50 protein-coding genes and 1 pseudogene (1 of these 51 running past the window's edge) are annotated in these 56,255 nt (G+C 72.5%); 18 read left to right on the forward strand and 33 right to left on the reverse strand.

From position 1 onward, the window contains the following. The first annotated feature begins 184 nt into the window (after window positions 1-184). On the forward strand, window positions 185-421 hold the full coding sequence (locus ACZ37P_RS21470; RefSeq protein ID WP_188282515.1) for a hypothetical protein: 237 nt from the start codon (window positions 185-187) through the stop codon (window positions 419-421). A 48-nt stretch (window positions 422-469) separates the two neighbouring features. Here the strand turns inward: ACZ37P_RS21470 and ACZ37P_RS21475 are convergent, their stop codons facing one another. Further along, complete coding sequence (locus ACZ37P_RS21475; protein WP_467348124.1) at window positions 470-3,547, reverse strand: hypothetical protein; 3,078 nt, start codon at window positions 3,545-3,547, stop codon at window positions 470-472. Between the two features lie 99 nt (window positions 3,548-3,646). After that, window positions 3,647-5,554: an NHL domain-containing thioredoxin family protein gene (locus tag ACZ37P_RS21480; RefSeq protein ID WP_467348126.1), complete on the reverse strand. Its 1,908-nt coding sequence runs from the start codon at window positions 5,552-5,554 to the stop codon at window positions 3,647-3,649. Window positions 5,555-5,593: 39 nt separating this feature from the next. Here ACZ37P_RS21480 and ACZ37P_RS21485 point away from each other — a divergent pair, with 39 nt between their 5' ends. Continuing rightward, a complete protein-coding gene (locus ACZ37P_RS21485) occupies window positions 5,594-6,088 on the forward strand; it encodes an LURP-one-related/scramblase family protein (protein ID WP_355339569.1) in 495 nt (164 codons plus the stop codon). A gap of 161 nt (window positions 6,089-6,249) precedes the next feature. On the opposite strand, the gene ACZ37P_RS21490 is transcribed toward ACZ37P_RS21485, so the two are convergent. Continuing rightward, window positions 6,250-7,053 carry a carbon-nitrogen family hydrolase gene (locus ACZ37P_RS21490; protein WP_355339566.1) on the reverse strand — a complete coding sequence of 268 codons (804 nt, stop codon included), beginning with the start codon at window positions 7,051-7,053 and terminating at the stop codon, window positions 6,250-6,252. A gap of 133 nt (window positions 7,054-7,186) precedes the next feature. Between ACZ37P_RS21490 and ACZ37P_RS21495 the strand changes: the two genes are divergently transcribed. Then, window positions 7,187-8,011, forward strand: coding sequence for a maleylpyruvate isomerase family mycothiol-dependent enzyme (locus tag ACZ37P_RS21495; protein ID WP_355339563.1), 825 nt, complete (start codon window positions 7,187-7,189; stop codon window positions 8,009-8,011). Window positions 8,012-8,163: 152 nt separating this feature from the next. On the opposite strand, the gene ACZ37P_RS21500 is transcribed toward ACZ37P_RS21495, so the two are convergent. After that, entirely contained in the window at window positions 8,164-9,498 is a 1,335-nt protein-coding gene (locus ACZ37P_RS21500; protein ID WP_391158667.1) for an MFS transporter, read from the reverse strand. After that, window positions 9,495-10,175, reverse strand: a complete 681-nt coding sequence (locus tag ACZ37P_RS21505) for a GntR family transcriptional regulator (RefSeq protein WP_355339557.1) — start codon at window positions 10,173-10,175, stop codon at window positions 9,495-9,497. The genes ACZ37P_RS21500 and ACZ37P_RS21505 overlap by 4 nt, the downstream gene beginning before the upstream one ends. A gap of 125 nt (window positions 10,176-10,300) precedes the next feature. Here ACZ37P_RS21505 and ACZ37P_RS21510 point away from each other — a divergent pair, with 125 nt between their 5' ends. Next, a complete protein-coding gene (locus ACZ37P_RS21510) occupies window positions 10,301-10,537 on the forward strand; it encodes a hypothetical protein (protein ID WP_467348129.1) in 237 nt (78 codons plus the stop codon). A 276-nt stretch (window positions 10,538-10,813) separates the two neighbouring features. Here the strand turns inward: ACZ37P_RS21510 and ACZ37P_RS21515 are convergent, their stop codons facing one another. After that, the gene (locus ACZ37P_RS21515) at window positions 10,814-11,455 is read right to left on the reverse strand and encodes an acyl-CoA-like ligand-binding transcription factor (RefSeq protein ID WP_467348130.1); all 642 of its coding nucleotides are present in this window, start codon (window positions 11,453-11,455) and stop codon (window positions 10,814-10,816) included. 109 nt (window positions 11,456-11,564) lie between these two features. Here ACZ37P_RS21515 and ACZ37P_RS21520 point away from each other — a divergent pair, with 109 nt between their 5' ends. Then, window positions 11,565-12,503: a zinc-binding dehydrogenase gene (locus tag ACZ37P_RS21520; protein WP_467348131.1), complete on the forward strand. Its 939-nt coding sequence runs from the start codon at window positions 11,565-11,567 to the stop codon at window positions 12,501-12,503. A 140-nt stretch (window positions 12,504-12,643) separates the two neighbouring features. Here the strand turns inward: ACZ37P_RS21520 and ACZ37P_RS21525 are convergent, their stop codons facing one another. Both ACZ37P_RS21525 and ACZ37P_RS21530 read right to left on the reverse strand, forming a co-directional pair. Further along, entirely contained in the window at window positions 12,644-13,729 is a 1,086-nt protein-coding gene (locus ACZ37P_RS21525) for a DUF8094 domain-containing protein (protein ID WP_467348133.1), read from the reverse strand. A gap of 159 nt (window positions 13,730-13,888) precedes the next feature. Beyond that, entirely contained in the window at window positions 13,889-14,629 is a 741-nt protein-coding gene (locus ACZ37P_RS21530) for an MHYT domain-containing protein (RefSeq protein ID WP_355336742.1), read from the reverse strand. Window positions 14,630-15,441: 812 nt separating this feature from the next. Between ACZ37P_RS21530 and ACZ37P_RS21535 the strand changes: the two genes are divergently transcribed. Next, window positions 15,442-16,242, forward strand: a complete 801-nt coding sequence (locus ACZ37P_RS21535; RefSeq protein ID WP_355336741.1) for a CPBP family intramembrane glutamic endopeptidase — start codon at window positions 15,442-15,444, stop codon at window positions 16,240-16,242. A 381-nt stretch (window positions 16,243-16,623) separates the two neighbouring features. Here the strand turns inward: ACZ37P_RS21535 and ACZ37P_RS21540 are convergent, their stop codons facing one another. Both ACZ37P_RS21540 and ACZ37P_RS21545 read right to left on the reverse strand, forming a co-directional pair. Further along, window positions 16,624-16,812, reverse strand: coding sequence for a DUF397 domain-containing protein (locus tag ACZ37P_RS21540; RefSeq protein ID WP_467348136.1), 189 nt, complete (start codon window positions 16,810-16,812; stop codon window positions 16,624-16,626). Further along, window positions 16,812-17,693: a helix-turn-helix domain-containing protein gene (locus ACZ37P_RS21545; protein WP_355336740.1), complete on the reverse strand. Its 882-nt coding sequence runs from the start codon at window positions 17,691-17,693 to the stop codon at window positions 16,812-16,814. The genes ACZ37P_RS21540 and ACZ37P_RS21545 overlap by 1 nt, the downstream gene beginning before the upstream one ends. Window positions 17,694-17,954: 261 nt before the next feature. Here ACZ37P_RS21545 and ACZ37P_RS21550 point away from each other — a divergent pair, with 261 nt between their 5' ends. Continuing rightward, on the forward strand, window positions 17,955-18,377 hold the full coding sequence (locus ACZ37P_RS21550; protein ID WP_401851427.1) for an ATP-binding protein: 423 nt from the start codon (window positions 17,955-17,957) through the stop codon (window positions 18,375-18,377). Between the two features lie 17 nt (window positions 18,378-18,394). Next, the gene (locus ACZ37P_RS21555) at window positions 18,395-19,099 is read left to right on the forward strand and encodes a 2-phosphosulfolactate phosphatase (RefSeq protein WP_355336738.1); all 705 of its coding nucleotides are present in this window, start codon (window positions 18,395-18,397) and stop codon (window positions 19,097-19,099) included. Here the strand turns inward: ACZ37P_RS21555 and ACZ37P_RS21560 are convergent. The 4 genes from ACZ37P_RS21560 to pdhA (ACZ37P_RS21575) form a co-directional block, all read right to left on the reverse strand. Beyond that, the gene (locus tag ACZ37P_RS21560) at window positions 19,080-19,274 is read right to left on the reverse strand and encodes a hypothetical protein (protein WP_355336737.1); all 195 of its coding nucleotides are present in this window, start codon (window positions 19,272-19,274) and stop codon (window positions 19,080-19,082) included. The two genes, ACZ37P_RS21555 and ACZ37P_RS21560, sit on opposite strands and share 20 nt — an antisense overlap. Window positions 19,275-19,373: 99 nt before the next feature. Continuing rightward, window positions 19,374-20,819 (reverse strand): dihydrolipoamide acetyltransferase family protein, encoded by a 1,446-nt coding sequence (locus tag ACZ37P_RS21565; protein ID WP_467348139.1) that lies wholly within the window; start codon window positions 20,817-20,819, stop codon window positions 19,374-19,376. Window positions 20,820-20,829: 10 nt separating this feature from the next. Further along, window positions 20,830-21,804 (reverse strand): alpha-ketoacid dehydrogenase subunit beta, encoded by a 975-nt coding sequence (locus ACZ37P_RS21570; protein ID WP_355336735.1) that lies wholly within the window; start codon window positions 21,802-21,804, stop codon window positions 20,830-20,832. A 1-nt stretch (window position 21,805) separates the two neighbouring features. Continuing rightward, on the reverse strand, window positions 21,806-23,014 hold the full coding sequence (gene pdhA / locus ACZ37P_RS21575) for a pyruvate dehydrogenase (acetyl-transferring) E1 component subunit alpha (RefSeq protein WP_355336734.1): 1,209 nt from the start codon (window positions 23,012-23,014) through the stop codon (window positions 21,806-21,808). 381 nt (window positions 23,015-23,395) lie between these two features. On the opposite strand from pdhA (ACZ37P_RS21575), the gene ACZ37P_RS21580 reads away from it, so the two are divergent. Together ACZ37P_RS21580 and ACZ37P_RS21585 are read left to right on the forward strand one after the other, a co-directional pair. Further along, window positions 23,396-24,055 carry a response regulator gene (locus ACZ37P_RS21580; protein ID WP_401306025.1) on the forward strand — a complete coding sequence of 220 codons (660 nt, stop codon included), beginning with the start codon at window positions 23,396-23,398 and terminating at the stop codon, window positions 24,053-24,055. A gap of 65 nt (window positions 24,056-24,120) precedes the next feature. Continuing rightward, window positions 24,121-25,155: a phosphotransferase gene (locus ACZ37P_RS21585; RefSeq protein ID WP_401305543.1), complete on the forward strand. Its 1,035-nt coding sequence runs from the start codon at window positions 24,121-24,123 to the stop codon at window positions 25,153-25,155. 210 nt (window positions 25,156-25,365) lie between these two features. On the opposite strand, the gene ACZ37P_RS21590 is transcribed toward ACZ37P_RS21585, so the two are convergent. Continuing rightward, a complete protein-coding gene (locus tag ACZ37P_RS21590) occupies window positions 25,366-26,880 on the reverse strand; it encodes a protein kinase domain-containing protein (protein WP_391158700.1) in 1,515 nt (504 codons plus the stop codon). Between the two features lie 336 nt (window positions 26,881-27,216). On the opposite strand from ACZ37P_RS21590, the gene ACZ37P_RS21595 reads away from it, so the two are divergent. Further along, on the forward strand, window positions 27,217-28,962 hold the full coding sequence (locus ACZ37P_RS21595) for a Stk1 family PASTA domain-containing Ser/Thr kinase (RefSeq protein ID WP_467348142.1): 1,746 nt from the start codon (window positions 27,217-27,219) through the stop codon (window positions 28,960-28,962). A gap of 81 nt (window positions 28,963-29,043) precedes the next feature. On the opposite strand, the gene ACZ37P_RS21600 is transcribed toward ACZ37P_RS21595, so the two are convergent. The 12 genes and pseudogenes from ACZ37P_RS21600 to pdhA (ACZ37P_RS21655) all read right to left on the reverse strand — a co-directional run bounded on the left by ACZ37P_RS21600 (window position 29,044) and on the right by pdhA (ACZ37P_RS21655) (window position 44,199). Further along, window positions 29,044-29,616, reverse strand: a complete 573-nt coding sequence (locus tag ACZ37P_RS21600; protein ID WP_391043469.1) for a bacterial proteasome activator family protein — start codon at window positions 29,614-29,616, stop codon at window positions 29,044-29,046. 121 nt (window positions 29,617-29,737) lie between these two features. Next, window positions 29,738-32,533: an ABC transporter permease gene (locus tag ACZ37P_RS21605; RefSeq protein WP_355336778.1), complete on the reverse strand. Its 2,796-nt coding sequence runs from the start codon at window positions 32,531-32,533 to the stop codon at window positions 29,738-29,740. A gap of 164 nt (window positions 32,534-32,697) precedes the next feature. Next, complete coding sequence (locus tag ACZ37P_RS21610; protein WP_355336729.1) at window positions 32,698-33,456, reverse strand: ABC transporter ATP-binding protein; 759 nt, start codon at window positions 33,454-33,456, stop codon at window positions 32,698-32,700. A gap of 282 nt (window positions 33,457-33,738) precedes the next feature. Then, window positions 33,739-34,452: a PadR family transcriptional regulator gene (locus ACZ37P_RS21615; protein ID WP_391158705.1), complete on the reverse strand. Its 714-nt coding sequence runs from the start codon at window positions 34,450-34,452 to the stop codon at window positions 33,739-33,741. Between the two features lie 101 nt (window positions 34,453-34,553). Beyond that, window positions 34,554-35,282, reverse strand: coding sequence for a hypothetical protein (locus ACZ37P_RS21620; RefSeq protein ID WP_467348144.1), 729 nt, complete (start codon window positions 35,280-35,282; stop codon window positions 34,554-34,556). A gap of 160 nt (window positions 35,283-35,442) precedes the next feature. Next, a complete protein-coding gene (locus ACZ37P_RS21625) occupies window positions 35,443-36,402 on the reverse strand; it encodes an NAD(P)H-quinone oxidoreductase (protein ID WP_355336726.1) in 960 nt (319 codons plus the stop codon). Window positions 36,403-36,778: 376 nt separating this feature from the next. Then, window positions 36,779-37,918, reverse strand: coding sequence for a potassium channel family protein (locus tag ACZ37P_RS21630; protein WP_467348146.1), 1,140 nt, complete (start codon window positions 37,916-37,918; stop codon window positions 36,779-36,781). A 170-nt stretch (window positions 37,919-38,088) separates the two neighbouring features. Further along, window positions 38,089-39,639 carry a molybdopterin molybdotransferase MoeA gene (locus ACZ37P_RS21635; RefSeq protein ID WP_467348148.1) on the reverse strand — a complete coding sequence of 517 codons (1,551 nt, stop codon included), beginning with the start codon at window positions 39,637-39,639 and terminating at the stop codon, window positions 38,089-38,091. Then, window positions 39,636-40,606: pseudogene (locus tag ACZ37P_RS21640) on the reverse strand (DUF6457 domain-containing protein). Before ACZ37P_RS21640 ends, ACZ37P_RS21635 begins: the two are co-directional and overlap by 4 nt. A gap of 136 nt (window positions 40,607-40,742) precedes the next feature. Further along, on the reverse strand, window positions 40,743-42,074 hold the full coding sequence (locus ACZ37P_RS21645) for a dihydrolipoamide acetyltransferase family protein (RefSeq protein WP_467348150.1): 1,332 nt from the start codon (window positions 42,072-42,074) through the stop codon (window positions 40,743-40,745). Continuing rightward, window positions 42,074-43,102, reverse strand: a complete 1,029-nt coding sequence (locus ACZ37P_RS21650; protein WP_391041923.1) for an alpha-ketoacid dehydrogenase subunit beta — start codon at window positions 43,100-43,102, stop codon at window positions 42,074-42,076. The genes ACZ37P_RS21645 and ACZ37P_RS21650 overlap by 1 nt, the downstream gene beginning before the upstream one ends. Continuing rightward, the gene (gene pdhA, locus ACZ37P_RS21655) at window positions 43,099-44,199 is read right to left on the reverse strand and encodes a pyruvate dehydrogenase (acetyl-transferring) E1 component subunit alpha (protein ID WP_401305528.1); all 1,101 of its coding nucleotides are present in this window, start codon (window positions 44,197-44,199) and stop codon (window positions 43,099-43,101) included. The genes ACZ37P_RS21650 and pdhA (ACZ37P_RS21655) overlap by 4 nt, the downstream gene beginning before the upstream one ends. Window positions 44,200-44,379: 180 nt before the next feature. On the opposite strand from pdhA (ACZ37P_RS21655), the gene ACZ37P_RS21660 reads away from it, so the two are divergent. Further along, entirely contained in the window at window positions 44,380-44,862 is a 483-nt protein-coding gene (locus ACZ37P_RS21660; RefSeq protein ID WP_188279875.1) for an Lrp/AsnC family transcriptional regulator, read from the forward strand. A gap of 38 nt (window positions 44,863-44,900) precedes the next feature. Here ACZ37P_RS21660 and ACZ37P_RS21665 read toward each other — a convergent pair whose 3' ends face one another. From ACZ37P_RS21665 to ACZ37P_RS21675, 3 genes are all read right to left on the reverse strand, one after another. Continuing rightward, a complete protein-coding gene (locus ACZ37P_RS21665; RefSeq protein ID WP_467348153.1) occupies window positions 44,901-45,683 on the reverse strand; it encodes an alpha/beta hydrolase family protein in 783 nt (260 codons plus the stop codon). Window positions 45,684-45,762: 79 nt separating this feature from the next. Further along, window positions 45,763-46,350 (reverse strand): TetR/AcrR family transcriptional regulator, encoded by a 588-nt coding sequence (locus ACZ37P_RS21670; RefSeq protein WP_467348155.1) that lies wholly within the window; start codon window positions 46,348-46,350, stop codon window positions 45,763-45,765. A gap of 7 nt (window positions 46,351-46,357) precedes the next feature. Further along, entirely contained in the window at window positions 46,358-47,845 is a 1,488-nt protein-coding gene (locus ACZ37P_RS21675; protein WP_467348157.1) for a 3-hydroxyacyl-CoA dehydrogenase, read from the reverse strand. A gap of 155 nt (window positions 47,846-48,000) precedes the next feature. Between ACZ37P_RS21675 and paaN the strand changes: the two genes are divergently transcribed. Beyond that, the gene (gene paaN / locus ACZ37P_RS21680) at window positions 48,001-49,677 is read left to right on the forward strand and encodes a phenylacetic acid degradation protein PaaN (protein WP_467348159.1); all 1,677 of its coding nucleotides are present in this window, start codon (window positions 48,001-48,003) and stop codon (window positions 49,675-49,677) included. A 9-nt stretch (window positions 49,678-49,686) separates the two neighbouring features. On the opposite strand, the gene ACZ37P_RS21685 is transcribed toward paaN, so the two are convergent. Genes ACZ37P_RS21685 through ACZ37P_RS21695 form a run of 3 tightly spaced genes read right to left on the reverse strand, consistent with a single transcriptional unit; the run spans window position 49,687 to window position 52,576 of the window. Next, on the reverse strand, window positions 49,687-50,571 hold the full coding sequence (locus ACZ37P_RS21685) for a TrmH family RNA methyltransferase (protein WP_467348161.1): 885 nt from the start codon (window positions 50,569-50,571) through the stop codon (window positions 49,687-49,689). Between the two features lie 38 nt (window positions 50,572-50,609). Then, window positions 50,610-51,914 carry an HTTM domain-containing protein gene (locus ACZ37P_RS21690; RefSeq protein ID WP_467348163.1) on the reverse strand — a complete coding sequence of 435 codons (1,305 nt, stop codon included), beginning with the start codon at window positions 51,912-51,914 and terminating at the stop codon, window positions 50,610-50,612. After that, complete coding sequence (locus tag ACZ37P_RS21695; protein ID WP_355336715.1) at window positions 51,911-52,576, reverse strand: DUF5819 family protein; 666 nt, start codon at window positions 52,574-52,576, stop codon at window positions 51,911-51,913. Before ACZ37P_RS21695 ends, ACZ37P_RS21690 begins: the two co-directional genes overlap by 4 nt. Before the next feature lie 299 nt (window positions 52,577-52,875). Between ACZ37P_RS21695 and paaA the strand changes: the two genes are divergently transcribed. The 5 genes in view from paaA to ACZ37P_RS21720 are tightly spaced (each overlapping or abutting the next) and all read left to right on the forward strand, a layout consistent with a single transcriptional unit that may run on beyond the window. Beyond that, window positions 52,876-53,877, forward strand: coding sequence for a 1,2-phenylacetyl-CoA epoxidase subunit PaaA (paaA, locus tag ACZ37P_RS21700; protein WP_467348165.1), 1,002 nt, complete (start codon window positions 52,876-52,878; stop codon window positions 53,875-53,877). After that, window positions 53,874-54,170 carry a 1,2-phenylacetyl-CoA epoxidase subunit PaaB gene (paaB, locus tag ACZ37P_RS21705; protein WP_188279883.1) on the forward strand — a complete coding sequence of 99 codons (297 nt, stop codon included), beginning with the start codon at window positions 53,874-53,876 and terminating at the stop codon, window positions 54,168-54,170. Before paaA ends, paaB begins: the two co-directional genes overlap by 4 nt. Then, on the forward strand, window positions 54,167-54,991 hold the full coding sequence (gene paaC / locus ACZ37P_RS21710) for a 1,2-phenylacetyl-CoA epoxidase subunit PaaC (RefSeq protein WP_467348167.1): 825 nt from the start codon (window positions 54,167-54,169) through the stop codon (window positions 54,989-54,991). The genes paaB and paaC overlap by 4 nt, the downstream gene beginning before the upstream one ends. Continuing rightward, the gene (gene paaD, locus ACZ37P_RS21715; RefSeq protein WP_355336713.1) at window positions 54,985-55,518 is read left to right on the forward strand and encodes a 1,2-phenylacetyl-CoA epoxidase subunit PaaD; all 534 of its coding nucleotides are present in this window, start codon (window positions 54,985-54,987) and stop codon (window positions 55,516-55,518) included. The genes paaC and paaD overlap by 7 nt, the downstream gene beginning before the upstream one ends. Beyond that, window positions 55,519-56,255: the 5' portion of a 2Fe-2S iron-sulfur cluster-binding protein gene (locus ACZ37P_RS21720; protein ID WP_355336712.1), read on the forward strand. It continues 346 nt past the right edge of the window; only the first 737 of its 1,083 coding nucleotides appear in the window; the start codon lies at window positions 55,519-55,521; its stop codon lies beyond the right edge, outside the window.

The raw sequence follows: 56,255 nt of genomic DNA on the forward strand, positions 1-56,255 counted from the left end.
CCCCCCCCTCCCCCCCCCCCCCCCCCCCCCCCCCCCCCCCCCCCCCCCCCCCCCCCCCCCCCCCCCCCCCCCCCCCCCCCCCCCCCCCCCCCCCCGACCCGATGCGCCTGCTTGTGCCCCGAGGTCCGGGGTAGGCGCTGCTTCAGAACGCCGGAGCACAACTAGGCCAAAGGAAGCGGTAATTGTGGGCATCGGAGGCTGCATCATTCTGATCGCGGTCGGTGCGATCATCACGTTCGCCACCGACTGGCACGCCAAGGGCGTCAACATGGATCTGCTCGGCCTGATCATGATGGCCGTCGGCATCATCGGACTCGCCGCTTACGTCAGCATCTTCAAGCGCCGCCGGATTCCCCCGACGGCCGACGGCGACATCCCGCCCGTCGAGGAGCGCTACTACCCGGGTGACCGGCGGTACTGACACCAGGCCAGTACCACCGGCGTTCTGACGTGAGGTCAGCCCCGGATCTCAGAACAGCGACTTGTACATCTGCCAGCCCGCGCCGAGCCTGACGCGGGCGGCAAAGCCCGGCTCGCTGTCGCGGCCGTCGTAGCGCCACAGGTCGCCCGCCGCGTCACGGGCGACCAGTCCGGTGAGGTACGCCCCCCGGACCGGCCGGATTTCGCCGACGCCCACGATCGAGTTGTAGATGTTCCAGCCGGACCCGATCTTCACGCGCGGCCCGAAGTGCCCCTTGCCGTCGCCGTCATAGGCCCACAGCACCCCGGACTTGTCCCGGGCCAGAAGCTGACGGCCGTAGCCGACGGATTCGGAGTGCTGCGAGCCGATCAGCAGGTTGTACGTGTTCCAGCCGCCGCCGATGAGAGTGCGTGGCCCGAACCTGCCGTTCCGGTCGGCGGCGTAGAGGTACAGGCTGCCGGACGGCGTACGCGCCACGAGGTCCGCGCGGCCGTCACCGGTCAGGTCGCCGACCGAGGCCAGCGCGTCGTACGCGTTCCAGCCGGGGCCGATGAGCGTGCGCGGCTGGGACGGGGTGAAGTTCGTGCCCGCCTTGCCGTCGTAGCGCCACAGTTGGCCCGAGGCGTCCCTGACCAGCAGGTCGTTGACCCGGTCGCCGCCGAGGTCGCCGTAGGGCACGTACAGCGAGGACGTCGGCCAACCGGACGTGGAGCGCGCCGCGTTGACGTTGCCCTTGCCGTTGCCCGCGCGCAGGTCCAGGCGGCCGGACGGGGTGAGGCCGAAGAAGTCGCCGGTCCCGTCACCGGTGAAGTCGTGCACGCCCGCGGCGCCCTTGACGACGATCAGGCCGGTGAGGGAGAGCCCGCCGGGGCCGCCGTCGGCCGGGGGCGCGGTCAGCGTCCAGGTGTAGCGGCCGTTCTTGACCCACGCCCCGTCGGCGCCCTTGAGATTCCAACTCGCCGACACCTGCGCGCCCGTGGAGCCGCGGCGGGTGGCGACCGTCCTGCCCGCCTCGTCCGTGACCGTCAGGCTCCAGCCCGCGACGGGCCGGGACAGCGTCCACCTGCCGTACCAGTCCTCGGGGTTGTCCAGGACGTCGACGACGGCCGGGCCGACGTCGCTGCTCAGCACCGACACCGCGCTGCGCGGTATCGAGGTCAACGGCTGCACGTGGAAGCGGTGTTGCGCATCGACGTAGGCGACACCGCCGCCGTACTTGTCCACCGTCCACGTCACGCCTCGGTCGTCGGCCAGGTCGCTCGCTGCCAGTTCCGCGAGGTTGCTGCCGACGGCCGAGCCCGTGTGCACGTCGGTGAGCATCAGGCGGCCCGCCGTCGTGTCGTGCCGGACGACGTAACCGTCGCCGAGCAGCGCGGTCCCGGTCGGCACCGGCACGTTCTTGCCGGTCGTACGGTCGTGCACCCCGGCGCTGGTGCCGCACGACCAGTACAGCCAACGCCCGTCCGCCTGAAGCTCCTTGGGCACGCACGGCGCGCCCGTCTGGACCGTGGCGCCGTACGTCCGCCGCTCCAGGTCGTACGGGCGGACGGTGCCGGTGGCGCTGCCGGGCACCCACAGGGTGCGGCCCCACAGCGCGGAGGCCGTGACCGGGCCGTCGAACAGGGTGCCGTCGTAGCGGAGGTCGAAGACCTTCTGCCGCGCGGGGGTGCCGGTGTGCACCACGACGTACGGTCCCGCGGCGTCGGTGACCGTGCCGGGCGCGCCGAGGAAGACGGCGCGCGAATCGGTCGGGGACGGCGGCTGGGGCACGGTGATGATGTTGGCGGCGGAGAAGGCCACGGTGCCGGTGCCGGTGCCCTGGAGGTGCACGCAGGCGACGCCGGAGCCGCAGTCGGCGGGCTTCGGACCGTAGCTCCACAGCAGTTCGGGTTCCGACACGGCGGGCGCCGGGCCCGCGGCCACATCGCGCCGTACCAGGGCCGGGTAGGGCCGGGTGGTGTCGGAGTACGCCAGCCGCCCGGCGCTGTAGGACAGTCCGTAGACCGTGGCCGCGACCGGCGGCAGCGTCTTGAGGTCGGTGACGGTCGCGTCGGCGCCGTCGGCCGCGGTGATCCGGCGGACCGCCCAGTCGTCGGGTCCTGTGCCGCCCTCGACCAGCACCGAGCCGTCGGGCGCGGTCGCCATGTCCGTGGCGACCTTGGCCAGCAGGGTCCGCGCGGGGCCGCCGCCGACCGGTACGGCCCGCAGCGGAAGTCCCGCGGACTGGCTGTCCGTCGACCGCTCCAGCACCAGGACGCGGTCCCCGGTGACGGTGAGCTTCGGCGTACCGTCCCGGCCGTCGGTGGGCAGCGGCGTCTTCTCGACGGGCGCCGTCGGGTCGTCGAGCCGTACGGTGTACGCCGTCGTGGCCGCGCCGCCGTACGCCAGCACCCGGTCCCTGCCGAGGACGACGGTGGTCTGCTCGGCGGCGGGCACGTCGGCGAGGATCGCGCGCAGCGTGCCGGTGCGGTAGTCCAGCAGGTAATTGTGCGCGGTGCCGGGCGCGGCGGCCGAGGTCAGCCGCAGGACGGCGTGGTCGCGGTTCTGCGCGAGCAGGTCGGGCCAGTCGGGCACGGCGGTCCCCGGGGGCAGCCCGGTGACGGTCAGGTCGGCGGAACCGTCCTTGCCGTCGCCGATCACGTGCAGCGCGGCGAGCGTGCCGTCGGCGGCGGTCTCGCTGGTGAGGACGCGGTCGAGGCTGAAGCCGAACGGCACCCAGCGCTGGCCCGCCGGCGCGGTGACCGTGCGGAAGGTGTTGGTGTCGTAGTCGGTGATCGTCACCGACTGGGACGGGAAGTTGCGGATGAGGTGCGCGGACAGGCCGGTGTTGACCAAGGGCGGCGTGGGATCCGGCAGTACCGGGCCCTCGCTGCCGTCCGCCGGATTCACCCAGTGGGCGCCGTTGGCCCCCCTGACCAGGTATCCGTCGTTCCCGGCGGTGATCAGCGGCTCGCTCTGCGGCAGCCACCGCGAACCGGCGGGTATGACGGTCTCCTGCGACGCGGTACCGGACGGCGTACCGTCCGCGTACGCCGTGCCGCCGGTGGCGGCCGGGACGAGCCCGGCGGCCATGACGACGACGGTGGCCGCCGCGACGGAGCCGCGTGTGAGAGCGCGACGAGGCACTCGGTCCCTCCCCAGGTGACGCTCCGCCCCCCGGCGGATCAAGAGTGATGGCCGGAGCTTACTCACCGCCCGGGCACGCCCGTACGGCGCCTGTACGCCTTACGCGTCCAGGCCCGCCAGGACCAGCGCCAGCCGGGAGTCGCCGTCGGCGCCGACGCGGACCGGCACGCCCCAGTCCTGCTGGTGCACGTGACAGGCGGGGTAGGGGTTGGCCGGATCGTCGTCGCAGGACGCGGCCATCGCGGAGACGTGCAGGACGCCCTCGGTGACGGACGGGTCGAGGACCAGGTCGCGGAAGAGGTCGGTGCCCTTGCCCGCGCCCTCCGCCAGGAGTTCCGGCGGGGTGGCGCTGACCAGCAGCCGCGTCGAGGGCCCGTAGCGCTCGTCGAGCTTCTGCCCGTCGGGCGCGGTGAACACCACGTCGAGCCGGAAGGCACCGGCCGCCACGTCGGTCGCGTCCCGCTGCGTACGGTGGGCGACGGCCTCCACGCGGACGGCCTCCTCCGGCAGGTGCATCCGGGTCAGCCGGTGCCCGGCGGACTCCACCACGACGATGTCGCCGTCCACGACCACCGCGTCCGAGGGCTCGCGCAGGCCGGTCGCGAGCGTGGTGACCTCGCCGGTCACCGGGTCGTAGCGGCGCAGCGCGTTGTTGTACGTGTCGCTGACCGCGACCGAGCCGTCCGGCAGCGCGGTGACGCCCAGCGGGTGCTGGAGCAGCGCCTGCCCGGCGGGGCCGTCGCGGTGGCCGAAGTCGAACAGGCCGGTGCCGACGGCCGTACGGATGATGTAGCGGCGCGGCTCTCCGCCGTCACCGCCTGCGGCGTCCGCGTCCGCGTCCGGGTCGTCGTCGGCGCGCTCGACCCAGCGCAGCGCCGAGGTCTCGGAGTCGGCGATCCACAGCCTTCCCCAGCCGTCGGCCGGGGGCGCCCCCGCCTCGCCGCGCTCCGGCGCCGCCGCGAGCCCGGACGGCTGGGCGAACCACGCCTGCGCCGCGTGCCCGTCCACCAGCCCTTCGTTGGTCGTGCCCGCCGCGACCCGTACGGTCTCCGTCGCCGGGTCGTACGTCCAGAGCTGGTGCACGCCCGCCATCGCGATCCACACCCGGTCGTCGAACCAGGCCACGTCCCACGGCGAGGACAGGTCCACCTCGCGGGCCGGGCCGGACGTCGGGGAGCCCTGCCACCACTGCTTTCCGGTGCCCGCGACCGTCGTCACGTGGCCGGTGCCCAGGTCGACGCGGCGCAGCGCGTGATTGACGGTGTCGGCGACGATCACGCTGCCGTCGGGCAGCAGCGTCAGCCCCTGCGGCTCGCTGAAGCGGGCCGTCTCCGCGTTGCCGTCGGCCAGCCCGCGTGTGCCAGTGCCGATCCGCCGCACCACGCTCTCGGCGTCCGCCGCCAGCTCCACCAGGGCGTGCCGGGTCGAGTCCGACACCAGGAAGTGCCCGGAGCCGGGCAGCGCGAGCGCCTTGCCGGGGAAGCGGAGGTCGGTCGCGACCGGCTCGGGCGGTACGTACGGGCCGTCGCCCCTGCGCAGGGTGCCCTTGGCCGCGTGCTCCTTCTCCAGCGCCGTCACGAGCTGCTCCAGCGCGTGCGCGTGCCCCTCGCCCGCGTGCTGCGCGACCACGTACCCCTCGGGGTCGATCACCACCAGCGTCGGCCACGCCCGTACGGCGTACTGCTTCCACGTCGAGAGCTGCGGGTCGTCCAGCACCGGGTGGTGCACCTCGTACCGCTCCACCGCGTCCACGACCGCCTGGTGCTCGGCCTCGTGCACGAATTTCGGCGAGTGCACGCCGACGATCACCACCGTGTCCCTGTGCCGCTCCTCCAGGGCCCGCAGCTCGTCCAGGACATGCAGACAGTTCACACAGCAGAACGTCCAGAAATCCAGAATGACGATGCTGCCCCGCAGGTCAGCGAGGGTCGGATGCTTGTCGCCGGTGTTCAGCCAGCCGCCCTTGCCGGTCAGCTCGGGCGCCCGGACACGTGCACGTGCAGTCATATCCCCATCCAACAGCATCCGCCGGGGTAGGCATTCCCTATGAAATACGTGGTGCGAGAGAAGATGTTCGCCATCGGTGACGACTACTGGATCGAGGACGAGCACGGCCGCAGGGCCTTCTACGTCGACGGGAAGGTCCTCCGGATCCGCGACACCCTCGAACTCCAGGACCCGGACGGCAACGAGGTCGCCGTCATCCGCAAGAAGCTGGTGTCCCTGCGGGACGCCATGACCATCGAGCGCGACGGCGACGTCCTCGTCACCGTCCGCAAGAAGCGCCTCCACCTGCTCCGCGACGTCTTCCGCGCCGAGCTCGCCTCCGGCGAGGAACTCGAAGTGCGCGGCGACATCATCGACAAGGAGTTCGACATCGAGTACGAGGGGGAGCGCCTCGCGCGCATCTCCCGCAAGTGGTTCACCCTCCGTGACGCCTACGCCATCGACATCGAGCGCGAGGACGCCGATGCCGCGATGCTGATCGCGGTGGCGGTGTGCGTCGACCGCATGGTCGACAAGGAGCACGAGGACGAATAGCCCTGCGCAGGGCGGCGACCCGGTCCTTCCGGGGCGCCGCCCCTGTGCCCGAACCTCGCGCGGGTGGGTGCCCGCAGCGCCCCTGTGCCCGAACCTCGCGCGGGTGGGTGCCCGCAGCGCCCCTGAAAGATCGGCGGGCCCTTCTCGCGGCCGGACAGGCCCTAGCGGGGCTTCGGGGTGGGGACTCCGAGGACGCGGTCGCGGAGGACGGGGAAATCGGCGCGGGTGACGTCCACGCGGAAGACGTCGACCTCGGCGGAGAGCGCCTGCTCGGCGGGCCCGGCCTCGGCGACGATCTCACCCCAGGGATCGACGATCATGCTGTGCCCGGCCTGCTCCACCCCGGCGTGGGTGCCGGCCGTCCCGCAGGCGAGGACGTACGCCTGGGACTCGACGGCGCGGGCGCGCACCAGCAGCCGCCAGTGGGCGAGCCGCCGCGCGGGCCAGCCCGCCGGAACGACCAGCGTCTGCGCCCCGGCGTCGAGCAGCAGCCGGAACTGCTCGGGAAAGCGCAGGTCGTAGCAGGTGGCGAGGCCGAGGACGGTGCCGGGGACGCGGGCGGTGACGATGTCGTGCCCGGAGGACATGAGGACGGCCTCGCCCTGGTCGAAGCCGAAGCGGTGGATCTTGCGGTAGACGGCCGCGAGAGCGCCGTCGGGGGAGAAGAGCAGCGAGGTGTTGAACAATTCGCCGCCGACGACGTCGCGTTCGACGATCGACCCGGCGTGCAGCCACACCCCGGCGTCGCGCGCCGCCGCGCTCATCACCTCGGCGGTCGGGCCGCCGTCCGCCGTCTCGGCCTCGGCCGCGAAGTCCTCGGCGGCGAAGGCGCCGACCGGCCACAGTTCGGGCAGCACGACAAGATCCGCGTCCGCGTGGGCACGTACCATCGCTGCCACACGGTCGCGCCGCGAGGCGACCGATTCCCTCTGGTCCACGTCGATCTGAAGAAGCGTTGCGCGCACTCGGACACCGCCCATACGTTGGGTCGTCAAGCCGGGCCTACCATCGTCACTCGAAAGCACTGCGTGGGCGCCCGCGCGCAGCGTAACTTAGGCGCCAACCGCCACGACCGCGCACCGACCGTCGAGGGGTCCCGTGACCGTCCACAGCAAGCTCCAGCCGTATATCGACGCCTGGACCCACTCCATAGAATCCGTCAACGAACTGGTGACGCCGCTGCCCGACGGCGCGTGGAACCGCCACACCGAGTGCCCGTACTGGTCGGTCCGCGATGTCGTGTCCCACATCATCGGCTTCGAGTGCGAGCTGCTGGGCGACCCGCGCCCCATCCACACACTTCCCAGCGACCTCCGGCACATCACCAGCGAGACGGCCCGCTACACGGAGGTCCCGGTCGACATCCGCCGCCACCACACGGCGCCGGAGATGACGTCCGAGCTGGAGTACACGATCATCCGCCGCTCGCGGCAGCTCAGGAACGAGTCGCGGCAGCCGGACGCCGAGGTCCGCGCGATCGGCGGCGGCGAGGTCACCCTGGAGGAACAGCTCTGGGGCCGCGTCTTCGACGTGTGGGTGCACGAGCAGGATCTGCGCCGGGCCCTCGACGCCCCGGGCAACCTCGCCTCCCCCGCGGCCGTTCTGGCCCGTGACTACCTCCTGCGCTCGCTGCCGAAGCTGGTCGCCGAGGACGCGGGCGCCAAGCCGGGCTCCGCGGTCGTCTTCGACGTGCACGGACCGCTGGAGTTCATGCGGACCGTACGGGTGAACGCCGAGGGCCACGGCAGCATCGACTCGGCCGTCTCGCTCGGTCCGGCCGTCACCTTCGTCGTGGACTGGGAGACGTTCCTGCGGCTGCTCACCGGCCGGGCGCGTCCGGCCGCGCTCGCCGACCAGCTCAAGATCGAGGGCGACCGGCAACTGGCGGACGCGATCCTGTCGCACATCGCGGTCACGAAGTAGCGCCCGGCGCCTCGGGCGCCGTTCCCGGATCACGCCGTTCCCGGATCATGGTGTACCCGGATCACCGCGCGCCCGAACCACGGGGCGCCCGGATCACGGCGCGCCCGCCATGAACCCCGCCGCCGTACAGCGTCGTACGGCCGCGCCGGGCGTCAGTCGGAGGTGACCGCCGCCGGCAGGCGGTGCACGCTCTCGACGCGGCTGACCGCGATCCGCTCCCGCTCCAGCCGTTCCGCACGGCGGCGGAGCCGGAGGATCTGGGCGGTGCCGACCGCCTGGAGCACGAAGACGCTGCTCCAGGCGATCCGGTAGTCGTCGCCGGTCGCGTCCAGGAGCAGGCCGACGGCGAGCAGGGTGAGGACGGAGGCGGTGAAGCCGCCGATGTTGACGATCCCGGAGGCGGTGCCGAAGCGCTCGGGCGGGTTGGCGGGGCGGGCGAAGTCGAAGCCGATCATCGAGGCGGGCCCGCAGGCGCCGAGGACGACGCACAGGGCGACCAGCAGCCACATCGGGTCCTGGCCGTGGCCGCCGCCCCAGGCGAGCGTCGTGGCCCAGGCGGCGGCGGTGGCCGCGATCACGCCGAGGGTGAGCGGCATGCGGGCGCCGTGGTGGCGGGAGATGAGCTGCCCGAAGACCATGCCGAAGAACATGTTGGCGACGACGACGAGCGTGAGCAGCCCGCCCGCCGCGCCGCGCGAGAGCCCCTGGTCCTCGACGAGGTACGGCAGCCCCCACAGCAGCAGGAACACCATGCCGGAGAACTGGGTGGTGAAGTGCGTCCACATGCCCAGGCGCGTGCCGGGTTCGGCCCAGGAGGCGGCGATCTGGCGGCGTACGTACGTCAGGCCCGCGTGCTCGGCGGGCGCGGGTTCGTATCCCTCGGGGTGGTCCTTGAGGAAGAGGGCGACCAGGACGAGGACGAGCGCGCCGACCAGGGCGGTGCCGAGGAAGGTCGGGGTCCAGCCCGCCGAGTGCAGGACGCGGGAGAGGACGACGGTCGAGACGAGGTTGCCCGCGACGCCGAACAGGGCGGCGCCCTGGGCGATCATCGGGCCGCGTCTGGCGGGGAACCAGCGCGAGCCGAGCCGCAGCACGCTCACGAAGGTCATGGCGTCGCCGCAGCCCAGCACGGCGCGGGCGCCGAGGGCCATGCCGTACGAGTGGGACAGCGCGAACGCCCCCTGGCCGAGGGTGAACAGCACGGCGCCGAGCAGCAGGACCTTCTTCGTGCCGAGCCGGTCCACCATCAGGCCGACCGGTATCTGCATGCCCGCGTAGACCAGCACCTGGAGGATCGAGAAGCTGGAGAGCGCGGAGGCGCCGATGTGGAAGCGGTCGGCGGCGTCGATGCCCGCGACGCCGAGGCTGGTGCGGTGGACGACGGCGACGAGGTAGACGGAGGTGCCGACGCCCCAGACGAGGGCGGCACGGCGTCCGCCGGGCGGGTCGCCCGGCAGGACCTTCTCCGGGGCCGGGCTCCGGCTCACGACTCGCCCCTGGCGAGCACCTTCACCCACGAGACGTGCCGGTCCACGACGTCGGCGGCCGTGTCGGCCGCGCCGTCCCTGAGCGCGTCCAGGATCTCGGTGTGCTCCGCGATGTTCTTCGCCACCCGGCTCGGCTCGGCGTGCATGGTGGCCACCCCCATCCGCAACTGACGGTCCCTGAGCTGGTCGTAGAGGTGCGCGAGGATACGGTTGCCCGCCGCGCGGACGATCTCCGCGTGGAAGCAGCGGTCCGCGACGGCGAAGGCCGCCAGGTCGCCGGTCTCCGCGTGCCCGCGCTGCTCGGCCAGGGACTCCTCCAGCCGCGCGATGAGCCGCGGCGGCACCGCCCCGACCACCTTGGCCACGGCGTGCTGTTCCACCAGCAGCCGGGTCTCCACCACGTCGGCGATCTCCTGCGCCGACACCGGCAGCACCAGTGCGCCCTTCTTCGGGTAGAGCTTGATCAGCCCCTCCGCCTCCAGCCGCAGCAGCGCCTCGCGCACCGGCGTGCGCGAGACCCCCACCGCGTCGGCGAGATCCCCCTCGGTGAGCAGCGTGCCGCCCTCGTAACTCCGGTCCAGGACACCGGACTTGACGTGCAGATAGACCCGCTCGGCGGCGGGCGGCGCCTTGACGGCGGGGCCGGGCGCGGCGACGGTGAGAGTGCTGGCATCCATGATGCACGCATCATAGATACAACAGTTGAGGGGACGGTACGGCCGTCCGGGATATGGACATGCCAGGAGCCCCTTGCGCAGGGGCGCTTCGGCGGCGGCGGGCCGCGGGACTACCGTCTCGGAGCATGACTGCGGACGACTGGCTGGCGGACACCCGAACCTCGTACGACACGGTCGCGGTGAGCTACGCGGACTTCGTACGGGAGGCGCTGGACGGCGCGCCGGCCCTGCGTACGGCGCTCGCTCTGTTCGCCGCCGAGGTCACCGGCGCCGGGGGCGGTCCCGTGGCCGACGTGGGCTGCGGCCCCGGCCGAGGGTCAAGTCGGCTTCGCGGAGGGCCTGTTCGAAGGGGGCGGGGGTGAGGGGGCGGGAGAGGAAGGTCTGGGTCCAGCGGCCCTCGGGGAACTCGTAGGCGACGTGGACGGAGCGGACGCCGTCGCCGACGGGTTCGGAGGAGACGACACGGATCAGGCCGCTGCCCGACCGCGCATCGCGGGGCAGGTTCTCTCCCCGATCGACGCCTGTACGGTCCTGATGTCCCTCGCGCTTCGGCTGGCTCGCGCCCACCGTCGCAATACGGCCGCCGCCGCGGGACAAGGGGACCGAAGGAGGTCGCCAAGCGGTGGCGGAGCCTCCGTTCAGTCTCGCGTCACGCCGTCCAGGACGGCCTGGAAGGCGTCGGTGACCGGGCGCAGGTCCCGGTCGAGCTCGTCGATGTCGACCGCTTCGGCCCCGGCGTCGTCCCCGCGCGCCTCCGCCGCCCCGGCCCACCGCCTGAGCACCGCGACGTAGGCCGCCTGTACGGCGCCGCCGATCGCGGCCGGGACGGGGTCGCCCGCGTCGAGGCCGGTGCGCCCGGCCGCGTACCCGCTCACCGTCTCGCCCCAGACGCGCCAGTGCGCGGCGGCCTCCGCGACGAGCGCGGGGTCCCGGTCGAGCACGCGGAAGCGGTCGAGCCACGAGTCCGGCGCCGCCGCCTGCGAAAGCCGCGTGGACCGGACGACCGCCGCCCGTACGGCCGTCATGACGGGTACGTCGTCGGCGTCGCGAAGGGCGGCCCGCAGCCGCTCGACCGCGCGGTCGAACTCGCCCCACACGATCCCCGACTTCGACCCGAAGTAGCGGAAGAGCGTCGAGCGCCCGACACCGCCCGCGGCCATGATCGCCTGGAGCGTCGTCGCCTCGTAGCCGTCGCGAAGCAGCAGGTCGAAGGCGACTTCCTCCAGGGCTTCGCGGGTCGAGGCGGGCGGTCGCCCGCGGCTCCTTCGGGAGGTGGTCATCGCCCGAGCGTAGTGGAGGAGTATTTTTGGGATGAGGTACCAATATTCTTCCGGGTGACCGCCGACATCAGCGCGGCCCCGCCGGGAGCCCACCGTCCAAGGAGCGGAAATGCGCGCATGGCAGTTCACCGACATCGACAAGCCCCTCACCCTGAGTGAGGTCCCGGCCCCGGCACCGGGCGCGGACGAACTCGTCGTGCACGTCCGCGCGGCCGGGCTGTGCCACAGCGACGTCGGGTTTCTCGACGGCACGCTGACGCCGCTGCTCCCGTTCCGTCCGATCACACTGGGTCACGAGATCGCGGGGGTCGTCTCCGCCGTGGGCTCGGGCGTGACGCGGTTCACGGTGGGCCAGAAGGTCGTCATCCCGGCCGCCATCGAGGGGCCCGGCACGTCGAAGAACGGCGGATTCGCGGACGAGGTCGTCGTCCTCGAACGGCTCGTCGTCGCGCTGCCGGACGGGGTGCCGTTCGACCAGGCGGCAGCCGCCACCGACGCCGGGCTCACCTCGTACCACGCGGTCTCCGTGCAGGGGAGGGTCACCGCCGGCTCCCGCGTCGGGATCATCGGCCTCGGCGGGCTCGGCTCGCTCGGCGCCCAGACCGCGCTCGCGCTCGGCGCGACGGTGTTCGTCGCCGAGAAGAACGAGCGCGTGCACGACTTCGCCCGCTCGCTCGGCGCGGAGAAGGTCGCGGGCGACATCACCGACTTCGCGGGCGAGAACCTCGACGTGGTCGTCGACTTCGCCGGGTTCGGGACGACCACCGACGGCGCGATCCACTCCGTACGCCGGGGCGGCCGTATCGTCCAGGTCGGCCTCGGCCGCGCGCGCGGCGAGATCGACCTTCAGGCGCTCACCCTGAACGAGGTCGAACTCGTCGGCTCCCAGGCCGGATCGAAGGAGGACTGCGCGGCGGTGCTCGACCTCGTCGCCGAGGGGAAGCTGTCGTCGCGGGTCACCGAGATCGGATTCGAGGAGATCGGCGAGGGTGTCGGGCGGCTGGAGCGCGGCGAGGTGATCGGACGGCTGGTCGCCGTCTTCGGGTGATGTCGTCCCGTACGGACAGAGGGCGGGACGGACGGGCGGACGCGAGGCGGCGGGCGGCGGGCGGACGGGCGCGAGGCGGCGGGCGGCGGGCGGCTCAACGGCCGCCGCCCGCCGTACTGCCGGGGCGGACGCACCGTCCGTCAGACGGTGCTCATCGGGGTCGCGTCCACGCTCGTCGTCTGCTGTTCGAGGCCGTAGACGGCGGGGGTGCCGCTCGGGGCGATCACGCCCACTTCCATCTGCATCTCGTGGTTCACGACCTGGTACATGTGGTCGCTCGCGCCCTTCTTGACGAACGGCTTGAGCCGCTTGCCGAGGGTGATGTACGAGGTCAGGTCCTTGGCCAGTGACGTCTCGTCGACGGCGCTGTCGTTGAGCACGAGGGCCCCGCCATCCTTCGTGCGCAGCGCGTACGTGGTGCCGACGCGCGGGGCGGCCTTCTTGTAGTCGTTGTACGCGTGGCCGTCGAGGCCGTTGAGACGGTTGTTGTACGCGGAGATCGCGTTCTCGCGCGCCTTGGTCCGCGCCAGCGGGGTGTCGGCGCCGCCGGTCACGTAGAGGTCCGCCACCAGGTCGGCCAGGTCCGCGGGCGCGGTGCCGCCGATCTTCGCCGTCGGCTCGGCGACCCGCGCCAGCCCGTCCGCGTCCAGCGCGATCTCCGGGATCTTCTTCTGCTCGTCGCCCGAGAAGTCCTGGGAGTTGACCGCGCGCCAGCCGTCGGCCGTGTGCTTGAAGACGATGAAGCGGGTGCCGGTCGTCCACGGCGCGCCCGGCTTGCCGTCCTTCAGCTCCGCGCCCTGTGCCCTCACCATGAACCAGTCCGTGTTGGCCGCGGCCGGAGGGATGTAGAACGCGCGGTTGACGTACACGAAGGCCGCCAGATTCGCCTTGACGTTCTTCTGGTCGAGGCCGGACGCCTGCGTGAAGTAGCCCTTGTCGAAGGCGAGCATGGCCCCCGCCTCGACCTTGGCAATCAGCGCCGGGCTGAGCTTCGCGTTCGCCTCGTTGTTGAGCGCCTGATACGTGTCCACGATCTTGTTCGCCTCGGCCACGGTCAGCAGCGGCGCCGCCTTCTTCCCGCCCTTGCCCTTGCCCGCGTCCCCGCTCTTCTCCGTGGACGTGTCCGACGTCTCGTCCGACGACGAGCCGCCGCACCCGGCGGTCAGGACGAGACACGTCGCCGCGAGGCCCGCCGCCAGCGCGACGCGGTGCTTTCGGTTAACCATGAGTCCCTGCTTCCCCGTGAACAACACTTCCCCGTAACGGCCTCGGGCCGCCGGAACCCGGTCCACGCTACCGAGCGGGCCGCGTCGGCCCGCTGGTGGGGCTGCCGGGACGACCGGGGAGGGCGGTTCGTACGCGTCCGGACGTCCGGACGTCCGGGCTCAGGACGGCCAGTCGCCGTGGGTCGTCGCGGGCTGGGGCGGGGCCTGGCGGACGGGGGCCGGATTGTCGGCGGCCAGCTCCTCGGTCGGGTTCATCAGGACCGCGAAGGCGACCACGAAGACGATCAGGCTCAGGCCCGCGATCAGGGGCAGGACGAAGGCCGAGGCCGAGACGCCCGTGGTCGGGTCGGTGTGGTCGGTGATCGTGGAACTGACCGCCGCCATGCCCGTGTAGTGCATGCCGCTGATCGCGAAGGCCATGACGAGCGCGGCCCCGGTGATGAAGAGCGGGCCGCGCGCGCGGAGCGTCGCCCAGAGCGCCGCCGTGGCGGCCACGATGGCGATGACGATCGACAGGGCGACGGTGGAGCCGTCGTAGCTCATCGTGCCCGGCATGATGATCGCCGCCATGCCGAGGTAGTGCATACCCGCCACGCCGACCCCGGCGAGCAGGCCGCCCGCCAGCAGCGACGGCCAGGACGAGTCCCGGCCCGCCACGTAGATCCCGACGCCGACGACGCCCACCGCGAGCACCCAACTCAGCACGGTCAGCGTCACGTTGTAGCGCAGCGTCACGCCCTGGACGTCGTAGCCGAGCATCGCGACGAAGTGCATGCCCCAGATTCCGGTGCCCAGCGCGACGGCTCCCGATCCGAGCCAGCTCTTTCCCCGCCCGAATCCCACGAGGTGCAGCCGGGACGAGCAGGCCAGGCCGAGCACGGAGCCGACAAAGGCGATCACGTAAGCGAACGTCGGATAAAGGGAGTTGGACCAGAGCGGTTCGTGGTGTTGCATTTGAGCGGCCCTCTCAGGATTTTCCTGCCTGCTGAGTGAAGTGACGACAGCGCAGGCCGGAGAGGCACGCGCGCACAGGTGTACGACCTTGTATCACCTATACGGCCATTCGGCGATATTGATCTTCAAAATTGGTACACAGCGGGGACGCGTGGGGCTCGATATCACTCATGCGCAATTCGAGGCACCCCGAGGCCGCCTCACCGAGGCAAGTTTTCGCCCCTTCCAGCCAAGATCAACTTTCTCTCACCGCAACCCGCTGCCGTCCCGTCGTTTCCCGCCCTGACCAGCCCGTCCCCCGCCCTGCCGACCGGCCGCCCCGCCCAACTCACCTTCCTTGCGCACCACTTCACGGCACCCGAGCCTGTCCGGTTCCCACCGGTCCGGGCCCCATCGCCCCTCCCGAATAGCCGATTTACCCCCATGCGCGGTCACATGCATGATGCGCCTCCCGCCCCGAGACGATTCCCGGCATATTCCTTTTGCCATATCCTCGACGTCATATGCCCGTTCGGCATCACCGGGACAGTGAAGCGTCGAGAACGTGAGGTAGCCGAATCCCCGATCGCTTGTCGGCTTTCGCGGCCCACCGGGACGGCCACCGCGGACGGTCGGCCGGTCCTCGGGGTGGTGCCGCCGGTTCGGGGAAGGGGCACGAGGGGTGTTCATTCCGGTATGAGAGTCTGCTGGGGAACCGCGGCGATGTGTGACGGTGCCCGTCGGGCGGCGAACCTCGCCGTCACTGAAAGGGCTGCACGATGCGCGACACGGCGGAAGCGATACCGGAGGCCGGGGCGGGACGCAGGCTGTCGTGGCCCTGGTTCCTCGTCGTGGTGGTCGTGTACGTGGGCATCATCCAGGGCCTGGGCCTGCTGATCGGCGTGGACACCGGTGACTCCGACAGCCAGTTCCCCACGACCGCGTCCCTGGTGCGCAACGCGCTGATCCCGATCGGGGCGTCGATCGCGTTCGGCGCCGCGGTCGTCTCCTGGCTGGGCTGGTGGGGCGAGGTCCTGCGCTACCGCGCGCCGGTGCGGCGCTGGGTGCGCTGGGTACCGATCTCGATGATCGCCGCCGCGGTGATCGGGCTGAACTACCCGCACCTGGCGGACCAGAGCCTGTCTCTTGTGGCCTGCCTGCTGCTGCTCGGGCTGTTCGTCGGCGTCGGCGAGGAACTCATGTTCCGGGGCATCGGCGTCCATGTCTTCCGCCGGGCGGGATTCACCGAGGGCAAGGTCGCGCTCTGCTCCTCCGTCGTCTTCGGCCTCGTCCACATCAGCAACGCCATCAGCCAGGGACCACAAGCGCTCGGGCAGGCCGCCGTCGTCTCCACCTCGGGCTACTTCTTCTACCTGTGCCTGCGCGCCGGCGGCGTCCTCGTGCTGCCGATGCTCGTCCACGGCCTGTGGGACACCAGCCTGATCTCCAACCTCGTGGGCGACAAGCCCCAGGTGTCACTGGGCACCCTCCTGATCATCCTGCTCCAGGTCGCCCTGATCATCGTGCTGCTCGTCAGGCGCCGCGCGATCCAGCCCGCCTCCCCGGCCGTCCCGGCCTGACCAGCGGTACGGCCCCCGCCCGTCAGGTTGCCTGGCTACGACGCGCGCGTACGCCCTCAGGGGCGGTCGCCCGGCATGGCCTGTTCCAGTTCGCGCGCCAGTCGCCGCAGCCGGGCGCCGCGTCCTCTGGGGGCGAACGGCCCGGTGGGGCCGTGGCGGGTTCGTCTCGCGCCCTGCGGGCGCACTGCCGCTGGCTGCGGTGGGGAGGCGGGCCGGTCGGGGCTGTCGGGCGGGCCCGGGCCGGGGGCGGGTCGCGGTGACGGGCGGCCTTGACGGGGCCGGTGCCGTACGGGTGCCGGTTTGTACGCCGACCGCTGACACCGTAGGGCGCGCACGCCGAGGCGGTTCCGTGGTGTGGGCGCCGTAACCGGCGGCTGCCGGTCAGTTGACGAAGTCGCCTGCGGCGAGCGCCCGTTGGAAGTGCGTCCACTCACCGGGCGTGAAGGCGAGGGCCGGGCCCTCGGGGTTCTTCGAGTCGCGGACACGTACGGTGCCGGGCACGTTGACGGCGACCTCAACGCACTCACCACCCGAAGTGCTGTAGCTCGACTTCACGAATTCGAACTGCATCAGTCGTGCAACCCCTTGCCCATGTCATCGATCAGCTTCGAGGACGCGTACGGCGACAGACTTAGCCGGGCCGTGCTCTCGAAGAACGACTGGTAGACGGTGCTATGGGCCGCGTCCTCCACCCACTGCGTGGAAGCAAGCGTATCCATGTGCACCACCTCCATCGCCGCGCTGTCGAGGAACGAAAGGATATTGAACGGACCGCCGATGCTGGGATGCGCGCCCGCTCGGAACGGGAGCACCTGGATGTGCACGTTCGGGAGCTTGGCCAGGTCATGGAGGTGCGACAACTGCTCGCGCATAACCTCGGCACCGCCCACGAGTTGTCGCAGAGCCGCCTCCCAGATGACGGCGTGCACGCGTAGCGGGTTCTCCCCTTGCAGACGGGCCTGGCGCTTCATCCTGACGGCGACCAACCGCTCGATGTCGTCCGGGTTCTCCCATACGCCGCCGCTGACAGCGAGCGCGCGTACGTAGTCGGCGGTCTGGAACAGGCCTGGGACCACCGACAGTTGCCACGTCCGGATACGTACGGCGACATCCTCCATCGCGATGTACTCGCTGAGATTGCCCGCGTCAGGCTTCCACCAGCCCTTTGCCTTGCGCCGTTCCCGGTCCAGCCGGGCGATTTGCAGCAGTCCCTCCACGGCGGACTCGTCCTGAACGCCGTAGAGCTTGCACAGGGCGATGACGTCGGGGTCGCGGAACGGGACCCAGCCCCGTTCCATCTTCGTCACCTTGGCCACCGACGCGCTGAGCACTTCCGCCGCGCGCGGCTGGGTCAGTCCGGCGTCCTCGCGCAGGCGGAGCAGTTCGCCGCCCAACTTGCGGGCGAGCACGGTCGATACGCGATTGCCCACATCTGCCCGGCTGGTTGCCACGGGTCGCCACCTCCCTGGAAGCGGACTCAGTCTGCAACCGATCTTCCGCAGCGGCAAGCCAGTTACGGAGACATGTTTCCCCAAGAAGGTTGCACCCAAGAAAGGGAACCCTCTACCGTCGGTGACGACCCGCTCGCACAGCGGCGCCGCATGGCGGAAGTGCACCGCTGCGTCATGCCCGGGTGGGGCGGAGGGCGTGGGGGCGACGCCACCGCCAGGGACCGTGCGCGGGCTGACGCGCGAGGCTGGGAGGTCGCCGGGATGGGCGACGCGGAGACGACGTATGACACATGCCTGTACGCACCGACGGCGCGGAGTGTGAGCAGGGCGCGGGTGCGGACCGCCGAGCTGGTGGAGAAGTGGGGGCACCCCGAAGTGGCCGGGGACGCCGGGCTGTTGGTGAGCGAGCTGGCGACCAACGCGGTCCGGTACGGGCGGGTGGCCGGGCGGCTGTTCCGGGTCGAGGTGCGGCTGGCCGACGACGTGCTGCGGGTGGGCGTCACCGACGCGCGCGGGGAGCGGCGGCCCCAGGTGCCCGAGGCCGTGAGCGACGACGACGAGTCCGGCCGGGGCTTACTGATCGTCGCGGCCGTCGCCGCCCGCTGGGCCGTCGTCCCCCTGGACGTGGGCAAAACGGTCTGGGCCGAGTTGGATCTGACGCCCCTGGGGCGACGGCGAGGGTGAGGGGGAGCATGGGCGGTATGGAGACTTCATTTCTCGGGATCGCTGAACTCGGCGAGCGGGGCCGGGCACCGGCCGTAGCGGTGGTCGTGGACGTCATGCGGGCGTTCACCGTGGCGGCTTGGGCGCTCGGGCGCGGGGCGGAGAAGGTGGTGCTGGCCGGGTCGCTGGACGAGGCGCTGGCGCTCAAGGCCCGGCATCCGGACTGGGTGACGGTCAAGGACGGTGCGCCCGCGCCGGGGTTCGACACCGTCAACTCACCGGGCCTGATGCGGTCGCTCGCCCTGGAGGGACGGACCGTCGTACAGAAGACCACGGCGGGGACGGTCGGCGCGCTCGCGGTGAAGGACGCGCCGCTGGTGCTGTGCGCCGCGTTCGTGGTGGCGGAGGCGACGGCCGACCACCTGCGGGCGCACGCGGGCGACGGCGTCACCTTCGTGGTCACCGGCGAGGACGGGCAGGCCGACGAGGACCTGGCGTGCGCTCAGTACATCGCCGGGCGGGCCGCCGGGGCCGGAACGGACGCCGCCGAGTTCCTGCGCCGCGCCGCCACGTCGCGCGCCGCCGCCGAGCTGGCGGAGGGGGTGCGCGAAGGAGTGCACCCCGACGACATCGCGCTCTGCCTCGAACTCGACCGGTTCCCCTTCGCCATGGTGGCGGCCGTGGAGGGGCCGCTCATGGTCCTGCGGGCGTCAGCGGCGCTCGTCAGGGACGGATCGTGCTGACCAGGGAGGCGGTGGAGTTCATCGTGGACTGGATGGTGGGGGCGAGGCTGGTGGAGGAGAGGCAGAAGCCGAGGAGGACGCAGATGACGGCGTGGCTGGGCTTGAGGGACTTGTTGCGCATCATCATGGCGGCGAGGACGAGGAGCAGCAGGACGACGGAGACGGAGACGGCCATGGGGTGATGGCAGCATAAAAGGGGACGAATGGGTGGGACGCACGCACGACGGAGGGCCCGGACGTTTGTACGTCCGGGCCCTCCGTGCGGGTGACGGCGTCAGCCCCAGGTGAGCAGCCGCTTGGGCTGTTCGAGGATGGCGGCCACGTCGGCCAGCACGCGGGAGCCGAGTTCGCCGTCGACCAGGCGGTGGTCGAAGGAGAGGGCGAGCGTGGTGACCTGACGCGGCTTCACCTTGCCCTTGTGGACCCAGGGCTGGAGCTTGATCGCGCCGAAGGCGAGAATCGCCGACTCGCCCGGGTTGAGGATGGGCGTGCCGGTGTCCACGCCGAAGACACCGACGTTGGTGATGGTCACCGTGCCGCCCTGCATCGCGGCCGGCGAGGTCTTGCCGTCACGGGCGGTGGCGACCAGTTCGCCGAGTGCGGCGGCCAGTTCGGGGAGCGTCTTGTCGTGCGCGTCCTTGATGTTGGGGACGATCAGACCGCGCGGGGTGGCGGCGGCGATCCCCAGGTTGACGTACGACTTGTGGACGATCTCCTGCGCGGCCTCGTCCCACGCGGCGTTCGCCTCGGGGTGCCGCTTGAGGGCGACCAGCAGGGCCTTCGCGACCAGCAGCAGCGGGCCGACCCGTACGCCCGTGAAGGCGCGGTCCTCCTTCAGCTCCTGGACCAGCTTCATCGTCCGCGTGATGTCGAACGTCACGAATTCCGTGACGTGCGGCGCGGTGAAGGCGCTGGTGACCATCGCCTGGGCGGTGGCCTTGCGGACGCCCTTGATCGGGATACGCGTCTCCCGGGCGCCGGCGGTCGCCGCGAGCGGCTCGGGCGCGGCCGTCACCGGCGGCAGGGCGGCAGGCGGGGCCGCCGCCGCGCGGATGTCCTCGCGGGTCACCACGCCGTTCGGCCCGGTCGGCACCACGGTCGCCAAGTCGATGCCCAGCTCCTTGGCCAGCTTCCGCACCGGCGGCTTGGCCAGCGGCCGGTCCACCGCCGCCGCACGGTCGTGACCGTTCAGCTCGGCGGCCTGAGCCGGTACGGAGGGGGCCGGTACGTCAGCGGTCGGTACGGCAGGGGCTGGTACGTCAGGGGCCGCCTGCTTGCGCGGACGGCGCGTCGTGGCCGACGGCGCGACGCCGTATCCGACGAGCACCGCCTGCCGCTTGGGCTCGGCGGGCGGGGCCTCGGGGGCGGGAGTCTCCACGGCGGGCGGCTCCGAAGCCGCGACCCCGGCGGACCCTGCGGAACCGGCCGAATCGGCGGACCCGGCGGCCCCGTCCCCCCCGGCGTCCACCACGATGATCGGCGTACCGACATCCACCGTCGTGCCCTCGCCGAAGCGGATCTCGCTCACCACCCCGTCGTACGGAATGGGCAGCTCGACGGCGGCCTTCGCCGTCTCCACCTCGCAGATGACCTGCCCGTCGGTGACGGTGTCACCGACGGCCACGTACCACTTGAGGATCTCCGCCTCGGTCAGGCCCTCGCCGACATCCGGCATCCGGAATTCGCGGAAGCGCTGTGCAGGTGCGGTCATGGTCGTCACAACCCTCTCCTCAGAACGCCAGCGCGCGGTCGACGGCGTCGAGTACGCGGTCCAGGCCGGGCAGGTACTCCTCCTCCAGGCGGGCCGGCGGGTACGGGGCGTGGAAACCGCCCACCCGCAGTACCGGGGCCTCGAGGTGGTAGAAGCAGCGCTCGGTGATCCGGGCCGCGATCTCCGCGCCCGTGCCGTAGAAGACCGGGGCCTCGTGCACGACGACCAGGCGGCGGGTCTTCTCCACGGACGTCTGGAGAGTGTCGAAGTCGAGGGGCGAGAGCGAGCGCAGGTCCACGACCTCCAGGCTACGGCCCTCGTTCGAGGCGGCGGCGGCAGCCTCCAGGCAGACCTTCACCATCGGACCGTACGCGGCGAGCGTGAGGTCGGTGCCCTCCTGGGCCACGACCGCCTTGTGCGGGGAGCCGGGCACGGCCGAGGTGTCGACCTCGCCCTTGTCCCAGTAGCGCCGCTTCGGCTCGAAGAAGATCACCGGGTCGTCGCACTCGATGGCCTGCTGGAGCATCCAGTACGCGTCGGAGGCGTTCGAAGGCGTGATCACCTTCAGGCCGGGGACGTGCGCGAACAGCACCTCGGGCGACTCGCTGTGGTGCTCGACCGCGCCGATGCCGCCCGCGTACGGGATACGGATGACGACCGGCAACTTGATCTTGCCGAGCGCGCGGGCGTGCATCTTCGCGAGCTGCGTGACGATCTGGTCGTAGGCCGGGAAGACGAAGCCGTCGAACTGGATCTCGACCACCGGGCGGTAGCCGCGCAGCGCGAGGCCGATCGCGGTGCCGACGATGCCGGACTCGGCGAGCGGGGTGTCGATGACGCGCCCCTCCCCGAAGTCCTTCTGGAGACCGTCGGTGATCCGGAAGACGCCGCCGAGCTTGCCGACGTCCTCACCCATGACGAGGACCTTCGGGTCGTTGTCGAGCGCCGTGCGCAGCGACTCGTTGAGGGCCTTGGCGATGGACATCTGGGTCATGTCAGCGTCCCTCTCCGGAAGCGGCGCCCTCGGACTCGAACGAGGCCAGGTACGCGGCGAACTGCGCGCGCTCCTCGTCGACGAGCGCATGCCCGTCGGCGTAGACGTTCTCGAAGATCGCCATGGTGTCCGGGTTCTCCATCGTGCGTACGCCGTCGCGCACCCGCTTGGCCAGTACGTCGCTCTCCTGCTCGATCGACGCGTAGTACGCCTCGTCGGCCAGGCCCTGCTTGTCCAGATACGTCTTCAGCCGCAGGATCGGGTCCTTCGACTCCCACTGCTCGCGCTCCTCGTCGGCGCGGTAGCGGGTCGGGTCGTCGGTCGTGGTGTGGGCGCCCATGCGGTACGTGAACGCCTCGACCAGCATCGGGCCCTGGCCGCTGCGCGCGTGCTCCAGGGCCGCACGGGTGACGGCGAGCACCGCGAGGACGTCGTTGCCGTCCACGCGGACGCCGGGGAAGCCGTATCCGGCGGCGCGCTGGTAGATCGGCACGCGGGACTGCTTCTCGGTCGGCTCGGAGATCGCCCACTGGTTGTTCTGGCAGAAGAAGACGACCGGCGCGTTGTAGACGGCGGCGAAGGTGAACGCCTCCGCCACGTCGCCCTGGCTGGAGGCGCCGTCGCCGAAGTACGCGATGACGGCCGAATCCGCGCCGTCCTTGGCCACGCCCATGGCGTAGCCGGTGGCGTGCAGCGTCTGCGAGCCGATGACGATCGTGTAGAGGTGGAAGTTGTTCTCGTTGGGGTCCCAGCCGCCGTGGTTCACACCACGGAACATGCCGAGCAGATTGAGCGGGTCCACGTCACGGGTCCAGGCCACACCGTGCTCGCGGTAGGTCGGGAAGACGTAGTCGTCCGGGCGGGTGGCCCGCCCCGAACCGATCTGCGCGGCCTCCTGGCCGAGCAGCGAGGCCCACAGGCCCAGCTCGCCCTGGCGTTGCAGGGTGATCGCCTCGGCGTCGAAACGGCGGGTCAGCACCATGTCGCGGTACAGGCCACGCAGCTCTTCCGGCGTCAGGTCGATGGAGTATTCGCCGTGCTCGACGCGCTCGCCCTCGGGCGTCAGCAACTGTACGAGTTCGGGCTCGGTGCCACGGCGCTTGGCGCCTGCTGCGCGGGTGGTCCGTCCCCTGCCCTTGGCGGGAGTGGCGGTGCTTCGCCCCCCGCTCCTGGCGGGGGTGGCCCCAGCGGCAGTGCTCTTCACGCTCACGTTCGCTCCTCCGTCTGTCCGGCCCCCGGGATCCGCCGGGCAGCCAGTGTGCGGCTCACCTGGTACGACGCGGCGCACGGGGTGTGTGCGGCATGGCCGAGCCAGGCGTGACAGTGCCCCGGCCACGTGGCCTGCAACAGAGACGTTACCTATAACCCACGCCATCGCGCGAAGCCGTCCGACCTGCGGTTTTGCTTGGAGTTCCTAGTAAATACGCGTTACCGCAGGCCACCGGGACAACCGCACCGTATCCCGGATACGGAAAGTGCGTAAGAGGCGGCGCTGTCGTCCGTGAGAGGCGCGGGCTGTCGTCCGTAAGAGGCGGGGAGCTCCCGGCGGTGCGACGCTGGGCAGGTGCCTGTAGAAGGAAATAGCCCCACAATCCGCGTGTTCCTGCTCGACGACCACGAGGTGGTCAGGCGCGGGGTGCACGAACTCCTCTCGGCCGAGCCGGGAATCGAGATCGTCGGCGAGGCCGGGAACGCCGCGGAGGCGGTGGCGCGCATTCCGGCCACCCGCCCGGACGTCGCGGTGCTCGACGTACGGCTGCCCGACGGCAGCGGCGTCGAGGTGTGCCGCGAGGTCCGCTCGCACGACCCGTCGATCAAGTGCCTGATGCTGACGTCCTTCGCGGACGACGAGGCGCTCTTCGACGCGATCATGGCGGGCGCCGCCGGATACGTGCTCAAGGTGATCCGCGGCAACGACCTGATCGACGCCATCCGCGACGTGGCCGCGGGAAAGTCGCTGCTGGACCCGGTCGCGACCGCCAAGGTCCTGGACCGGCTCCGGCACGGCGGCGCGCGCTCCGAGGGCGACGACCGTACGGCCGACCTGACCGCCCAGGAGCGCCGCATCCTCGACCTGATCGGCGAGGGCCTCACCAACCGCCAGATCGGCGAGCGCCTGCACCTGGCGGAGAAGACGGTGAAGAACTACGTGTCCTCGATGCTCGCCAAGCTCGGCATGGAGCGGCGCACCCAGGCCGCCGCGTACGTGGCCCGCATGCATGCCGAGGGTGACCGGAGGCATATGCCTTAGCACGTCCCAGGGGGTCGGCGCCAGTCCGCGCGGGCGGGGTGTCGCGGTGATCTACGCTTCTGCACGTGACGGGCACGGCGAAGGTGCCGCCGGCGCGGGCTTCGCTGACCGCTCTGCTGCGCCGCTACGAGGACGCGGGTACCCCGCTGACCTGCGTACCCGTTCCCCGGGGACTGCTCAACAAGGGCTACGAGGTGACCACCACCCGCGGCCGGTTCTTCCTCAAGCAGTACGTCGCCCGGGACACCGCGGACCCCGGCGTGATCGCCCGGCAGCACCGCGCGACGCGGGGTCTGGTCGGCCTCGGACTGCCCGTCGCCGCGCCCCTGCCGGACTCCCGCGGGCGTACGGTCGCGCGGCTCGGCGGCCACGGATACGCGCTCTTCCCCTGGATCGAGGGCAGGCACCGCGAGGGCACCGAGCTGACCGCCACGCAGTCGCGGCGGCTCGGCACGCTGCTCGGCATGGTGCACGCCGGGCTCGCCCGCGTGCAGCCGCCCCCGCCGGAGGACCAACGCCACCACCCGAGCGCCGACCCGGACCGTACGTACGCGCAGATCGACGAACTGCTCGCGCTGGTACGCCGGCACCGGCCGCGCGACGCCTTCGACGAACTCGCCGAGCACCGGCTGCTGGAGCGCCGCGCCCTGTTGCGCCGCCACGCCCACCGCCGGCCGCCGGACGCCGACGGGACGGTCAGCGGCTGGGTGCACGGCGACTTCCACCCGCTCAACCTGCTCTACCGCGGTGAGGAGCCCGCCGCCATCGTCGACTGGGACCGGCTCGGTGTGCAGCCGCGTGCCGAGGAGGCGGTACGCGCCGCCGCCATCTTCTTCGTCCACCCGCTGGACGGGCGTCTCGACCTGCGGAAGATCCGCTCCTACGCCCGTGCCTACCGCTCCGCGGCGGGGGTTCCCGTCGCCGAGCTGGCCGCCGCCGTCCACCGCGTCTGGTGGGAACGCCTCAACGACTTCTGGATGCTCCAGTGGCGTTATCAGCGGCGTGACCCCCGCAGTGATCCTCTTTTCCCGCCCGCCTCCGCCCTGGCCGTCTGGTGGACGGCCGAATACGGCGCCGTCATCGACGCCTTCACGTCCTAACGGCCCCCCCGACAAGGGCGCCCTTACGCAGGGCGGTACCCCGAGTTTTTAGGGGCGCGGGGAACTGCGCCACCAGCCCCCACCGGGCTGTCAGCCCGAAAACAACAGCATCTGCCCCACTGGGGCCGGTTTTTCACGGCGCACCATCGCGCTGGCTGAGCGAGCAGTTCCCCGCGCCCCTACGGGGCTCCGACCCGCCGTGCGGGTGGGCTACTCCGCCGGGGTGGCCGCGTCCGACGTCGGCGGGGTCGTCGGCGGGGTGGTGGGGGGCGTGGTCGGAGGGGTGGTGGGGGGCGTGGTCGGCGGAGTCGTCGGCGGGGTCGTGGGGGGCTTGGTGGTCGGAGTCGTCGGCGGGGTCGTGGACGGAGTCGTCGGCGGGGTCGTCGCCGGAGTCGTGGTCGGGTCGGTCTGGTCGGACCCGGTCTCCGTCGGCTCCGTGGACGGCGGGTCGGACGGGGTGCCCGTGTCCTGGGTCACCGACGGCGACGGGGAGTTGGCGGGGGCGCCGCCGTCCCCGCCGGTACCGCGCGTGGCGAAGTAGACGCCCAGCGCGATGGCCAGCACCGCGGCGATGGCGAAGAGCACCGGCTTGAGCCAGCGGTTGCCGCCGCCGCCCGGCGGCCGCTCGCCGTAGCCCTGACCGCCGTCGTCGTCACCGGTGCCGGAGATTCCGGCGAGCAGCGGGGCGCCGAATTCGGCGGTGGTGCTGTTGCCGGGCCGCCCCTGTGCCACGACGGTCGGCGACATGCCGCCGGTCCGGGGGCCCGCGAGGGGGGTGATGACGCCGGTGTTCCACATGCCGCCGGTCCAGCCGCCCTGCTGGACGAGCGCCTGGTGCGCGTACTGGACGACGCCGCGCATCTCCTCGGCGCTCTGGAACCGGTCGTCCGGCTGCTTGGCGAGCGCGCGCAGCACGAGCCCGTCCAGCTCGGGCGGCACCCGGTCGCTGATCTGCGACGGGACCTGCGGCTCGTCCTGGACGTGCTGGTAGACCACCGAGAGCGGCGTCTCGCCGGTGAAGGGCGGACGCAGCGCCAGCAGCTCGTAGAGGAGACAGCCGGTCGCGTACAGGTCGCTGCGGTGGTCGACGGCCTTGCCGAGCGCCTGCTCGGGCGAGAGGTACTGCGGGGTGCCCATGACCATGCCGGTCTGCGTCATCGTGCTCTGGGCGCCGTGCAGCGCCCGCGCGATGCCGAAGTCCATGACCTTGACCGCGCCGTTCGTGGTGATGATCACGTTGGCGGGCTTGATGTCGCGGTGCACGATGCCGTGCTGGTGGCTGTAGGCCAGCGCTTCGAGGACGCCGGAGACGATCAGCAGCGCCTGGTCGACGGGCGGCGGCTCGGCGCTGGAGAGCAGGTCCCTGATGGTGTGGCCCTCGACCAGCTCCATCACGATGTAGGGGACGGTGCCGGTGGGCGTACGGTCCTCGCCGGAGTCGTAGACCGCGACCACCGCGTGGTGGTTCAGACCCGCGACGGCCTGGGCCTCGCGGGTGAAGCGGGCCTTGGAGACCGGGTCCTCGGCGAGGTCGGTGCGCAGCAGCTTCACCGCCACGATCCGGCCCAGGCGTACGTCCTCCGCCGCGAAGACCTCGGCCATGCCGCCGCGGCCGAGCCGCCCGGTCAGCCGGTAGCGGCCCTCGCCGACGACGGTGCCCACGCCCCACTGGCCGGATGTCTCCGACGCTCCGGGGCCCGGGGCCGTCTCTTTGGGGTCGACCATCAGTCCTCGCCGTCGTTCGTACGCGGTCATCGTCCGGGCGGGCGCGCGCGGACGCCCGTATCGTACGGATGCCCCGGAGCGGCCACCGTACCGCTTTCGCGTGCCCCACCGGGCACACGTCCGCGTCACAGCACCTCAATACGGCGGTCCCGCGGGGATACACAGCATGTGCGTGCCCGATGTGCGTCAGGTGACGAGATGGTCAACGAACTTGACGTGTCCGTGCGATGGGCCAGACTTGGCGGGCAAGCTCGGGGACGAATATCGCCACAGGCAACCGCACAGGTACCGGCGCGACCCTCTCCCCGGTGGACTTTCCAGGGGGTAGCGGTACAGATGAGCGGGGACGCCACGCAGGGCGAGTACACGGGGCGCTCGGTCGGCGGCGGGCGGTACGTGCTGCGCGACCTGCTGGGCGAGGGCGGCATGGCGTCTGTGCACCTGGCGCACGACACCGTGCTCGACCGGCCGGTGGCCGTCAAGACCCTCCACACCAACCTGGGCAACGAGCAGTCCTTCCGCGAGCGCTTCCGCCGCGAGGCTCAGTCCGTCGCGAAGCTGAACCACACCAACATCGTCTCCGTCTTCGACTCCGGCGAGGACACCATCGACGGCCAGCTCGTGCCGTACATCGTCATGGAGTACGTCGAGGGCAGCCCGCTCGGCGACGTGCTGGCCGCCGATGTGGCGCAGCACGGCGCGATGCCCGCCGACAAGGCGCTGAAGATCACCGGGGACGTGCTGGCGGCGCTCGCGGTCAGCCACGAGATGGGCCTGGTCCACCGGGACATCAAGCCCGGCAATGTGATGATCACCAAGCGCGGTGTGGTCAAGGTCATGGACTTCGGCATCGCGCGCGCCATGCAGTCCGGTGTCACCTCGATGACGCAGACCGGCATGGTGGTCGGCACCCCGCAGTACCTGTCGCCGGAGCAGGCGCTGGGGCGCGGTGTGGACGAGCGCTCCGACCTGTACTCGGTCGGCTGCATGCTCTTCGAGCTGCTGACCGCGCGGCTGCCCTTCGACGCGGACTCGCCGCTGGCGATGGCGTACCAGCACGTACAGGAGATCCCGCCCGCGCCGTCGACGTTCAACCGCGCGCTGGGCCCGGCCGTGGACGCGCTGGTGGCGCGCGCGCTGCGCAAGAACCCCGCGGAGCGCTTCCCGACCGCGGACGCGATGCACGACGAGTCGGACCGGGTCCTGGCGGCCACGCGGCGCGACACGATGCCGCTGATGTCCGGCTCCGCGCCGCCCACCGGCAACCGCGGCCAGGACGTGGCGGCGTCGGTCTTCCCGTACGCGCAGGGCCCGCTCCAGACCCCGCCGCCGCAGATGCGGACGCCGTACGCGCCGGGCAATCCGCAGCAGGGCGGTTACGGGCAGCCCGCGCCGGCCCCGTCGCTGCCCTCGGCGTACGGCTACCCGCAGCAGTCCCCGACGCCGCCGCCGACCCCGGCGTACACCATGGCGCCCCAGATGCAGCACCAGCAGCACCAGCAGCAGATGCCGCAGCAGCGCGCGGGCGGTCACCCGGGCGGCGGCATAGGCGGCCCCGGCGGTGTCGGCGGCGGCACCGGTGGCGGCGGGAAGTCCAACACACCGCTGATCGCGGGCGCGGCCGTCGTGGTCGTGGCCATCGCGGTGATCGTCGCGATCGTCCTGGCCAACAGCGGCGGCGGCAAGGGCAGCCCCAGCGCGGACGACCAGTCGGGCGGCCCGACGACCTCGTCCTCGACCCAGGCGTCCGACGACCCGACCACGGGCACCGGCGCGGGCGACGTCGTGAACGGCGACCAGAGCCGCACGATCGACCCCGACAAGTGCACCAAGGCGCACAACGACCTGATCTCGAACGACCCGGACGTCATGACGATGCCGGACTTCACGTCGATCTACGTGGACTCGGTCGTCGCCTGCATCAAGGCGGCGGGCTGGCAGTACACGATCAAGCAGACCGACGAGCAGCAGTGGGGCAAGGGCGCGGTGACCAGCCAGACCCCGAAGTATCTGGAGGACTACAACCCGAAGAAGGGCGGCAAGGTCACCATCTGGGTGTCCACCGGCAAGAGCTCGAACTGACCGGGCCCCCGCCGGTGCGACACCTCACCGGCTCAGATGCGGATATAAGGCCGGACGAGAGATCCGGACGAGAGATCCGGACTAGAGATACGGGCCCGAGCGGGCGCCCTGGTTGCCGCCGTCGTCCTCCTCGTGGCCGCCGGCGCCGGGCGGCAGGGCGCGCCGCATCTGTTCGAGCTGGGCGCGGGCCGCCATCTGCTGGGCGAACAGCGCGGTCTGGATGCCGTGGAAGAGCCCTTCGAGCCAGCCGACGAGCTGGGCCTGGGCGATCCGCAGCTCCGCCTCGCTGGGCACGCTGTCGTTGGTGAAGGGCAGCGAGAGCCGGTCCAGCTCCTCCACCAGCTCGGGCGCGAGCCCGGCCTCCAGCTCCTTCACCGAGCTGGCGTGGATCTCCTTCAGGCGTACGCGGCTGGCCTCGTCGAGCGGCGCCTGGCGCACTTCCTCCAGCAACTGCTTGATCATGCTGCCGATGCGCATGACCTTCGCGGGCTGCTCGACCATCTCCGTCACCGGGATCTCGCCGTGCTCGCCGCCGTCACCGGTCGGCGCGCCTCCCAGGGCCATTCCGTCGGAACCGACGATCAGGACCTGCTGATTCGGTGAGTGCTGCGGATTCTGCGGATTCTGCGAGCTTTCCGGCGAGCGTTCGTTCATCGCGTTCATCGGCATCTCCATACCGCCATTGTCCCTTAGGACGCGCGGCGGCGTCGGCCAGGTCCCGTCTCCCGTACGGGGCCCGGCCGACACCGCCGCCTTCCTCCGCGCGCGCCCCGGTTTACGGCTCCGCGCGGCGGGCGAGCTGGGTGCGCGAGCGGGTGACCAGGGCCGCGAGCAGAGCGGCGCCGAGCGGCACGGCGACGATCAGCAGGGCCAGCGTGCTCCACGGGACGACGATCGGCACGTGCGGCAGCCTGCTCGTGCCGCCCCAGCCCCCGTCCAGCGCCTGGTGGTAGTACTTCCACTGCTCGCGCCGCTCGGTGTGCCGCAGCCCCACCGCGGGCAGCACGCCCGCCGCCGAGCCGAGCACCACGCCCATCGTGGCGATCACCCCGCACTGGAGGCCGGAGAGCGTGCGCCGCACCCGCGGCGGCGCGCCGATCGCGGCGAGCGTCTTCAGATCGGGCTCGGCGTCGGCCTGCGCGAGGCCGGTGGCGATGCCCGCGGCGCCGATGGTGACCAGGCCCGCGAAGAGCGTCAGGGCGAGCAGCACGAGGCTGTTGTCCCTGGTGTAGCCGCGCTCCAGATAGACCTCCGTGTCGGTGCCGATCTTGGCGAGGTCGCTGTCCAGCGCCTGCCGCTCGGGGCCGTTGGGCATCCGGGCGTTGGTGTAGAAGGAGCCCAGCGGCATCGTGTCGATCCCGACGCCGTCGGCGGCCTGCTGCGGCATCACGGCCAGCAGCCCGTACGTCCGGTCACGGCCCTCGGCCGCCAGGTGCACCGGCACCGACTTGACCGGGCCGACCGGCTCCTGTCCGTCGGGCACCGCCTTGTTCGTGTCCAGGGTGATCTTCAGCTTGAGCGTGCCGCGGTCGAGGTACCCCTTGTCGAACAGCACGGTCTCGCCGCGCGCCAGCGCCTGTTCCGCGTCCCCGTCCCGGATGCCGAGGGCGTGCAGGACGGCCGGGCCGCCGATCAGGACGGCGCTGCTGGTGGGCATGGCGGTCAGGCCCTCCACGTACGCGCAGCGCCAGTCGTGGGCCAGGGCACGGCGCTCGGCCAGGGTGAGCGCGGTCGCGCCCTCCGGCCGGTCGGTCGGGCACACGTTGGCGGCCGGCTTCACCGGCTGGACGTCGCCGCAGCCGTCGCCGCCACCGCCGCCCGCCTGGCAGTTCTTGCCGCCGACGACCATCGCGGACACGTCGGCGCGGCCGGAGACCGGGTAACGCTTCTCGACCGCCGCGCGCACCGCGGTCAGGTCACGCCCGCGGTCGCTGTAGGCCGCCACCGCCACGACGCCGCGCGGCAGTTGGGCCTCGTACGCGTCCCTGTCCTGCCGGTCGGCGCTCGCGGAGTACGTGGCGACCGCGACCGTACCGGCGACGGCGGCCAGCACGGCCGCGACCGCGGGCGCCGTACGGCCCCGGTTGCGCACCGCGTCGCGCAGCGCGAGCCGCGGGGACAGCGGCAGCCACTTGCCGGTCCTGCCGAACATGCCGACCAGAGTGGGGGTGAGCGCGACGATGCCCAGCTCCGCGATGCCGGAGCCGCCGCCGACCGCGAGGGTGCTGTCGGTGCGCAGCGAGCCGAAGACCGCGATGCCGCCGCCGAGGCAGATCGCGCCGATGCCGAGGACCGGCAGCACGCGGTTGGCGTGCCGCACACCGCGCCGCCCGGTCAGCGACGCCAGCACGCTCTGCCGGGACGCGGTGACCGCGGGCACGACGGCGGCCAGCAGACCGGTGAGTACGGCCAGGCCCGCGATGCCGAGCAGTTCGAGCGGGCGCAGCGTCAGACCGCCGAAGCGGCGGCCGACGAAGTCCTCCAGCGGGGAGCGGAGCAGGACGGTGAGCAGCAGGCCCAGCAGGGTGCCGACGACGGCCGCGGCGACGCCGATCACCAGGCCGCCGGAGAGCACGATCGCCCGGATGTGGCGGCGGTCGCCGCCGTTGGCGCCGACCAGGCCGAGCTGGCGGCGCGAGCGCCGCGCGCCGACGGCGAAGGCGGGACCGGCCAGCAGGCAGATCTCCAGCATCGACAGGCCGACGATGGTCGCCGCCACGGCGACGGCCGTGGCCTTCCCCGTGTCGCCGGTGCGGTAGGGGGCGCTGCCGTTGCGCGACTTCGTGTAGAGCGGCACTTCGGAGTCGGCGGGCGGGTGCAGCACCACCGCGCGGGACTTGACGTAGATGCCCCGGGTGTTGGCTTGCTGCACCATCTGCCAGGAGTAGTCGCCGCTCGGCAACCCCACCAGGTAGGTGGTGTAGGCCGAGTCGTCCTCGCCGTTCAGCGCCTTGCGCGCCGCGGTGTAGGGCGCGATGAAAGCGCCCGGCCGCGCGATGACCTGCTCGGTGCCGAGCGTGTCCGGCAGGTCGTACGCGCCGACGATCTTGTACGTACGGTCCACGTCGCGGACGACGAGCTTCGAACCGACCTTCAGACCGGCGGACTTGAGGAACGCGGTGGTGGCGATGACCTCGTGGTCGGCCGCCGGGTAGCGCCCGCGGTCCAGGTGGGTGATGCCGCGCGCCAGCGGGTCGCCCGCCTCCAACTCCCGCACGGGGGCGGCGAGCAGACCGTACTTCGTCTTGAAGCGGGCGTAGGTCTGGGAGTCGGAGATCCAGCGCGCGCCCCGGGGCAGCGCGGTCAGCGGGTCGGTCGGCTTCGGGGTCTCCTGCTGTTCCGCCAGGTCCGCCGCCGACGGCGTGGCGTCCGGGTCCGCGGTGGCGTCCTTCACCGAGGTCCAGATGTCCGCGGGCGGGTCCTGGTAGATCGGCCGCCCGTTGGCGTCGGCGTCCGCAAGGCGCGCGTCGGCGGCGCCGATGTCTCGGCTCAGCTTCTGCTCCGGGCTCAACTGGGAGCTGCGGATGGTGATGTCGGCGGCGCTCACGCCGATGATCGGCAGCGCGATCATCGCCAGCACCATCGCGCTGCGGCCCTTGGAGCGCCAGGCGTCACGGCGGGCGATGCGGATGGCGGCGCGCCACGAGTTGAGGTTCCCCGCGCGGGCGCTCGGGCCGCGGTCCTGCGAGGCGGCGCGGTCCTGCGAGGCGGCGGGGTCCTGCGAGGCGGCGCCGCTCACTGGGCCGCACCGCCGGTCAGCAGCGACTCGGCGGAGGAGCGCAGCGTCATGTCCACGACGGAGCCGTCCCGCAGGAAGACCACCCGGTCCGCCCACGCGGCGAACCGCGGCTCGTGCGTCACCAGGATGCCCGCGGCGCCCGCGTCACAGCGCGAGCGCAGCAGCGCCAGTACGGTGTCGCCGGTCTCCGAGTCCAGCGCGCCGGTGGGCTCGTCCGCCAGGACGAGGCGGCGGTCGCCGACCAGCGCGCGGGCGATGGCCACCCGCTGCTGCTGGCCGCCGGACATCTCGTCGGGGAAGCGGTCGGCCAGCTCGCCCAGGCCCATCTCCTCCAGCGCGGCGACCGCCTCGCGGCGCGCCTTGCGGGCGCCGGTGCCGTCCAGCTCGCGGGGGAGTGCCACGTTCTCGGCGGCCGTCAGCGCCGGTATCAGGTTGTAGTCCTGGAAGACGTAGCCGATGCTGCGGCGGCGCAGGGCCGCGATCTCCTTGCGGCTGGCCGTGGTCAGGTCCGTGCCTTCCACGATCACCCGGCCGGACGTCGGCAGGTCGAGGCCGCCCGCGATGGTCAGCAGCGTGGACTTGCCCGAGCCCGAAGGGCCCATCACGGCGACCAGTTCCCCCGGACGCACGTCCAGGTCTATCCCGCGCAGCGCGTGCACCTCGGTCGCTCCGGTGCCGTGCACGCGGGTGAGGGCTTCCAGGCGGAGGACGGGCGCTTCCGGCGGCGCGGCTTCGGTGTGCGGCTTTACGGACATGGGCGGTGCGTCCCCCAGGGTCGTGGAGTGCTCGTGCGGCGAAGTGCTCGGGTGCTGGTGTGCTCGGGTTTCGGCGTGCTCGGGTTTCGGGGTGCTCGGGTGGCGGTGGTCCGGCCGCTGGTCGGGCGGGCCGGTCCTGGCCGGGAGGTGGCCGCGCGACGCGGCCGGGCGCAGGGGTGGGGCGTACGGGGTGGGGCGTACGGGGTCGGGCTTAGGTGCCGGACGTACGGGCCGGACGTACGCGGTCAGGCGTACGGGGCCGGGTGCCGGTCGGCGCGCGGCTCAGCGGCGGGCCCGTGTCCGCCTCAGCGCGCCGCGCAGCACCCCGTCCGGCGCGGCGTCCTTCTCGTCGCCCTTCCCGTCGTCCAGGCCGCCGCCGTCGGCGGGGTCGGCGGAACCGGCGGGATCGGGAGTCGGGGCCGGTGCGGCGGCCTCGGCCGTCGGCGCCAGCGCCGTCAGCCGTACGAGCCGGGTCTCGCAGTGGTCGAGCCACCGCGCCTCGGCCTCCGCCTGGAAGATGAGCTGGTCGAGAACGAGCTGCCAGGCCACGTCGTCGCGGTCCGGCGCCCCGCTCTGCGCGGGCGCCGCCTCCAGCGCCTGGCCCTTCAGCCGGGTGTAGTCCTGCATCGCCCGGATGGTGTGCGCGCGCTGCGCCTGGATGACGGCCCGCACGTCAACCTCCGGCGATCCGACCGCCATGGCCAGCTTGATCGCCAGCTCGTTCCGCGGCGGATTCGCCCGGTCCACGGGCCGGGCGAACCACTCCCGCAGCTCACCCCGCCCGCCCTCCGTGATGGCGTACAGCGCGTGTCCGGCGTCGTCCTCGCCCGCCGGCACCACCAGCCCGTCGCGCTCCAGCCGCGCCAGCGTCGTGTACACCTGCCCCACGTTCAGCGGCCAGGTGGAACCGGTGCGGGACTCGAACTCTGTTCTGAGCTGGAAGCCGTATCGCGGCCCCCGCTCCAGGAGGGCCAGCAGGCCGTGGCGGATCGACATACTGAGTATGTATACCGAGTATGGACCCGCCTTTCAAGGCCGCGGCGACCCGTCCAACCGGGCACAACGGGACATGAGGGGCGCGTGCGACCGCCTCGGGGTCAGTCGCGGCGCAGGCGCAGGCCCAGGAAGCCGAGACCCAGGCCGACCAGGGCGAGGCCGGCGCCGAAGGGGAGGATGCGCAGGACGCGGCGGCCGGGCTCGTAGACGGCGGGAGTCTGCGCGCGGGCCTGGGTGCGGGCGGCGTCGGGTGCTGCGGGCGCCGAAGGGCGCGGCGGGGCCTGGGCGGGCCCGCCGTCGGGGACCAGGAAGGGCGCGGAGCGCGCGGCGCCGTAGGTGGACCGTACGGGCGGGGTGAGCGGCGGCCTGGCGGCCCCGTCGCCCGGTACGGACGTCGGTGTCGGGACCGGTGGCCGCAGCGGGCCCGCCGGGGTGGCGGGAACGGCGGGGGAGGCCGGGGGCCGGACGCCGACCGTGGGGTCGGGGGCCGGCTTGGCGGCCGGAGCGGTGGGGGTGGGGGTGGGGGTGGCCGGAGCGGTCGGCTCGGTGGTGGGCTCCTCCGTCACCGACGGCCCGCTGGGCCCGGTGGTCGGCGCGGCGTCCTGGCGTCCCCCGTGTCCGGGGCCGCCGACCGTCTCGTGCCGGCCGACGAGGCCGGGGACCAGCCCGGTGAGCACCTCGGTGACGATGTCCGCGCCCGGCGCCGGGAGCGGACGGACCGCCGGGGCCGTGGGCTCGTCGGGCCCGGGCGCGACCGCCCACGCGGAGCCCGTCGCCATCACCGTCGCCGTCGCCGTCGCCGGAACGAGCAGCGCCCCCGCGAGCAGCACGGGCGCCGCCCTCCGTATCGCGCATCGCCTGTCGGGTGCCCGCCGCACACGTCCCGCCTCTCCACCGAACCCTGTGTGGATTCAGCGTCACACGCGGCAACATTTCCGGCATCCCGGACGGCCGGCTCCGTATCGGACCGTTATCCGCGAGAGGGCGTGTTCATGCCGTGGTCAGGAGCACTTTTCCGATGTGGGTGCTGCCGTCCACCACGCGGTGCGCCTCGGCCGCGTCCCGCAGCGGGAGCGTACGGTCCACGACCGGCCGTACGGTTCCGGCCTCGATCAGCGGCCACACGTGCTCGCGTACCGCCGCCACGATCGTGGCCTTCTCGTCCAGCGGCCGAGGCCGGAGCGAGGTCGCGGCGACGGCGGCGCGCTTGCTCAGCAGCGTGGCCAGATTCAGCTCGCCCACGAGGCCGCCCTGGAGGCCGATGACGACCAGGCGGCCGTTGACCGCGAGCGCGTCCACGTTCCGCCCGAGGTACTTCGCGCCCATGATGTCGAGGATCACGTCGGCCGTGACGGCCTTCTCGAACTCCTGCTCGCGGTAGTTGATCAGGATGTCCGCGCCCAACTCCCGGCAGGCCGCCAGCTTCTCGGCGCTCCCCGCCGTGACGGCGACCGTCGCCCCCACTGCCTTGCCGAGCTGGACCGCCATCGTGCCGATCCCGCTGGAGCCGCCGTGCACCAGCAGCGTCTCGCCGGGGCGCAGGTGCGCGGTGAGGAACACGTTCGACCACACCGTGGCCGTCACCTCGGGCAGCGCCGCCGCCGTCACCAGGTCGATCCCCTTGGGCACCGGCAGCAGTTGGCCCGCCGGCACCGCCACCTTCTGCGCGTATCCGCCGCCCGCGAGCAGCGCGCACACCTCGTCCCCGACCCGCCACCCCGCGACCCCGGAGCCCACCTCGACGATCCGCCCCGAACACTCGAGACCCGGATACGGCGACGCCCCCGGCGGCGGCTCGTAGAACCCCTGCCGCTGCAACAGATCCGCCCGGTTCACCGCCGTCGCCGCCACCTCGACGACGACCTCGCCCTCCCCCGCGACCGGATCCCCCACCTCCGCCCACGTCAACACCTCGGGCCCGCCCGGCTCCGGAATCGTCATCGCATACATCCCCCGAGGCTACCGCCGCCCTCAGCCCCCCAGCCCGCCACGGCCCCACCCCGCCGTTTCCCTTGCGCCGGACGGCCCGCCGAGTCTCTCCGGGGGCACGGCCCCCGCCGGTTCCTTTGCGCCGGACGGCCAGCCGATCTTTCAAGGGGCGCGGGGAACTGCGCGACCAGCCCCCACCGTGGCGCGGCCGAAAAAACCGGCCCCAGCGGGGCAGATGCCGTCGTTCCCGGGCTGACAGCCCGGCGGGGGCTGGTCGCGCAGTTCCCCGCGCCCCTAAAAAAACACGCCCTGCGCGCCTGGCGCACCGGCCGAGGCGAAGGAGACGCGAGGGGCCGCGCCCCTGAAAGGGGGGTTCTGCGCACGTGCGGGTGGGGGCCTAGGCGAGGGGCGGGCCGGCGGGCCCGGCACGGTGGATGGCGATCACGCGGTCGGTGAGAAGCAGAGGCGCAGCCTCCGGATCGTCGTGGTCGAGAAGCCGATGCCCCCGCTTGACCGACACGACGAGGTCGTGGAGGTCACGCGGCGCCTGCCCCGCCTCGGCCTTGGTCACCGGCCGTTCGATGAGATCGAGCCCGCTCCCGTAAGTGATGAGGTCGTCCATGACGACCCCGACGCTGGGGCTGAGCATGGACAGCCCGAGAAGCCGCCCGGCGGCACTGGAACTGGTGATGACGGCGTTGGCCCCGGACTGCCGCAGCAGCGGCGCGTTCTCCTCCTCGCGGACGGACGCGACGATATGGGCGCGCTTGTTGAGCTGACGCGCGGTCAACGTGACGAGCACGGCGGTGTCGTCGCGCTGCGCGGCGATGACGATCTCCTTGGCGACCTGGGCCTCGGCCCGCAGCAGCACGTCGTTGCGGGTGGCGTCGCCGACGACGGCGACGTACCCCTCGTCCGTCGCGGCCTGCACGACCTTGGGGCTCGGGTCGACGATCACGATCCGGCTCTGCGGGATGCCGCGGCCGATCAACGTCTGGGCCGCCGACCGGCCCTTGGTCCCGTATCCGACGATGACCACATGATCGCGCAAGGTTCTCCTCCAGCGCTTGAGGCGGAACTGCTCGCGGGTCCGCTCGGTCAGCACTTCCAGGGTCGTCCCGACCAGGATGATCAGGAAGATCACGCGCAACGGCGTCACCAGGAAGGTGTTCGCGAGCCGGGCGCCCGTACTGTACGGGACGATGTCGCCGTAGCCGGTCGTCGACAGCGTCACCGTCGCGTAGTAGAGCGAATCCAGGAACGACACCGAGCCGTTGGCGTTGTCGTGGTAGCCGCCGCGGTCGAAGTAGACGATCAGGACGGTGGCGAGCAGGACCAGCAGCGCCATCAGCAGGCGGCGCGAGACCTGGAGCAGCGGGCCCGCGGCGGGACGCGGGAAGGCCACCCGGCGGTACCCCGCCGTACCGGCGGAGATCGCCGCCGAGGCGCTGCCGTCGCCCGTGCCGTCGGCGCTGTCCGCGCCGCCGGGGGGAGGATCGGCGCGACCGGCCGCCGCGTCGTACCGGGGCAGTTTCATATCCCGCTCCCCATCATGTGCCGCTCACCTTCATATACCGGTGTCGTCCACCGGTCCGACGACGTATCGCTTCGCGTACGGGATCACGTACCACGTGACATGGGCTGACGGCGGTCACGTACCCCGTACCTTCACGTATCGAGCACCACCGCGTACGCACCGGGGTGCCCTCACGTGCCGCTCCCCCACGCCAGCGCGAGCGCCCCGGTGTCGAGTACGGCCGTGTCGTCGCCCGCGCGGGCGCCGCCGGGCGGGATCACGGCCATGCCGTCGGCGGCGGCGAGGCCGCGGAGCATGGCGGGGCCGGAGTAGGTGAGCGGGCGCGCGGCGGAGTCGTCGTCGAAGACCACCGGGACGAGCCGGGTGTCGACCGGGTGACCCGGCACGTCGGCGGTGAGCGGGGCCGCGTACGGGGCCGGTACGGGGCGGCCCGCGAGGGTCCGCAGCAGGGGGGCGGCGAGGGTCAGGACGCCGGACACGGCGGCCAGCGGGTTGCCGGGCAGCCCGATGAGGTGGGTGCCCGAGGGGAGTTCGGCCAGCACCATGGGGTGTCCCGGGCGGACGGCGACGCCGTCGACCAGCAGTTTCGCACCGAGCGCGGCGAGGACCGGGTGCAGGTGGTCGACCGGTCCGCCCGCGGTGCCGCCGGTGGTGACCACGAGGTCGGCGGTGCTCTCGCGGACCGCCCTGCGCAGGAGGTCGGCGTCGTCCACCAGCCGCCGTACCGCCACCACTTCGGCGCCGAGCGCGCGCAGCGACGACGGGAGCATCGGGCCGAGCGCGTCCCGTACCCGCCCCGACCTGGGCAGGCCGTGGTCCAGCAACTCGTCGCCGAGGACCAGGACTTCGACGCGCGGCCGTACGGTGACGGTCAGCTCGTCGTAGCCCGCGGCGGCGGCCAGACCGAGTACGGCGGGCGTCACGACGGTGCCCGCGGGCAGCAACTCCTCGCCGCCCCTGCACTCCTGGCCGCGCATTCTGACCTCCTGGCCCGGCGCGGGCGCGGGGTGCGGCGACCGCACCTGCAACCACTCGCCGTCCGTGCGGCGCTGCGTCCAGCCGTGTTCGCTGCGCAGCACCGCGGTGGTGCCGGTCGGCACGGCGGCGCCGGTCGCGATGGGGGCGGCGTGGCCGACGAGCAGCGGCTCCGCCGGGCGCTGCTGTCCGGCGAGCACCGAGGCGCCGCGCAGCCGCCACGGGCCCGGGCCCGCCACCGCCCAGCCGTCCATCGCGGAGGAGTCGAACGACGGCAGGTCCGTCAGCGCCGTCAGCGCCCTGGCCAGCGTCATGCCCAGCAGGTCCTCTCCCAACTCCCGTGTTTCGGAGCCGAGTCGGCGGCCGACGCGGCGCGCGATCCGCCGCGCCTCGGGCCACGGCACGGCGTCGGCGGGGGAGGGGAGCGGGGGTTGGGGCTGGGGCTGGCGCTGGGGTTGGGCGGGTGCCTGCGCGGGGGCCGGGCCCTGGACGGGGGGCCGGGGCGCGGGGCCCTCCGGGGTGGGGGCGGTGTCGTCCCGGCCGTGGCGGAGGGCGACGGACAGCGGGTCGTTACGGTCCTGGCCTCCGTAACCGGCCGCGCTGGCGGCGGTACGGCGCGACTCGTTGGCCAGGGCGAGGGCGTCGTCGAGCGCGCGGTCGGCCGCGTCGGAGGCGCGCGGGTCGGAGGCGCGCGGGTCGAAGGCGCGCGGGTCGAAGGCGCCCGCGCCGGGACGGGTGCCGCTCATTCCGCCGGTTCCGGGTCGGTGCCGGGGGTGCCGGGGGTGCCGGGCTTCCGCGCGTCGGCCTCCTGCGCGTCGGCCTCCTGCGCCCAGCGCACGGCCAGGGCGGCGGCCTTGTCGGCCGCCTCCCGTACGGCCTCGGGGCCGCCGCCCGCGCGCGCCGCCGCGTAACCCACCAGGAAGGTGGTCAGCGGCGCGGCCGGACGAGCGACGCCGTGCGCCGCGTCGCGGGCCAGATCGAGCAGGACGCCGGTGTCCACGTCCAGCTCGATACCCAGTTCGGTCTTGGCTGCTGCGATCCATTCGTCCAACACAGGGCCATGGTCCCTGAAACCTGGCTCGCTGTGGGACAGGCTCACCCCTCGGACACCCCGTCCAGCCGTGCCCGCGCCACCGCCACGTCCTCCCACGTATCGCAGTCGAACGACGCGTCCCCCGTCGGATCGGCCCGCCTGCGCACCACCAGCTCCCGTGTCAGCAGCCGCAACGGCAGCCCCGCCAGCCCGCCGTGCTCCCCCTTCAGCAGCGCCACCTCCCGGCGCAGCGCCTCCCCCCAATACGCCCCCGCCAACGGCTGATCCCGCCCTCCCGCGTCGGTGAGCAGCACCCCTTCCGTCCCGGTGCCGAGCGCGCCCAGCGCCTCCACCAGGCCGGTCACGGCGCCGACCGTCAAGAACGGCAGATCGGCCGCCAGCACGACGACGATTTCCGGCGCGGGAAGCGGCGGCCCGGATGGGGCCAAGTGGGCCAACGCGGTCAGCCCGGCGTCGAGCGCGGGCAGCGGCCCGCCCCCCGGCGGCTCCTCCCGCGCCCAGCTCACCGGCCGAATGGTCCCCCGGCGCGGCCCCACGACCACCGTCCGCTCCGCCCCCGCGCACGCCGCCAGCACCCGGTCGAGCAGCATCCGCCCCCCGACCTCCACCGCCGCCTTGTCCACCCCCCCGAGCCGCCTCGCCCCACCTCCGGCCAACACCACCGCATCAAACCCAGTCGCCACCCCCCGAGTATCCCCGGCCCCGGCGCACCCCGATCTTTTTGGGCGCGCCCCCGCGCTGGACGGTGCGCCGATCCTCTAAGGGGCGCGGGGGGACCTCCCAGCGCCCGGGGGGTCAGACGGCGGCGAGGAGAACGGCCGGGCTCTCGACGCAGTCGGCGACAAAGCGAAGGAACCCCCCTGCGGTCCCACCGTCGCAGACCCGGTGATCGAAGGTGAAGGAGAGCTGCACGACGTGACGCACGGCCAACTCACCCTGGTGAACCCACGGCTTGGGGGCGATACGGCCGACACCGAGCATGGCGGCCTCGGGATGGTTGAGGATCGGGGTGGAACCGTCCACCCCGAAGACCCCGTAGTTGTTGAGCGTGACGGTGCCGCCGGTCAGGTCCCGCGGCGTCAGCGCCCCCGTCCGAGCGGCCTCGGTCAGGCGGCCGATCTCCGCGGAGAGCCCGGCCGTGGACCTGGTGTGGGCGTCGCGCACGACAGGCACGACCAGGCCGCGTTCGGTCTGCGCCGCGAAGCCGAGGTGGACGGCCGGCAGCCGTACGATCTCGCGCCGCTCGGTGTCGACCGTGGCGTTCAGCTCCGGGTAACGGGCCAGCCCGGCCGTCACGATCCTGGCGAAGAGGGCCAGCACCGAGATCCGCTCGCCGCCCGAGGCGTTCATCGCCGCCCGCGCGGCCAGCAGTTCGGTGGCGTCGGCGTCCACCCAGCACGTGGCGTCCGGTATCTCCCGCCGACTGCGGGCCAGCTTGTCCGCGACCATGCCGCGTACCCCGCGCAGCGGCACCCGCTCCTCCCCCGCCGGCGCGGAAGCCGGGGCCGGAGCCACGGCAGGTGCCGCCGGAGCCGCCACCGCGCGCTCGACGTCCGCCCGCAGGATCAGCCCGTCGGGCCCCGTACCGGCCAGGGCCCGCAGGTCCAGCCCGTGTTCCCTGGCCAGCCGCCGGACCAGCGGCGATATGACGGCCACCGGGCCGTCAGCGACAGGCGCCCCGGCGACAGGCACCTCGGTGACCGAAACCGCCGCCTGCACCGACCCGTCCACCGCCCGCACCCGTCCGCGGCGCCGCGCCACCGCCGTACCGGTGCCGTAACCGACCAGCACATTGCCCGAGCCCTCATCGGCCGCGCCGCCCGAGGCGTCCGAGTCGCTCGGGGCGTCCGACCCCACCGGGTTCCCGGCCGCGTCGGAGTGCGAGCCCACCGCGACCGTGACCAGGGGGCGGCCCACGTCGAGGGTGTCGCCCTCGGCGCCGAAGCGGGCGGTCACGACACCGCCGTAGGGGCAGGGGACCTCGACGACGGCCTTCGCGGTCTCGACCTCGACCACCGGCTGGTCGATGGCGACGACCTCGCCGACCTCCACCAGCCAGCGCACGATCTCCGCCTCTGTGAGCCCTTCGCCCAGGTCGGGGAGCGTGAATTCCTTGACGACGGCCATCAGCCCTCCCACTGCAAGCGGCCGACGGCGTCGAGAATCCGGTCGACGCCGGGCAGATGGTGCCGTTCCAGCATCGGCGGCGGGTAGGGGATGTCGAATCCGGCGACGCGCAGGACCGGCGCCTCCAGGTGGTGGAAGCAGCGCTCGGTGATCCGGGCCGCTATCTCGGCGCCCATGCCGCCGAAACCGGACGACTCGTGCACGACGACCGCCCGCCCGGTGCCGCGTACGGCCGCCGCGACCGTCTCCTCGTCGAAGGGCACGAGGCTGCGCAGATCGACCACGCCCAGGTCCCAGCCCTCCTCCTTGGCGGCCTCCGCGGCCTCCAGGCAGACCGGGAGCGAGGGGCCGTAGGTGACCAGCGTCGCGGTGCGGCCGGTGCGCCGCACCACGGCGCGGCCGATCGGCGGAACCTCGGCCGGCGCGGCCGGCGACCAGTCGGACTTGGACCAGTAGAGCCGCTTCGGCTCCAGGAAGACCACCGGGTCGTCGGAGGCGATGGCCGCCCGCAGCAGCCCGTAGGCGTCCTCGACGGTGGCCGGGGTGACCACGTGGAGGCCGGGGGTGTGCGCGTAGTACGCCTCGGAGGAGTCGCTGTGGTGCTCGACGCCGCCGATTCCGCCGCCGTACGGGATGCGGATGGTGATCGGCAGCGGCAGCGCGCCACGCGTGCGGTTGCGCATCTTCGCCACATGGCTGACGAGTTGCTCGAACGACGGGTAGGCGAAGGCGTCGAACTGCATCTCGACCACCGGGCGGAGCCCGTACATCGCCATGCCGACCGCCGCGCCGAGGATGCCCGCCTCGGCGAGCGGGGTGTCGGTGCAGCGGCTGTCGCCGAATTCGGCGGCGAGCCCGTCGGTGATCCGGAAGACGCCGCCCAGGGTGCCGATGTCCTCGCCGAGGACGTGGACGGAGTCGTCGGCCGTGAGCGCGTCACGCAGCGCCTGGTTGAGGGCCTGCGCCATGGTGGCGGGTCTGCGGGTGGGCGCGGCGGCGCGGCCCGCGGTCGGTGCGACGGTGGTCACGACTGCCGCTCCGCTTCCAGCTCGGCCCGCAACTGGGCCTCCTGCTGCCGCAGTTGCTGCGTGGGCTCGGCGTAGACGTGGGCGAACAGCTCCATCGGGTCGAGCCGCGGATCGGCGTTCATCCGCTCCCGCAGGTCCGCCGCCATGGTCTCGGCCTCGTCGGCCGCGCTCCGCCTGACGTCGTCGTCGAGCAGTCCGCGGCCGGTCAGCTCCCGTTCCAGCAGGGCGATCGGGTCGTGCGCGCGCCAGGCGGCGACCTCGTCGTCGTCGCGGTAGCGGGTGGCGTCGTCGGCGTTGGTGTGCGCGTCCATCCGGTAGGTGACGGCCTCCACGAGCGTGGGGCCGCCGCCGTCCCTGGCCCGACCGACGGCCTCGGTCAGCACCTCGTGCACGGCGGCCGCGTCGTTGCCGTCGACCAGCCGTCCCGGCATCCCGTAGCCGACCGCCTTGTGGGCGAAGGAAGGGGCCGCGGTCTGCTTGGCGAGCGGCACGGAGATCGCGAAGCCGTTGTTCTGCACGAGGAAGACCACCGGGGCCTGCCAGACGGCCGCGAAGTTCAGCGCCTCGTGGAAGTCGCCCTCGCTGGTGCCGCCGTCGCCGACCATGGCGAGCGCCACGACGTCGTCGCCGGTCAGCCGGGCGGCGCGGGCCAGCCCGACCGCGTGCGGGAGCTGCGTGGCCAGCGGGGTGCTGAGCGGCGCCACCCGGTGTTCGTGCGGGTCGTAACCGGTGTGCCAGTCGCCGCGCAGCAGTGTCAGCGCCTCGACCGGGTCCACGCCTCTGGCGACCACCGCGAGGGTGTCGCGGTAGCTGGGGAACAGCCAGTCACGGGGCCGCAGCGCGAGAGCGGCGGCGATCTCGCAGGCCTCCTGACCGGTGCTCGACGGGTAGACGGCGAGCCTGCCCTGCTTGGTGAGGGCGGTGGCCTGCCGGTTGTAGCGCCGGCCGCGGACGAGCTGCCCGTACAGCGTGCGGAGCAGGGCGGGGTCGAGCTCCGCGGCAGCGGGGGTGCCGAGCAGCCGGTACGGCTCCGGGTCGGGCAGCAGCGGCGCGGCTTCGGTGCGGGGGCGCCAGGCAGGGGTGTCCAGCACGGTCATCGCGAGCACCTCCTTGTGATCGGTGACCGAAAAAGCGATCGGGCGTGAGCGGGTGTCGCTCCCTACCGATTGTTCGGTCGCCGGAGGCATTTTGGCTACAGGGTGGTTTCGCCTGTGGACAAACGGTTCTGCACAGCCTGAGATGGAGCCAGTACGTCCATGGTAAGGAGGCACGGGGGGATGGCGAGAGAACAGATGGCCGCACAGGACCCGGAGGTCCGACCGCTGGACCCGATCGACCGCACGATCCTGCGGCTGCTCCAGGAGGACGGAAGGGCCTCGATACGCTCCGTCGCCGAGCGCGTGCACGTCTCACGGGCGAACGCGTACGCCCGGATCAACCGGCTCATCGAGGACGGGGTCATCCGAGGTTTCACCGCTCGCGTCGACCACGAACGTGCGGGACAGGGCGCGTCCGCGTACATCACGCTCAAGATCGTCCAGAATTCCTGGCGGACCGTCCGTGAACAACTCATCACTCTTCCGGGTGTTGCCCACATTGCCCTGGTAAGTGGTGATTTCGATGTTTTGCTGCTGGTCCACACCGCCGACAACCGGACCCTGCGGGAACTGGTCCTGACCCGGCTCCAGGCCATCGAGGAAGTCCTCAGCAGCCGCACCCTGCTGGTCTTCGAGGAGACCGACCAGGTCGTCGGCGACTGAGGACCGGCGCCGGCCCCGACCGCGACCAGCGCCTCCGGTCAGCCGCCGTACTTCTTGAGGAACGCCTTGACCTTCGCGTAGTTCGCCTCGTCGGACAGCATGCTCACGCCGTGGTTGAAGCCGCCGACGATCGTCAGGTCGTTCTCCTTCGCCTTCTTCGTCAGCTTGCTCAGCTCCTTCGTGGAGTCCTGGAAGGGGCTGTCCAATTCGGCGGCCATGTAGAAGACGGGCATCGTCAGATTCGGTACGACCATCGAGGCGTCCATGCCGGAGTACGTCGAGGGCGCGGACAGCGAGACGACCGCGTCCACCGGCGGCGTGATGGTGCCCGCGGCGGACAGCACCGCCGTACCGCCCTTGGACGCGCCGACCAGCAGCAGCTTCGTCACGCCCTTGGACCGCAGGTAGGCAGCCGCCGCGGTGAGTTCCCGCACCTCGCTGCCCGCGGAGTTCACGGCCAGCACGCGGTAGCCGTCCGCGGCCAGGTCCTGCGCGTGCGGCACCCACTGGCAGACGTCCCCGTCCGCCTGGTGGGCCAGCACCAGCCCGGTGCCGCCGGTGCCGGTCAGATAGCCCTCGACGTCCTGGCCATCCCCGCCCGGGAAACTCACCGAGGCCGCCTTGGCCTGTTCGGGTGACAGGCAGCCGAAGCCGTTCACCGTGGCGGTGGGCGCGGGGGCGGGCGCGGCCCTGTCCTTGTCCTTGGCGCCCCCGCCGCCTCCGCACCCGGCCAGCAGCAGGAGGGAGACGGCCAGCGCGGAGGCGGCCGCCGCCCGCACCGGCGGCCCGAATCGCGCGACAGATCGCTCAGCGGAGAACATGGCTGGATCGTGCCGGGGCCACCCCCGGTGGGTCAATGGTCTGGACCATCCGACCGCACGGTCGCCCGGCTCGCCGTCGCTACGTACGCAGCCCGTCGAACGCCAGCCGCACCACCGCGTCCGCCACCTGCTGCCTGTCGAGCGCGCCCTTGGCCTCCGGCCGGTACCACTCCACGATCGAGTTGATCATCCCGAAAAGCAGCCTGGTCGCCAGCCTGACATCCACGTCGCCGCGCAGATCGCCGTCCGCGACCGCCGCCTTCAACAGATCCGCCACCCGCTGGTCGAACTCCCTGCGCCGCTCCATCGCCCAGCGCTCGGTGTCGGTGTTCCCGCGCACCCGCAGCAGAAGGGTGACGTAGGGAAGTTCCGCCATCAGCACCTCTGTCGTACGCCGGGTGACGTACTTCAGGCGCCGCACCGCGCGGCCGTCGACCGCTCCGGGCTCCTCCAGGATGCCGAAAAGCCCCTCAAGGGCGCGGCCCACCGCCCTGTTCAGCAGTTCTTCCTTGCCGCGCACATGGTGGTAGATCGACGACTTCGAGATGCCCGCGGCGCGCGAGAGATGCTCCATGGACGTGCCGTCGTAACCGCGTTCGTTGAAGACCTCGACGGCGACGGCGAGCAGCGAATCCGGCGTATAGGTGTCGCGCTTGGGCATGGTCATGAGGAGATCATTCTTCCTCCGCCCTCGCGCGCCACAGCACTTCGACCGAAGGCGCGTAACGGCCGTTGGGGTAGTACGAGTGCAGCGACTCCAGCGTTTCGCGCACCCAGGACAGGGAGAGCCGCTCGCCCCATTGCAGCGGGCCCAGCGGGTAGTTCACACCGAGGCGCATGGCGGTGTCGACATCGGCGGCGGACGCCACTTCCTTGGCGACGGCGTCGGCCGCGAGGTCCACCAGCATCGCGACCGTCCGCGCCACGATCAGTCCGGGGACCAGCCGGATGACGCTGACCTGCTTGCCGAGCGCCTGGAAGAGCCCGACGGCCTCCGCGAGCGCCGCGTCCGGCACCTCCGGGGTCCGCGCGAGCGCCATCCTGGTGGCCGTCGTGTAATCGGCCGCCAGGTCGAACTGGATACCCGGCTCCAGGGTGCCGTCCGCCGGGTAGAGATACGTTCCGTCACTCAGCTCGAAGCCCTGGACGCCGTCGTCCTCGGTGACCTCGATCCCGGCCGCGCGCACCAGGCCGACGAGGGCCTGCGCGGGACCCAGATCGCCGTGCACCACGCGCCGCGGCGCGTCCGCGGGCTCCGCGGTGTGCGGTCCGGGCGCGGCACCGGGCTCCGGCGCCGGTTCGTACACGAACCAGCCGCGGCCCGTCTTGCGGCCGAGGCGGCCGGACTCCACCAGGCGGCGCTGGGCGAGCGACGGCGTGAATTTGGGGTCGTGGAAGAACGACTCCCACACCGATCTGGTGACCGCCTCGTTCACGTCCTGGCCGATCAGGTCGGTGAGCGCGAAGGGGCCCATGGCGAAGCCGCCGCATTCGCGCAGCACCGCGTCGATGGTGGCGGGGTCCGCGGCCCGCTCCTCGTGGACGCGCAGGGCCTCGGCGTAGAAGGGACGGGCGATCCGGTTGACGATGAAGCCCGGGGTGTCGGCGCAGCGCACCGGGGTCTTACCCCAGGCGGCGGCCGTGTCGTAGGCGGTGTCGACGGCTGCGGGGTCCGAGGCGGCGCCCGCGACGACCTCGACCAGCGGGAGCAGCGGGGCCGGATTGAAGAAGTGCAGGCCGACGAGGCGGCCGGGCAGCCGCAGGGCGCCCGCGACGGCGGTCACCGACAGGGAGGAGGTGTTGGTCGCCAGCAGGCAGCCGTCGCCGACGGTCTCCTCCAGTTCGGCGAAGAGCCGCCGCTTGACGGCCAGATCCTCCACGACGGCCTCGACGACGAGCGCGGCCGGTGCCAGGTCCGCGATGCCGTCGGCGGGGACGAGCCGGTCCAGCGCGGCCCGGTGTTCGGCCGTGTCGAGGCGGCCCTTCTCGGCCAGCCGGGCCAGCCGCGCCCCGACGCCCGCCGCGGCCTTCGCGGCCAGTCCCGGCGCGGCGTCGTACAGCAGCACGCGGTGCCCCGCGAGCAGCGCGACCTGCGCGATTCCCTGGCCCATGGTGCCTGCGCCGACGACGGCGACGACACCGCCGCGGTCAAGTGCGGTCACGGTGGCACAGCTCCTTCCCGAGGTACTGCCGAGATCCTGCCGGGTCTTTCCGAGTTATCCACAGGCCGGGACGTCCCTCTTGTCCCGACCGAACATTCGGTTAATCTAGCGTTGTCTCTGCTACTCAGCCCAGCTCGACGAGGAGTTGGTCCGCCATGTCCGCCACTGTCTCCGCCGTGACCTTGATCGAACGCCATCGTGACACGCTTGACAAGGCGCTCGATGCCGTCAGGACCCGGGCGTACTGGTCGCCCTACCCCGAGCACCCCAAGGCGTACGCCGACGCCGACGAGGGCAAGGCCGCCTTCGACGCGCTGCTCGGCCACCGCTTCGAGCTGGACCAGCCCGGCACGGACGGCTGGACGGGCACCGAGCGCTCCCCGTACGGCCCGGACCTCGGCGTGGAGTACCCGCACCCCGATCCGGACGTGCTGCTGCCCGCGATGCGCGCCGCGATGCCCGCCTGGCGGGACGCGGGACCCGAGGCGCGCGCCATGGTGTGCCTGGAGATCCTGGCGCGGATCAACGCGCGGACGCACGAGTTCGCGCACGCCGTGATGCACACCTCCGGGCAGGCGTTCACGATGTCCTTCCAGGCCGGCGGCCCGCACGCGCAGGACCGCGGCCTCGAAGCGGTGGCGTACGCGTACGTGGAGCAGGTCCGCACCCCGGAGACCGCGGAGTGGATCAAGCCGCAGGGCAAGCGCGACCCGCTCAATCTGCGGAAGTCCTTCACCGCGGTGCCGCGCGGCATCGGCCTGGTGATCGGCTGCAACACCTTCCCGACGTGGAACGGCTATCCGGGGCTCTTCGCCTCCCTGGCCACCGGCAACGCGGTGCTGGTCAAGCCGCACCCACGCGCGGTGCTGCCGCTGGCCCTGACCGTACGGGTGGCGCGCGAGGTGCTGGCCGAGGCGGGCTTCTCGCCCGACCTGGTGTGCCTGGCCGTCGAGCGGCCCGGCGAGGGCCTGGCCAAGACCCTGGCCCTGCGCCCCGAGGTCCGGGTCATCGACTACACCGGCTCCACCGCCTTCGGCGACTGGCTGGAGGCCAACGCCCGCCAGGCGCAGGTCTTCACCGAGAAGGCCGGCGTCAACACCGTGGTGATCGACTCCACCGACGACTACCGCGGCATGCTCTCCAACCTCGCCTTCTCGCTGTCCCTCTACAGCGGCCAGATGTGCACCACCCCGCAGAATCTGCTGATCCCGCGCGACGGCATCGACACCGACGCCGGACGGCGGAGCTACGACGAGGTGGTCGCCGACATCGCGGGCGCGGTCGACGGGCTGCTCGGCGACGACGCGCGGGCCAACGCGCTGCTCGGCGCCCTGGTGAATCCGGACGTCAAGACACGGCTCGACGCTGCCCCCGGGCTGGGCGAAGTCGCCCTCGCCTCCCGCTCGGTGACCCACCCGGACTTCCCCGACGCGGTCGTCCGCACCCCGGTGCTGGTCAAGCTCGACGGCGCCAAGCCGGACGCCGAGGCGGCGTATCTGTCGGAGTGCTTCGGCCCGGTCGCCTTCGCCGTGGCCGTGGACTCGACCGCCGACGCGCTGGAGCTGCTGCGCCGTACCGTCCGCGACAAGGGCGCGATGACGGTCGGCGGCTACACCACCTCCGCCGAGGTGGAGCGCGGCCTGGAGGAGGTCTGCTGGGAGGAGTGCGCGCAGCTCTCGCTCAATCTGACCGGCGGTGTGTACGTCAACCAGACGGCCGCCTTCTCCGACTTCCACGGCTCCGGCGGCAATCCGGCGGCCAACGCGGCGCTGTGCGACGGCGCGTTCGTCGCGAGCCGCTTCCGGATGGTGGAGGTGCGGCGGCCCGCCTGATCGCGGGGTTCAGGGGCGGCCGGGTACCCGCGGCGAGCGGGACGTGGCCGCCCAGTGGAAGAGCGCCATGCCGACGCTGGTGGCCAGGTTGTAGCTGGAGACCTGCGGACGCATCGGCAGGGCGACCAACTCGGCGGCGCGTCCGCGCAGTTCGTCGGAGACGCCGTGCCGCTCCGAGCCGAAGACGATGAGCGCGTCGTCGGGGAGTTCGACGGAGCGGATGTCCTTGCCCTCCGGGTCGAGGACGTACAGCGGTCCCGGCGGCAGCGCGTCGGCGGCCGTACGTTCCACCGCGGTCGCGTAGTGCAGTCCGGCGCCCGCACGCAGGGCGTTGGGGTGCCAGGGGTCGAGATCTCCGGTGCTGACCACGCCGGTGACGCCGAATCCGGCCGCCAGCCGGATCACCGCCCCGACGTTGCCGAGATTGCGCGGGCTGTCCAGGACGACGACCGGTGCCTGCCGGGGCCGTTCGGCCAGCAGTGCCAGATTGGCCGCCCGGTCGCGCCGGTCGGCGAGCGCGGCCACCGCGGTGGGGTGCACCCGCGTCACCAGCCCGCGCAGCGCCGCGGCGGGGATCTCGGTGACGCCCGCCGCCAACTCCTCGGCCAGGTCGGGGGCCAGCTCCGCCGCGAGGCGCAGCACGGCCGCCTTGTCGCTGCTGACCGCGGTGCGCACGCCGGCGCCGAAGCGCAGCGCGTGCTTGAGGGCGTGGAAGCCGTCGAGCAGCACCGCGTCCGGCGCGGCGGCCTGCCAGGCGAGGACGGCGGCCGTGGCGCTTGCGGTGGCCGCGTCGGCCCCGGTGGCCTGAACGGCCCCGGTGGCCTGAGCGGCTTCGGTCGCCGGGTCGGGTTCGGCTGCGGCGCCGGGTCGGTGGGCGGCCTCGTCCTCGGTCATGGCCTCAGCGTACGGTGCGGCCCGCCTGCCCGATCACGTCATGTCACGGCGCTGGGCGGCGGTGGTCCCACGGCCGGTTCCCCCGGCCCGGCGGACGCGTCGTCGGGGGCGGTGCGCTGCCCGTGGACCACCGGCCGCGGGCGCGCGGCACCCGGCCGCAGCCGCCGTACGAGCCGGTCCCCGGCCCAGACCAGGAAGGCCGTCGGCAGGAACACCGCGTCGGCGGCGATCATCGCGAGCGAGAAGAAGGGCAGGCCGAGCACGACGGCAATCGAGGCGTGCTCCAGCATCATCGCGACCAGCAGCACGTTCTTCACCCGGCGGTTGAACAGGGTGAAGGGGAAGGCGACCTGGACGATGACCGTGCCGTAGGTGATGAGCATGACCATCAGCTCATTGCCCGCCAGGGCGTGCGACAGGGCGGGCCACGGGGTGAAGTCGTCCAGATGGAGCGGGTAGTAGAGCGCGGTGCCGTCCTGCCAGCGGCTGCCCTGGATCTTGTACCAGCCCGCGGTGGAGTAGATCAGGCAGACCTCGGCGACGATCACGAGCATCGCGCCGTTGTGGATGACGTTGGCGATGATGTCGAGCACGGTGCGCGGCTCGCCGGGCGCGACCCGCCGCACCGCCCACCACAGCGCCTGGACCAGCCAGAAGAGCCAGAACAGCACCGCCCATCCGGTGCTGAGCTTGCCGAACAGCGTCGCCGCCACGAGCGCGAAGCCGAACACCGCCCACAGGGCGACGCCGACCGGATCGGCGCCCGGCTCCGCGTCGGACGCGGAAACGGCCGACGGTCCGGCACCCGCCTCGGCCGCCTCCCCGCGGGCCGCGCGGCGCCGGTCGAGCGACCAGACCTGGCCGCAGCGGGTGAAGACGAGGTAGATCGCCATCAGGTGGATGACGTTGTCGCCGCCGTCGCCCTCGAAGACGCTGCGGTTCTGGAGCGACAGCACGCCGATCATGAAGAACACCGACGCGGTACGGGTCCGCCAGCCCAGGAGCAGCATCGCGCTGGCGACGATCGCGAAGGCGTAGACGCACTCGAACCAGGCGCGGCCGTCGTTCCACAGCAGCACGGTGAAGGCGTGGTTCCCGGCGACCAGCCGCTTGGCGAGGTCCCAGCTCCAGGGCGCGTCGGGGCCGTACAGCTCGGCGCGGTGCGGGAATTCGCGCAGCAGGAACAGCAGCCAGGTCAGCGAGAAGCCGATCCGGATGATCGCGCTCTGGTACGGGCCGATGGCCCGGCCGGTGATGGCGTTGATCCCCCGCGCGACGGCGCGGTCGAGTCCTTTGCCGAGTCCGGCGAACGGCGAGGGGACGAAGGAGTCGCGCGCGCTCACGATGCGTTCTCCTGACCGGCGGGCGCGGTGGTGACCGGCCACCAGGGCAGTTCCCGGTAGTAGGGCTGGGTGCCGGTCTGCTGCCCGTTGCCCGACGGCGGCGGGACCGCGGTGGTGGCGGAACGTGCCTGCACGCGGACGACATCACCGCCGTTGAGCCGCGGGCCGAAACGCTCCTGCAAAATCCGCTGGAGATACGTACGGCTCATGTCGCTGCGGTCGCCGCCGGTGGGCTGCTCCTTGTCGTCGTGGGTGTCGGTGTAGAAGCTCCAGGCGCGGCGCAGCTCGTTCTGCTGGGTGTGGCTGGGGGCGGGGTTGTGCCGCATCGCGGCGACGTCCATCGCGGTGAGGTCGACCCAGCCGGTGGTGGAGAGGCTGCCGTCGGGCTTGCGGACCTCGGCGCGGGCCTGCACATGGATGTTCTGTTGCAGCGGGTCGGGCGCGAACAGCTTCCAGTTCTGCTCGAACTCCGGATAGACGTAGTCGTCGACCGCCGCGCCGTGCTCCCTGCTGAGTGTGTTCGAGGGCGCGACGTGCAGGAACACCATGCCGAGGTGGTACAGCGCGCCCACGACGACCGCGCCGATCGCCAGGGCGACGGCTATGCGCGCGGGCGTGGACAGCGCCGCGGTCCGGGGCGGCGGCCCCTCGAATGACTCCATCGTCTCTCCGCTCTCACCCGTGCCGGGCACGCACGCCTGCCGGGCAGCACGCTACCCACCGCAGGTCCCGGCGGGGACCATACCGAGTTATCCACAGGCGCGGGAGGTGGCCTTGACACCCTTCGGCCCGCCACCGACCATGGAATGAACCGAACGATCGGTCGGTCGGTTGAGGAGTCGGCCGGCCGGTCGTCCGATGGAGCCGGTGACGGCGACGGGACGGATGGCCGAACCCGCGCCGAAGCCCGAGTGGCACGCCTGATGGCACCGATGACGGTGATGACGAAGGAGGGGTCCGCATGACGACGACGGCAGAGCCGGCGGCGACCGCAGGGGAGGCGGTGGCGGCAGGGGAGGCGGTGGCGGCAGGGCAGGACGCCTTCCTGGCCGCGTTCGACGCCGCGGTGGCCGAGGACGCCAGGATCGAGCCGCGCGACTGGATGCCGGACGCCTACCGCGCCACCCTCGTCCGCCAGATGGCCCAGCACGCGCACTCCGAAATCATCGGGATGCAGCCGGAGGCCAACTGGATCAGCCGCGCGCCCTCGCTGCGCCGCAAGGCGATCCTGATGGCCAAGGTGCAGGACGAGGCCGGGCACGGGCTCTATCTGTACAGCGCCGCGGAAACCCTCGGAGTCAGCCGCGAGGAGCTGCTCGACAAGCTGCACGCGGGCCGCCAGCGCTACTCCTCGATCTTCAACTACCCCACCCTGAGCTGGGCTGACGTCGGCGCCATCGGCTGGCTGGTGGACGGCGCCGCGATCACCAACCAGGTGCCGCTGTGCCGCTGCTCCTACGGTCCCTACGCCCGCGCGATGGTGCGGATCTGCAAGGAGGAGTCCTTCCACCAGCGGCAGGGCTACGAGCTGCTGCTGACGCTCAGCCGCGGCACCCCGGCGCAGCACGCGATGGCGCAGGACGCGGTGGACCGCTGGTGGTGGCCCTCGCTGATGATGTTCGGCCCGCCCGACGACGAGTCCGCGCACTCCGCCCAGTCCATGGCCTGGAAGATCAAGCGGCACTCCAACGACGAGCTGCGGCAGCGCTTCGTGGACATCTGCGTCCCGCAGGCCGAGGTGCTGGGGCTCACCCTCCCCGACCCCGACCTGCGGTGGAACGAGTCGCGGGGCGGCTACGACTACGGGGCGATCGACTGGACGGAGTTCCAGGAGGTGCTGCGCGGCAACGGGCCGTGCAATGAGGAGCGGATCGACCGGCGCCGCGCCGCACACGACAACGGCGCCTGGGTCCGGGAGGCGGCCACCGCATACGCGGCCAAGCACGGGGAGGCACGGGCATGACCGAGCAGACGGGCGGCGACTGGCCGCTGTGGGAGGTCTTCGTCCGCAGCCGCCGCGGTCTGAGCCACAGCCACGCGGGCAGCCTGCACGCGCCCGACGCGGAGATGGCGCTGCGCAACGCGCGGGATCTCTACACCCGGCGGGCCGAGGGCGTCTCGATCTGGGTGGTGCCGTCGTCCGCGGTCACCGCCTCCTCCCCCGACGAGAAGGACCCTTTCTTCGAGTCGGCCTCCGACAAGCCGTACCGGCACCCGACGTTCTACGAGATCCCGGAAGGGGTGAAGCACCTGTGAACACGGCACCGAACCCCGCACCGGCCCCGGCCTCGGCTACGGCTACGGCTACGGCTACGGCTACGGCCTCTTCTACGACCACGGCATCGGCCACCGCGGCGCGCCCCGCACGGGCCTCCGCCCCCGCCGCGCTCGCGCTGGGCGACGACGCGCTCGTGCTCGCCCAGCGGCTGGGGGAGTGGGCGGGGAACGCGCCGGTCCTTGAGGAGGACGTCGCCCTCACCAATATCGCGCTCGACCTGCTGGGGCAGGCCCGCACCCTGCTCTCGCTGGTCGGCGACGAGGACGAGCTGGCGTTCGGCCGCGAGGAGCACGAATTCCGCAATGTGCAGCTCGTGGAGCGGCCCAACGGGGACTTCGCCGAGACGATCGTGCGGCAGCTCTTCTTCTCCGTCCACCAGGAACTGCTGTTCACCGCCCTGGCGGCCGGGGACGGCGAGCTGGCGCCGCTGGCCGCGAAAGCGGTGAAGGAGGTCGCCTACCACCGCGACCACGCCGAGCACTGGACGCTGCGGCTGGGCGACGGCACCGAGGAGAGTCACCGGCGCACGCAGCGCGCGGTGGACGGCCTGTGGCGCTACACCGGGGAGCTGTTCGAACCGCTCGACGGGCTCGGCACCGACCTTCCGGCGCTGCGTGAGCCGTGGCTGGAGCGCGTCACCGACGTCCTGCACCGGGCCACGCTGGAGATACCCCAGGGCGTCGACCGGACGCCGTGGTCGGCGGGGGCCGGACGGCAGGGTGTGCACACCGAGGCGTTCGGCCGGATGCTCGCCGAGATGCAGCACCTGCACCGCGCTCACCCGGGTGCGTCATGGTGACCGGGAGCGCGCCCGCCGCCGGGGCGACGAGCGCGCTGGAGAAGGAGCTGCTGCGGCTGGCCGGAGCCGTGCCGGATCCCGAGCTGCCGGTGATCTCGCTGGCCGAGCTGGGGGTGCTGCGCGACCTGCGGGTGACCGGGCCCGGCCGGGTCGAGGTCGAGCTGACGCCGACGTGGACGGGCTGCCCGGCGCTGGACACGATGGCCACCGACATCACCGAGGTGCTGACCGAGCACGGCATGTCGGACGTCGAGGTGCGCACCGTGCTCTCCCCCGCCTGGTCGACCGACGCGATCAGCGCGGAGGGCCGCCGCAAGCTCGCCGAGCACGGTGTGGCGCCGCCGCGCCCGCTGGCCGGCGCGCGACCGGCGGGCGGCGGGCCCGTCGCCGTGGAGCTGACCGTGCGCTGCCCGCACTGCGGCTCCACCGACACCCGGCTGCTCAGCCCGTTCTCGTCCACCGCCTGCAAGGCGCTGCGCCGCTGCGAGTCCTGCCGCGAGCCCTTCGACCACTTCAAGGAGCTGTGAATGTTCCATCCGCTCCGGGTGACGGAGGTCAGCCCGCTCACGGACGACTCGGTGACCATCGCCTTCGAGGTCCCCGAGGAGCTGCGCGCGGAGTACGGGTACGCGCCGGGGCAGCACATAGCGATCCGCCGGTTCGCCGACGGGGTGGAGATCCGCCGCACGTATTCGCTGTGCGACCCGGTGCTGCCCGAGGAGGGTGTCGGGAACGACGGCGTGGAGCCCGGGCCGCGGACGCTGCGGGTGGGGGTGCGGCTGGTCGAGCAGGGGGAGTTCTCCACCTACGCGCTCAAGGAGCTGGCGGCGGGCGATGTGCTGGAGGTGATGACGCCCGCGGGGCGGTTCGTGCTGGAGCCGAGGCCGGGGCGGTTCGCCGCGGTGGTCGGCGGCAGCGGCATCACACCGGTGCTGTCGCAGATCGGCACCGCGCTGGCGCGTGAGCCGGGGGCGAGTTTCTGCCTGGTGCGCAGCGACCGTACGGCGGCGTCCACGATGTTCCTGGAGGAGGTCGCGGACCTCAAGGACCGCTGGCCCGACCGCTTCCACCTGGTGTCCGCGCTGTCCCGCGAGGAGCAGCAGGCGGGGCTGCCGTCGGGGCGGCTGGACGCGGAGCGGCTGACGGCGCTGCTCCCGGCGCTGATGCCGGTGGCGGCGGTGGACGGCTGGTATCTGTGCGGCCCGCTGGGACTGGTCGGCGCGGCCGAGCGGGCGCTGCGCACGCTGGGTGTCCCCCGGTCCCG

It is taken from the genome of Streptomyces sp. NPDC024632, assembly GCF_055559175.1.

Excerpts from the sequence above, each read along its gene's own strand:
- paaN (WP_467348159.1), top strand. The coding sequence starts at position 48,001 with ATGTCCGCCACTGTCTCCGCCGTGACCTTGATCGAACGCCATCGTGAC.
- ACZ37P_RS21630 (WP_467348146.1), bottom strand. The coding sequence starts at position 37,918 with ATGAAACTGCCCCGGTACGACGCGGCGGCCGGTCGCGCCGATCCTCCC.
- ACZ37P_RS21480 (WP_467348126.1), bottom strand. The coding sequence starts at position 5,554 with ATGACTGCACGTGCACGTGTCCGGGCGCCCGAGCTGACCGGCAAGGGC.
- ACZ37P_RS21635 (WP_467348148.1), bottom strand. The coding sequence starts at position 39,639 with ATGAGCGGCACCCGTCCCGGCGCGGGCGCCTTCGACCCGCGCGCCTTC.
- ACZ37P_RS21665 (WP_467348153.1), bottom strand. The coding sequence starts at position 45,683 with ATGTTCTCCGCTGAGCGATCTGTCGCGCGATTCGGGCCGCCGGTGCGG.
- paaD (WP_355336713.1), top strand. The coding sequence starts at position 54,985 with ATGGTGACCGGGAGCGCGCCCGCCGCCGGGGCGACGAGCGCGCTGGAG.
- ACZ37P_RS21485 (WP_355339569.1), top strand. The coding sequence starts at position 5,594 with ATGAAATACGTGGTGCGAGAGAAGATGTTCGCCATCGGTGACGACTAC.
- ACZ37P_RS21670 (WP_467348155.1), bottom strand. The coding sequence starts at position 46,350 with ATGACCATGCCCAAGCGCGACACCTATACGCCGGATTCGCTGCTCGCC.
- ACZ37P_RS21505 (WP_355339557.1), bottom strand. The coding sequence starts at position 10,175 with ATGGATGCCAGCACTCTCACCGTCGCCGCGCCCGGCCCCGCCGTCAAG.
- ACZ37P_RS21610 (WP_355336729.1), bottom strand. The coding sequence starts at position 33,456 with ATGTCCGTAAAGCCGCACACCGAAGCCGCGCCGCCGGAAGCGCCCGTC.
- ACZ37P_RS21605 (WP_355336778.1), bottom strand. The coding sequence starts at position 32,533 with ATGATCGCGCTGCCGATCATCGGCGTGAGCGCCGCCGACATCACCATC.
- ACZ37P_RS21615 (WP_391158705.1), bottom strand. The coding sequence starts at position 34,452 with ATGTCGATCCGCCACGGCCTGCTGGCCCTCCTGGAGCGGGGGCCGCGA.
- ACZ37P_RS21685 (WP_467348161.1), bottom strand. The coding sequence starts at position 50,571 with ATGACCGAGGACGAGGCCGCCCACCGACCCGGCGCCGCAGCCGAACCC.
- ACZ37P_RS21600 (WP_391043469.1), bottom strand. The coding sequence starts at position 29,616 with ATGAACGAACGCTCGCCGGAAAGCTCGCAGAATCCGCAGAATCCGCAG.
- ACZ37P_RS21695 (WP_355336715.1), bottom strand. The coding sequence starts at position 52,576 with ATGGAGTCATTCGAGGGGCCGCCGCCCCGGACCGCGGCGCTGTCCACG.
- ACZ37P_RS21525 (WP_467348133.1), bottom strand. The coding sequence starts at position 13,729 with ATGGTTAACCGAAAGCACCGCGTCGCGCTGGCGGCGGGCCTCGCGGCG.
- ACZ37P_RS21535 (WP_355336741.1), top strand. The coding sequence starts at position 15,442 with ATGCGCGACACGGCGGAAGCGATACCGGAGGCCGGGGCGGGACGCAGG.
- ACZ37P_RS21560 (WP_355336737.1), bottom strand. The coding sequence starts at position 19,274 with ATGGCCGTCTCCGTCTCCGTCGTCCTGCTGCTCCTCGTCCTCGCCGCC.
- ACZ37P_RS21555 (WP_355336738.1), top strand. The coding sequence starts at position 18,395 with ATGGAGACTTCATTTCTCGGGATCGCTGAACTCGGCGAGCGGGGCCGG.
- ACZ37P_RS21520 (WP_467348131.1), top strand. The coding sequence starts at position 11,565 with ATGCGCGCATGGCAGTTCACCGACATCGACAAGCCCCTCACCCTGAGT.
- pdhA (WP_401305528.1), bottom strand. The coding sequence starts at position 44,199 with ATGACCGTGCTGGACACCCCTGCCTGGCGCCCCCGCACCGAAGCCGCG.
- ACZ37P_RS21510 (WP_467348129.1), top strand. The coding sequence starts at position 10,301 with ATGACTGCGGACGACTGGCTGGCGGACACCCGAACCTCGTACGACACG.
- ACZ37P_RS21570 (WP_355336735.1), bottom strand. The coding sequence starts at position 21,804 with ATGACCCAGATGTCCATCGCCAAGGCCCTCAACGAGTCGCTGCGCACG.
- ACZ37P_RS21660 (WP_188279875.1), top strand. The coding sequence starts at position 44,380 with ATGGCGAGAGAACAGATGGCCGCACAGGACCCGGAGGTCCGACCGCTG.
- ACZ37P_RS21550 (WP_401851427.1), top strand. The coding sequence starts at position 17,955 with ATGGGCGACGCGGAGACGACGTATGACACATGCCTGTACGCACCGACG.
- paaA (WP_467348165.1), top strand. The coding sequence starts at position 52,876 with ATGACGACGACGGCAGAGCCGGCGGCGACCGCAGGGGAGGCGGTGGCG.
- ACZ37P_RS21590 (WP_391158700.1), bottom strand. The coding sequence starts at position 26,880 with ATGGTCGACCCCAAAGAGACGGCCCCGGGCCCCGGAGCGTCGGAGACA.
- ACZ37P_RS21625 (WP_355336726.1), bottom strand. The coding sequence starts at position 36,402 with ATGTATGCGATGACGATTCCGGAGCCGGGCGGGCCCGAGGTGTTGACG.
- ACZ37P_RS21540 (WP_467348136.1), bottom strand. The coding sequence starts at position 16,812 with ATGCAGTTCGAATTCGTGAAGTCGAGCTACAGCACTTCGGGTGGTGAG.
- ACZ37P_RS21595 (WP_467348142.1), top strand. The coding sequence starts at position 27,217 with ATGAGCGGGGACGCCACGCAGGGCGAGTACACGGGGCGCTCGGTCGGC.
- paaB (WP_188279883.1), top strand. The coding sequence starts at position 53,874 with ATGACCGAGCAGACGGGCGGCGACTGGCCGCTGTGGGAGGTCTTCGTC.
- ACZ37P_RS21645 (WP_467348150.1), bottom strand. The coding sequence starts at position 42,074 with ATGGCCGTCGTCAAGGAATTCACGCTCCCCGACCTGGGCGAAGGGCTC.
- ACZ37P_RS21515 (WP_467348130.1), bottom strand. The coding sequence starts at position 11,455 with ATGACCACCTCCCGAAGGAGCCGCGGGCGACCGCCCGCCTCGACCCGC.